The 53,485-nt window shown below is 71.1% G+C and carries 64 protein-coding genes, 2 tRNA genes and 1 pseudogene (2 of these 67 cut by a window edge); 24 read left to right on the top strand and 43 right to left on the bottom strand.

The features are described 5' to 3' along the window. From U5911_RS11055 to U5911_RS11095, 9 genes and pseudogenes are all read left to right on the top strand, one after another. On the top strand, window positions 1–620 hold the 3' portion of the coding sequence (locus tag U5911_RS11055) for an ABC transporter ATP-binding protein (protein ID WP_336037100.1). The gene continues 289 nt to the left of window position 1, outside the view; only the last 620 of its 909 coding nucleotides appear in the window; its start codon lies off the left edge, out of view; the stop codon is at window positions 618–620. Between the two features lie 10 nt (window positions 621–630). Beyond that, a complete protein-coding gene (gene sufB / locus U5911_RS11060) occupies window positions 631–2,061 on the top strand; it encodes a Fe-S cluster assembly protein SufB (RefSeq protein ID WP_336037101.1) in 1,431 nt (476 codons plus the stop codon). Between the two features lies 1 nt (window position 2,062). Further along, the gene (sufD, locus tag U5911_RS11065) at window positions 2,063–3,307 is read left to right on the top strand and encodes a Fe-S cluster assembly protein SufD (RefSeq protein WP_336037102.1); all 1,245 of its coding nucleotides are present in this window, start codon (window positions 2,063–2,065) and stop codon (window positions 3,305–3,307) included. Between the two features lie 109 nt (window positions 3,308–3,416). Beyond that, on the top strand, window positions 3,417–3,911 hold the full coding sequence (locus U5911_RS11070; protein ID WP_336037103.1) for a ferritin-like domain-containing protein: 495 nt from the start codon (window positions 3,417–3,419) through the stop codon (window positions 3,909–3,911). Continuing rightward, entirely contained in the window at window positions 3,908–4,342 is a 435-nt protein-coding gene (locus U5911_RS11075) for a metal-dependent transcriptional regulator (RefSeq protein ID WP_336037104.1), read from the top strand. The genes U5911_RS11070 and U5911_RS11075 overlap by 4 nt, the downstream gene beginning before the upstream one ends. A gap of 51 nt (window positions 4,343–4,393) precedes the next feature. Then, window positions 4,394–5,136 (top strand): annotated as a pseudogene (locus U5911_RS11080) (HNH endonuclease). A gap of 41 nt (window positions 5,137–5,177) precedes the next feature. Continuing rightward, window positions 5,178–5,279, top strand: a tRNA-Gln gene (locus U5911_RS11085). 251 nt (window positions 5,280–5,530) lie between these two features. Continuing rightward, window positions 5,531–7,423 carry a hybrid sensor histidine kinase/response regulator gene (locus U5911_RS11090; protein WP_336037106.1) on the top strand — a complete coding sequence of 631 codons (1,893 nt, stop codon included), beginning with the start codon at window positions 5,531–5,533 and terminating at the stop codon, window positions 7,421–7,423. A 135-nt stretch (window positions 7,424–7,558) separates the two neighbouring features. Further along, a complete protein-coding gene (locus U5911_RS11095; protein ID WP_336037107.1) occupies window positions 7,559–7,753 on the top strand; it encodes a cold-shock protein in 195 nt (64 codons plus the stop codon). A 24-nt stretch (window positions 7,754–7,777) separates the two neighbouring features. On the opposite strand, the gene U5911_RS11100 is transcribed toward U5911_RS11095, so the two are convergent. Then, window positions 7,778–7,933, bottom strand: coding sequence for a DUF7563 family protein (locus U5911_RS11100; RefSeq protein WP_336037108.1), 156 nt, complete (start codon window positions 7,931–7,933; stop codon window positions 7,778–7,780). Between the two features lie 118 nt (window positions 7,934–8,051). Between U5911_RS11100 and U5911_RS11105 the strand changes: the two genes are divergently transcribed. After that, window positions 8,052–8,393, top strand: a complete 342-nt coding sequence (locus tag U5911_RS11105; protein WP_336037109.1) for a DUF7964 domain-containing protein — start codon at window positions 8,052–8,054, stop codon at window positions 8,391–8,393. Window positions 8,394–8,401: 8 nt separating this feature from the next. On the opposite strand, the gene U5911_RS11110 is transcribed toward U5911_RS11105, so the two are convergent. Then, entirely contained in the window at window positions 8,402–9,112 is a 711-nt protein-coding gene (locus U5911_RS11110) for an alanyl-tRNA editing protein (protein ID WP_336037110.1), read from the bottom strand. Between the two features lie 120 nt (window positions 9,113–9,232). On the opposite strand from U5911_RS11110, the gene U5911_RS11115 reads away from it, so the two are divergent. After that, a complete protein-coding gene (locus U5911_RS11115; protein WP_336037111.1) occupies window positions 9,233–9,907 on the top strand; it encodes an HD domain-containing protein in 675 nt (224 codons plus the stop codon). A gap of 82 nt (window positions 9,908–9,989) precedes the next feature. On the opposite strand, the gene U5911_RS11120 is transcribed toward U5911_RS11115, so the two are convergent. From U5911_RS11120 to U5911_RS11135, 4 genes are all read right to left on the bottom strand, one after another. Next, window positions 9,990–10,628, bottom strand: a complete 639-nt coding sequence (locus U5911_RS11120) for a LysE family translocator (protein ID WP_336037112.1) — start codon at window positions 10,626–10,628, stop codon at window positions 9,990–9,992. 59 nt (window positions 10,629–10,687) lie between these two features. Next, a complete protein-coding gene (locus tag U5911_RS11125; protein WP_336037113.1) occupies window positions 10,688–11,389 on the bottom strand; it encodes a TMEM165/GDT1 family protein in 702 nt (233 codons plus the stop codon). Continuing rightward, complete coding sequence (locus tag U5911_RS11130; protein WP_336037114.1) at window positions 11,386–12,069, bottom strand: metal-dependent transcriptional regulator; 684 nt, start codon at window positions 12,067–12,069, stop codon at window positions 11,386–11,388. The genes U5911_RS11125 and U5911_RS11130 overlap by 4 nt, the downstream gene beginning before the upstream one ends. 64 nt (window positions 12,070–12,133) lie before the next feature. After that, window positions 12,134–13,327 (bottom strand): threonine synthase, encoded by a 1,194-nt coding sequence (locus tag U5911_RS11135; protein ID WP_336037116.1) that lies wholly within the window; start codon window positions 13,325–13,327, stop codon window positions 12,134–12,136. A gap of 119 nt (window positions 13,328–13,446) precedes the next feature. Between U5911_RS11135 and U5911_RS11140 the strand changes: the two genes are divergently transcribed. Then, window positions 13,447–14,718 carry an FAD-dependent oxidoreductase gene (locus U5911_RS11140; protein WP_336037118.1) on the top strand — a complete coding sequence of 424 codons (1,272 nt, stop codon included), beginning with the start codon at window positions 13,447–13,449 and terminating at the stop codon, window positions 14,716–14,718. A gap of 18 nt (window positions 14,719–14,736) precedes the next feature. On the opposite strand, the gene U5911_RS11145 is transcribed toward U5911_RS11140, so the two are convergent. From U5911_RS11145 to U5911_RS11180, 8 genes are all read right to left on the bottom strand, one after another. Then, window positions 14,737–15,432 (bottom strand): metallophosphoesterase, encoded by a 696-nt coding sequence (locus tag U5911_RS11145; RefSeq protein ID WP_336037120.1) that lies wholly within the window; start codon window positions 15,430–15,432, stop codon window positions 14,737–14,739. Window positions 15,433–15,591: 159 nt separating this feature from the next. After that, entirely contained in the window at window positions 15,592–16,185 is a 594-nt protein-coding gene (locus tag U5911_RS11150) for a J domain-containing protein (RefSeq protein WP_336037121.1), read from the bottom strand. 143 nt (window positions 16,186–16,328) lie between these two features. After that, the gene (locus tag U5911_RS11155) at window positions 16,329–17,081 is read right to left on the bottom strand and encodes a proteasome assembly chaperone family protein (RefSeq protein WP_336037123.1); all 753 of its coding nucleotides are present in this window, start codon (window positions 17,079–17,081) and stop codon (window positions 16,329–16,331) included. Window positions 17,082–17,084: 3 nt separating this feature from the next. Then, complete coding sequence (locus U5911_RS11160) at window positions 17,085–17,267, bottom strand: RNA-protein complex protein Nop10 (RefSeq protein WP_336037125.1); 183 nt, start codon at window positions 17,265–17,267, stop codon at window positions 17,085–17,087. Window positions 17,268–17,271: 4 nt separating this feature from the next. Next, window positions 17,272–18,072: a translation initiation factor IF-2 subunit alpha gene (locus U5911_RS11165; protein WP_336037127.1), complete on the bottom strand. Its 801-nt coding sequence runs from the start codon at window positions 18,070–18,072 to the stop codon at window positions 17,272–17,274. Beyond that, window positions 18,069–18,242: a 30S ribosomal protein S27e gene (locus tag U5911_RS11170; protein WP_336037129.1), complete on the bottom strand. Its 174-nt coding sequence runs from the start codon at window positions 18,240–18,242 to the stop codon at window positions 18,069–18,071. Before U5911_RS11170 ends, U5911_RS11165 begins: the two co-directional genes overlap by 4 nt. Window positions 18,243–18,244: 2 nt before the next feature. After that, a complete protein-coding gene (locus tag U5911_RS11175; RefSeq protein ID WP_336037130.1) occupies window positions 18,245–18,526 on the bottom strand; it encodes a 50S ribosomal protein L44e in 282 nt (93 codons plus the stop codon). A gap of 122 nt (window positions 18,527–18,648) precedes the next feature. Further along, entirely contained in the window at window positions 18,649–19,305 is a 657-nt protein-coding gene (locus U5911_RS11180; RefSeq protein ID WP_336037132.1) for an MBL fold metallo-hydrolase, read from the bottom strand. Between the two features lie 81 nt (window positions 19,306–19,386). Between U5911_RS11180 and U5911_RS11185 the strand changes: the two genes are divergently transcribed. Continuing rightward, window positions 19,387–20,028, top strand: coding sequence for a cyclase family protein (locus tag U5911_RS11185; RefSeq protein WP_336037134.1), 642 nt, complete (start codon window positions 19,387–19,389; stop codon window positions 20,026–20,028). Window positions 20,029–20,149: 121 nt separating this feature from the next. Beyond that, complete coding sequence (locus tag U5911_RS11190; protein ID WP_336037136.1) at window positions 20,150–20,416, top strand: HAH_0734 family protein; 267 nt, start codon at window positions 20,150–20,152, stop codon at window positions 20,414–20,416. 3 nt (window positions 20,417–20,419) lie between these two features. On the opposite strand, the gene U5911_RS11195 is transcribed toward U5911_RS11190, so the two are convergent. Continuing rightward, the gene (locus tag U5911_RS11195) at window positions 20,420–22,813 is read right to left on the bottom strand and encodes a DUF2298 domain-containing protein (RefSeq protein WP_336037138.1); all 2,394 of its coding nucleotides are present in this window, start codon (window positions 22,811–22,813) and stop codon (window positions 20,420–20,422) included. Window positions 22,814–22,942: 129 nt separating this feature from the next. On the opposite strand from U5911_RS11195, the gene U5911_RS11200 reads away from it, so the two are divergent. Continuing rightward, a complete protein-coding gene (locus tag U5911_RS11200; protein WP_336037140.1) occupies window positions 22,943–24,496 on the top strand; it encodes a lipopolysaccharide biosynthesis protein in 1,554 nt (517 codons plus the stop codon). Between the two features lie 101 nt (window positions 24,497–24,597). Here U5911_RS11200 and U5911_RS11205 read toward each other — a convergent pair. From U5911_RS11205 to U5911_RS11270, 14 genes are all read right to left on the bottom strand, one after another. Next, window positions 24,598–24,672 (bottom strand) — tRNA-Met (locus U5911_RS11205). Window positions 24,673–24,739: 67 nt separating this feature from the next. Further along, complete coding sequence (locus U5911_RS11210; RefSeq protein ID WP_336037141.1) at window positions 24,740–25,420, bottom strand: type 1 glutamine amidotransferase domain-containing protein; 681 nt, start codon at window positions 25,418–25,420, stop codon at window positions 24,740–24,742. 99 nt (window positions 25,421–25,519) lie between these two features. Next, window positions 25,520–26,086 (bottom strand): hypoxanthine/guanine phosphoribosyltransferase, encoded by a 567-nt coding sequence (gene hpt / locus U5911_RS11215; protein WP_336037142.1) that lies wholly within the window; start codon window positions 26,084–26,086, stop codon window positions 25,520–25,522. An 84-nt stretch (window positions 26,087–26,170) separates the two neighbouring features. Beyond that, a complete protein-coding gene (locus tag U5911_RS11220; protein ID WP_336037143.1) occupies window positions 26,171–27,946 on the bottom strand; it encodes a Na(+)/H(+) antiporter subunit D in 1,776 nt (591 codons plus the stop codon). Continuing rightward, window positions 27,946–29,631: a proton-conducting transporter transmembrane domain-containing protein gene (locus U5911_RS11225; RefSeq protein WP_336037144.1), complete on the bottom strand. Its 1,686-nt coding sequence runs from the start codon at window positions 29,629–29,631 to the stop codon at window positions 27,946–27,948. Before U5911_RS11225 ends, U5911_RS11220 begins: the two co-directional genes overlap by 1 nt. Next, window positions 29,628–31,148, bottom strand: coding sequence for a monovalent cation/H+ antiporter subunit D family protein (locus tag U5911_RS11230; protein WP_336037145.1), 1,521 nt, complete (start codon window positions 31,146–31,148; stop codon window positions 29,628–29,630). The genes U5911_RS11225 and U5911_RS11230 overlap by 4 nt, the downstream gene beginning before the upstream one ends. Next, the gene (locus tag U5911_RS11235) at window positions 31,141–31,497 is read right to left on the bottom strand and encodes a cation:proton antiporter subunit C (RefSeq protein WP_336037146.1); all 357 of its coding nucleotides are present in this window, start codon (window positions 31,495–31,497) and stop codon (window positions 31,141–31,143) included. Before U5911_RS11235 ends, U5911_RS11230 begins: the two co-directional genes overlap by 8 nt. Then, window positions 31,494–31,991 carry an MnhB domain-containing protein gene (locus tag U5911_RS11240; protein WP_336037147.1) on the bottom strand — a complete coding sequence of 166 codons (498 nt, stop codon included), beginning with the start codon at window positions 31,989–31,991 and terminating at the stop codon, window positions 31,494–31,496. Before U5911_RS11240 ends, U5911_RS11235 begins: the two co-directional genes overlap by 4 nt. Beyond that, complete coding sequence (locus U5911_RS11245; protein ID WP_336037148.1) at window positions 31,988–32,518, bottom strand: DUF4040 domain-containing protein; 531 nt, start codon at window positions 32,516–32,518, stop codon at window positions 31,988–31,990. Before U5911_RS11245 ends, U5911_RS11240 begins: the two co-directional genes overlap by 4 nt. Beyond that, a complete protein-coding gene (gene mnhG / locus U5911_RS11250; RefSeq protein WP_336037149.1) occupies window positions 32,515–32,835 on the bottom strand; it encodes a monovalent cation/H(+) antiporter subunit G in 321 nt (106 codons plus the stop codon). The genes U5911_RS11245 and mnhG overlap by 4 nt, the downstream gene beginning before the upstream one ends. Beyond that, window positions 32,832–33,083 (bottom strand): cation:proton antiporter, encoded by a 252-nt coding sequence (locus tag U5911_RS11255; RefSeq protein WP_418771535.1) that lies wholly within the window; start codon window positions 33,081–33,083, stop codon window positions 32,832–32,834. The genes mnhG and U5911_RS11255 overlap by 4 nt, the downstream gene beginning before the upstream one ends. Before the next feature lie 20 nt (window positions 33,084–33,103). After that, window positions 33,104–34,186 (bottom strand): monovalent cation/H+ antiporter subunit E, encoded by a 1,083-nt coding sequence (locus U5911_RS11260; RefSeq protein WP_336037151.1) that lies wholly within the window; start codon window positions 34,184–34,186, stop codon window positions 33,104–33,106. A 202-nt stretch (window positions 34,187–34,388) separates the two neighbouring features. After that, window positions 34,389–35,561: a bifunctional phosphopantothenoylcysteine decarboxylase/phosphopantothenate--cysteine ligase CoaBC gene (coaBC, locus tag U5911_RS11265; RefSeq protein WP_336037152.1), complete on the bottom strand. Its 1,173-nt coding sequence runs from the start codon at window positions 35,559–35,561 to the stop codon at window positions 34,389–34,391. A 193-nt stretch (window positions 35,562–35,754) separates the two neighbouring features. Next, window positions 35,755–36,471, bottom strand: a complete 717-nt coding sequence (locus U5911_RS11270) for an NAD(P)/FAD-dependent oxidoreductase (RefSeq protein ID WP_336037153.1) — start codon at window positions 36,469–36,471, stop codon at window positions 35,755–35,757. A 97-nt stretch (window positions 36,472–36,568) separates the two neighbouring features. Here U5911_RS11270 and U5911_RS11275 point away from each other — a divergent pair, with 97 nt between their 5' ends. Together U5911_RS11275 and U5911_RS11280 are read left to right on the top strand one after the other, a co-directional pair. After that, the gene (locus U5911_RS11275; RefSeq protein ID WP_336037154.1) at window positions 36,569–37,060 is read left to right on the top strand and encodes a type II toxin-antitoxin system RatA family toxin; all 492 of its coding nucleotides are present in this window, start codon (window positions 36,569–36,571) and stop codon (window positions 37,058–37,060) included. A gap of 136 nt (window positions 37,061–37,196) precedes the next feature. Beyond that, on the top strand, window positions 37,197–38,273 hold the full coding sequence (locus U5911_RS11280; RefSeq protein ID WP_336035854.1) for a Gfo/Idh/MocA family protein: 1,077 nt from the start codon (window positions 37,197–37,199) through the stop codon (window positions 38,271–38,273). Between the two features lie 27 nt (window positions 38,274–38,300). On the opposite strand, the gene U5911_RS11285 is transcribed toward U5911_RS11280, so the two are convergent. From U5911_RS11285 to U5911_RS11295, 3 genes are all read right to left on the bottom strand, one after another. Beyond that, complete coding sequence (locus tag U5911_RS11285; RefSeq protein WP_336034213.1) at window positions 38,301–38,855, bottom strand: plastocyanin/azurin family copper-binding protein; 555 nt, start codon at window positions 38,853–38,855, stop codon at window positions 38,301–38,303. Between the two features lie 94 nt (window positions 38,856–38,949). Next, window positions 38,950–40,002: a M42 family metallopeptidase gene (locus U5911_RS11290; RefSeq protein WP_336034215.1), complete on the bottom strand. Its 1,053-nt coding sequence runs from the start codon at window positions 40,000–40,002 to the stop codon at window positions 38,950–38,952. A 58-nt stretch (window positions 40,003–40,060) separates the two neighbouring features. After that, a complete protein-coding gene (locus tag U5911_RS11295) occupies window positions 40,061–41,125 on the bottom strand; it encodes a polyprenyl synthetase family protein (RefSeq protein WP_336034217.1) in 1,065 nt (354 codons plus the stop codon). Window positions 41,126–41,276: 151 nt separating this feature from the next. On the opposite strand from U5911_RS11295, the gene U5911_RS11300 reads away from it, so the two are divergent. The 4 genes from U5911_RS11300 (at window position 41,277) to U5911_RS11315 (ending at window position 44,229) form a co-directional block, all read left to right on the top strand. Beyond that, window positions 41,277–41,534 (top strand): MTH865 family protein, encoded by a 258-nt coding sequence (locus U5911_RS11300; protein WP_336034218.1) that lies wholly within the window; start codon window positions 41,277–41,279, stop codon window positions 41,532–41,534. An 86-nt stretch (window positions 41,535–41,620) separates the two neighbouring features. Then, window positions 41,621–42,928: a M28 family metallopeptidase gene (locus U5911_RS11305; RefSeq protein ID WP_336034219.1), complete on the top strand. Its 1,308-nt coding sequence runs from the start codon at window positions 41,621–41,623 to the stop codon at window positions 42,926–42,928. 91 nt (window positions 42,929–43,019) lie between these two features. Then, window positions 43,020–43,742 (top strand): NAD(+)/NADH kinase, encoded by a 723-nt coding sequence (locus U5911_RS11310; RefSeq protein WP_336034221.1) that lies wholly within the window; start codon window positions 43,020–43,022, stop codon window positions 43,740–43,742. A 46-nt stretch (window positions 43,743–43,788) separates the two neighbouring features. Continuing rightward, on the top strand, window positions 43,789–44,229 hold the full coding sequence (locus tag U5911_RS11315) for a DUF7313 family protein (RefSeq protein WP_336034222.1): 441 nt from the start codon (window positions 43,789–43,791) through the stop codon (window positions 44,227–44,229). 345 nt (window positions 44,230–44,574) lie between these two features. Here the strand turns inward: U5911_RS11315 and U5911_RS11320 are convergent, their stop codons facing one another. Further along, on the bottom strand, window positions 44,575–44,835 hold the full coding sequence (locus U5911_RS11320; protein WP_336034223.1) for a DUF7314 family protein: 261 nt from the start codon (window positions 44,833–44,835) through the stop codon (window positions 44,575–44,577). Continuing rightward, the gene (locus U5911_RS11325) at window positions 44,828–45,121 is read right to left on the bottom strand and encodes a DUF7315 family membrane protein (RefSeq protein WP_336034225.1); all 294 of its coding nucleotides are present in this window, start codon (window positions 45,119–45,121) and stop codon (window positions 44,828–44,830) included. The genes U5911_RS11320 and U5911_RS11325 overlap by 8 nt, the downstream gene beginning before the upstream one ends. Window positions 45,122–45,334: 213 nt before the next feature. Between U5911_RS11325 and U5911_RS11330 the strand changes: the two genes are divergently transcribed. Beyond that, entirely contained in the window at window positions 45,335–45,547 is a 213-nt protein-coding gene (locus U5911_RS11330; RefSeq protein WP_336037155.1) for a hypothetical protein, read from the top strand. On the opposite strand, the gene U5911_RS11335 is transcribed toward U5911_RS11330, so the two are convergent. The 7 genes from U5911_RS11335 to U5911_RS11365 form a co-directional block, all read right to left on the bottom strand. Beyond that, window positions 45,523–46,284: a cytochrome b family protein gene (locus tag U5911_RS11335; RefSeq protein ID WP_336034228.1), complete on the bottom strand. Its 762-nt coding sequence runs from the start codon at window positions 46,282–46,284 to the stop codon at window positions 45,523–45,525. The two genes, U5911_RS11330 and U5911_RS11335, sit on opposite strands and share 25 nt — an antisense overlap. Before the next feature lie 4 nt (window positions 46,285–46,288). Continuing rightward, window positions 46,289–47,101 (bottom strand): cytochrome b, encoded by an 813-nt coding sequence (locus U5911_RS11340; RefSeq protein WP_336034230.1) that lies wholly within the window; start codon window positions 47,099–47,101, stop codon window positions 46,289–46,291. 1 nt (window position 47,102) lies between these two features. Then, window positions 47,103–47,930, bottom strand: coding sequence for a ubiquinol-cytochrome c reductase iron-sulfur subunit (locus U5911_RS11345; protein WP_336034231.1), 828 nt, complete (start codon window positions 47,928–47,930; stop codon window positions 47,103–47,105). A gap of 3 nt (window positions 47,931–47,933) precedes the next feature. After that, complete coding sequence (locus U5911_RS11350) at window positions 47,934–48,320, bottom strand: DUF7318 family protein (RefSeq protein WP_336034232.1); 387 nt, start codon at window positions 48,318–48,320, stop codon at window positions 47,934–47,936. Further along, window positions 48,320–49,027 (bottom strand): plastocyanin/azurin family copper-binding protein, encoded by a 708-nt coding sequence (locus U5911_RS11355; protein ID WP_336034234.1) that lies wholly within the window; start codon window positions 49,025–49,027, stop codon window positions 48,320–48,322. Before U5911_RS11355 ends, U5911_RS11350 begins: the two co-directional genes overlap by 1 nt. Window positions 49,028–49,129: 102 nt before the next feature. Beyond that, window positions 49,130–50,059, bottom strand: a complete 930-nt coding sequence (locus U5911_RS11360) for a DUF7319 domain-containing protein (protein WP_336034236.1) — start codon at window positions 50,057–50,059, stop codon at window positions 49,130–49,132. A gap of 88 nt (window positions 50,060–50,147) precedes the next feature. Then, on the bottom strand, window positions 50,148–50,690 hold the full coding sequence (locus tag U5911_RS11365) for an NUDIX hydrolase (RefSeq protein ID WP_336034238.1): 543 nt from the start codon (window positions 50,688–50,690) through the stop codon (window positions 50,148–50,150). A 142-nt stretch (window positions 50,691–50,832) separates the two neighbouring features. On the opposite strand from U5911_RS11365, the gene U5911_RS11370 reads away from it, so the two are divergent. Further along, entirely contained in the window at window positions 50,833–51,318 is a 486-nt protein-coding gene (locus U5911_RS11370; protein ID WP_336034240.1) for a DUF7321 family protein, read from the top strand. A gap of 16 nt (window positions 51,319–51,334) precedes the next feature. On the opposite strand, the gene U5911_RS11375 is transcribed toward U5911_RS11370, so the two are convergent. Together U5911_RS11375 and nth are read right to left on the bottom strand one after the other, a co-directional pair. Further along, complete coding sequence (locus U5911_RS11375; protein ID WP_336034242.1) at window positions 51,335–52,027, bottom strand: ArsR/SmtB family transcription factor; 693 nt, start codon at window positions 52,025–52,027, stop codon at window positions 51,335–51,337. A 130-nt stretch (window positions 52,028–52,157) separates the two neighbouring features. Beyond that, on the bottom strand, window positions 52,158–52,841 hold the full coding sequence (nth, locus tag U5911_RS11380; RefSeq protein WP_336034244.1) for an endonuclease III: 684 nt from the start codon (window positions 52,839–52,841) through the stop codon (window positions 52,158–52,160). A gap of 307 nt (window positions 52,842–53,148) precedes the next feature. On the opposite strand from nth, the gene mvaD reads away from it, so the two are divergent. Continuing rightward, a protein-coding gene (mvaD, locus tag U5911_RS11385; protein ID WP_336034246.1) for a phosphomevalonate decarboxylase MvaD crosses the window boundary here: on the top strand, window positions 53,149–53,485 show its 5' portion. It continues 644 nt past the right edge of the window; the window shows 337 of its 981 coding nt (coding positions 1–337); it begins with the start codon at window positions 53,149–53,151; its stop codon lies off the right edge, out of view.

A 53,485-nucleotide genomic window follows, 5' to 3' on the forward strand; every position in this document is an offset into this window, starting at 1 on the left:
GCGCCGCGCTCGGCATCTACCTCGGCTTCCAGTACCCGGCGGAGATCGAGGGCGTCACGCTCGTGAACTTCCTCCGCACCGCGCTCAACGCGAAACTCGAGGAGCGCGAGGAACTCCTCTTCGGCGAGGACGAGGAGGAAGCCGACGACGACGAGGGCTACGAGACCTCCCCGATGGAGGGGCCCGCCGACGAGGGCGAGGTCGGCGTCGCCGAGTTCCAGGAGCTGCTCTCCGAGAAGATGGCGCTGCTGGACATGGACGAGTCGTTCGCCCAGCGGTACCTCAACGCCGGCTTCTCCGGCGGCGAGAAGAAGCAGAACGAGGTCCTGCAGGCAGCCATCCTCGAGCCCTCTATCGCGGTGCTCGACGAGATCGACTCCGGTCTGGACATCGACCGCCTGCAGGACGTCGCGAAGGGCATCAACGCGCTCCGCGACGAACAGGACACCGGCATCCTCCAGATCACGCACTACCAGCGCATCCTCGACTACGTCGAGCCCGACCGCGTCCACATCATGCTGGACGGCGAGATCGTCATGGAGGGCGACGCCGAGCTCGCCGAGGAGCTCGAGGACAAGGGCTACGACTGGGTGCGCGACCAGGTCTACGAGACCGCCTGACAACACGACCATGAGTTCAGAACAAGACCACCTCGAGGAGACGGACACCGAGGCCCGATTCGAGTTCAAGAAGGAGGAGAAATCCGCCTTCAAGTCCGAGAAGGGGCTCAACGAGGAGACCATCCGGCTCATCTCCGAGGACAAAGACGAACCCGAGTGGATGCTCGAGCGCCGCCTGCGCGCGCTCGAACAGTACAAGCAGATGCCGATGCCGACGGACTGGCCGGGCCAGCCCGACCTCTCCGAGCTCGACGTCGGCGAGATCGTCCCGTACATCCGTCCGGACGTCGACAAGCGCGCGGGCGTCGACGACTGGGAGGAGCTCCCGGAGGACATCCGCGACACGTTCGAACAGCTCGGCATCCCGGAGGCCGAGCGGGAGGCGCTCTCGGGCGTCGGCGCGCAGTACGAGTCCGAGGTCGTCTACCAGAACATGCAGGAGCGCTGGGAGGAGAAGGGCGTCGTCTTCTGCAACATGGACGAGGCCGTCCAGGAGTACCCGGAGCTCGTCCGCGAGCACTTCATGACGAAGTGCGTGCCCGCCTCGGACAACAAGTTCGCGGCGCTGCACGGCGCGGTGTGGTCCGGCGGGTCGTTCGTGTACGTCCCCGAGGACGTCACCGTGAACATGCCCGTGCAGGCGTACTTCCGGATGAACTCCGAGGGCATGGGCCAGTTCGAGCACACGCTCATCATCGCCGAACCCGGCTCGGAGGTCCACTACATCGAGGGCTGTTCCGCGCCGAAGTACGGCACCCACAACCTCCACAGCGGCGGCGTCGAGGTGTTCGTGAAAGAGGACGCCCACGTCCAGTACTCGACGGTGCAGAACTGGTCGAAGAACACGTTCAACCTCAACACGAAGCGCGCCATCGTCGAGGAGAACGGCACCATGGAGTGGGTGTCCGGCTCCATGGGCTCGAAGGCGACGATGCTGTACCCGTCGTCGATCCTGAAGGGCCGCGGCGCGACGGACAACCACATCACCATCGCGTTCGCCGGCGAGGGCCAGGACATCGACACCGGCGCGAAGGTCTACCACAACGCGCCGGAGACGAAGTCCACCATCGAGTCGAAGTCCATCAGCAAGGACGGCGGCCGCACGAACTACCGCGGCCTCGTCCACATCGCCGACGGCGCCGAGAACTCCTCGACGTCCGTGGAGTGCGACGCGCTGATGTTCGACAACGAGTCCACCAGCGACACGATGCCGTACATGGAGATCAACGAGTCGAAGGTGGACGTCGCCCACGAGGCGACCGTCGGGAAGATCGGCGACGAGGACGTCTTCTACCTCCAGAGCCGCGGGCTGGACGACGACGACGCCAAGCAGATGATCGTCGCCGGGTTCATCGAGCCCATCACGGAGGAACTGCCCATCGAGTACGCGGTCGAACTCAACCGCCTCATCGAACTCGAGATGGAGGGGAGCCTCGGATAACATGAGCACGCAGGTACACCAGGACATCTCCGAAGAGACGGTCCGGCAGCTCGCGGACGAACACGACGAACCCGAGTGGCTGCTGGAGACGCGGCTGGACGCCCTCGACGCGCTCGGCGACCTCGAGTACCCGAGCGTCATCGAGACGCCCGGTCGGAAGTGGACGAACCTCGAGGACCTCGACTTCGAGGCGCTCGTCGACCCCCTCACGCAGACCGAACAGAAAGACCAGGTCGGCCCCGAGGACGTCCGCGTCGCGGCGTTCCACGACGCCCTGCGGGACGACGAGCTCGCCGGCCTCGTCGAGGAGCACTTCGGTAGCGTCGTCGACCCGCAGGAGAACCGCCTGACCGCGCTCTCGACGGCGCTGTTCACGACCGGCACGGTCGTCTACGTCCCCGAGGGCGTCGACGCGGAGGACGTGAAGATCCGGACGTCGATGACCTCGCGGTCGCTGTTCAACTACACGCTCGTCGTCACGGAGGCGAACTCCTCGGTGACGATCCTGGAGCGCCAGGACAGCGAGGCCCGTAGCGGCTCGGAATCCGCGAGCGGCGACGCCGCGAGCGACGGCCGCTACTACTCCGGGGTCGTCGAGGTGGACGCCGGCGAGAACGCGTACGTCCAGTACGGCAGCCTCCAGAACTTCGACGAGGACACGTACAACTACACCGTCAAGCGCGGCGACGCCGACACGTACAGCACGGTGAACTGGATCGAGGGGAACATCGGGAGCCGGCTGACGAAGACGGCCGTCTCGACCGAGCTGCGCGGCGACGCCAGCGAGACGAAGATCGTCGGCGCGTTCTTCGGCCACGACGACCAGCACTTCGACCTCGACTCGAAGGTCTGGCACCGCGCCGAGCACACGACCGCCGACCTCGTCACGCGCGGCGTCATCGACGACCGCGCGCGCAGCGTCTACGAGGGCGTCCAGGACGTCGGCAGGGACGCCTGGGACACGTCGTCGTACCAGCGCGAGAACACGCTGATGCTGAGCGACGAGAGCGAGGCCGACGCCTCCCCGAAGCTCATCATCAACAACCACGACACCGAGGCCAGCCACTCCGCGACGGTCGGTCAGGTCGACGACGAGGACCTCTTCTACATGCGGAACCGCGGCCTCGACGAGCAGACCGCGACGAACATGCTCGTGGAGGGCTTCTTCGTCCCCGTCCTCGACGAGGTCGAGGTCGACGAGCTCCGCGAGGACCTCGAGGAGCGCATCAGCGAGCGCCTCCGGTAGCGCTCGCCGGACCGCTCGGTTCTCCACGACTCCGCGGAGGGAACCGTTTAAGTCCGCAACTCTCCCAGTGTAGTGTAATGAGAGACGCACGGACGGCGAGGTGGCGGGCGTGAGTTCGGTCGCGGCGCGCGTCGACTCCGACGACCAGCTCGCGCGACTCCTCCAGATCGGCGTCGTCCTCGAGGAGGTCGTGGAGGCGAGAGCCCACCGGCACTACCAGTCGCTGCCGGAGGGCGAGCGCGACGACGCCATCGAGGCGCTGCTCTCGGAGGCCAGCGACGAGTCCGCGGAGCACCGCCGCGAGCTGGAGTCGCTGATCGCGGACCTGGACGCCGAGAGCATCCCCTTCGAGGAGGTGAAGGCGCTCGTCGAGGAGAGCTACGGCAAGACGGGGCCAGCGGACTTCGACGGCGTGCTCTACGACCAGCTGCACGGCGAGGAGACCGCGTACAAGTTCTACGACGACCTCATCGAGGCCGTCGAGTCCAGTGCCGCGGAGTTCAGCGTCGAGCGCGGCGAGGTGCTCGCGACGCTGCGGGACATCCGGGAGGCGGAGGCACAGGGCGTCGAGGCAGTCGCGAAGCTGATGGAGGACCGCGCATGAACACCGCAGACCAGTACCTGAAGACGATCTACCTCGTGCAGCAACTGGAGGACGGCCCGGCGGCGACCGGCGAGCTCGCGGACCGACTCGGCGTGAGTCCGGCGAGCGTCAACGAGATGGTCGGGAAACTCGAGGAGCGCGGGCTCGTCACCCACGAGAAGTACAAGGGCGCGACGGTCACCGACGACGGCGCGGCGCGCGCCCGGGAGGCCCTGCAGACGTACTGCATCCTCGAGCGCTTCCTCGCGAACGTCCTCGACGTCGAGGACTACCGCGCGGAGGCCCGGCAGCTCGAGCCCGTAATCGACGAGACGGTCGCCGAGCGCCTCGACATGATCATCGACCGCGAGCCCCAGTGTCCGGAGTGCTTCGACGCCGAGGCGGACGCCTGCGGCCTGCTCGTCGAGGAGCGCGTCGAGGCCGACGATTGACTTCTCTTTGAGTGGGATAAGGTTCTAGTCGGGGCCGCGCGTGTCGCCGGTATGGACTGCCCGACCTGCGGGAAGAGGCTCTCCAGCGAACGGGGGATGGGCCAGCACCACACGAAAGTCCACGACGACCCGCTACCGAACCGAACGTGTGCGGACTGCGGTACCGATTTCTACGATGCAAAGTCTCGTCGCACGTACTGCGATGACTGTTACTCCCAGTCGGGCGAGAAGAACGGGAACTACTCGGGCGCGAAAGAGACAACGGAATGCGAGCGATGCGGCGAGTCCTTCGAGTACGACCCGTCGGACAAGGACGGCGTCTACTGTTCGGACTGCGTCCAGGCGGCGGATGGCCTACTGCCAGGCGGGAGAGACGCCCTCGACGACGTCGAGGTGCCCGGTGAGCACTGCGGGGAGACGCTGGAACGGCATCCATCGCGCGTGGATTCGGCGTCGTACGGCGAGTTCTGTGACCTCGAGTGTTACGGCAGGTGGTTGTCCGAGAACGTCGTGGGGTCGTCCCACCACCAGTGGGAGGGCGGCGAGTTTCCGTACGGTGCGTCCTGGTGGAGGGTCAGACGAGCCGCCTGGGCGCGCGACAATCAGGAGTGCCAGCGCTGTGGTGCCGGAACGGAGGAGCTTGGTCGCCGACCGGATGTCCACCACATCGAACCGGTGCGGCAGTTCGAGACCCAGCAGACGCCCACCGTCTGGACAACGTCGTGTGTCTGTGTCGCCCCTGCCACCGCCGAGTCGAGGACGGAGACGCGGTCGTGCCGTCGGTGGAATCATGAAAAGCAATCTTATTGTGTAGCGGTCCGCTAGCATCGCCCGGAGTCCCGTGGTGTAGCGGCCAATCATATGGGCCTTTGGACTGGTGCGGGTTTGCGTACCGGAAAGTAAGCCCATGACGGCGGTTCGAATCCGCCCGGGACTATTCTGCGCGGAACGAACGTGACGAGCGGATAGTTCAGCGGATTCGACACCCAGAGGACGAGGGGATTCGATTCCCCGCGGTTCGAATCCGCCCGGGACTACGTTGCCGTTCGCAGCAGTGCCGACGGCAAACTCACCGGAGCGTACATCAACTTTCCTACACTACCCGGGGGTGAGAAACCACTCGGGAGGCCGACAACTCCGGAAGCGTTAAGCACCGATGTCGTCTGTTCGTGGACGACAGCCAGACCGATGACCGAGTCCATCCGCGTGCTGCACGTCGACGACGAGCCCGACTTCGCGGAACTCGCGGGGGAGCTCCTCGAGCGCGAGGACGACCGCATCGAGGTCCTCACGGCGACGAGCGTCGAGGAGGGCCTGTCGTTGCTGGCGGCCAACGACGTCGACTGCGTGGTGTCGGACTACGAGATGCCCGAGCAGACGGGCGTCGAGTTCCTCGAGCGCGTCCGCGAGACGTACCCCGACCTGCCGTTCGTCCTCTTCACGGGGAAGGGCAGCGAGGAGGTCGCCAGCGAGGCCATCTCCGCGGGCGCCACCGACTACCTCCAGAAGGAGGGCGGCACCGACCAGTACACCATCCTCGCGAACCGCGTGCTGAACTACGTCGACACCGCGAGCGCGAAGAGCCAGCGGGAGCGACAGCTCGACGCCATCGAGGCCGCCCAGGAGGGCATCAGCATCCTCGACGAGGACGGCGAGTTCGTGTACGTCAACGAGGCGTACGCCGACCTCTACGGCTACGAGCCCTCGGAGATCGTCGGCGAGCACTGGTCGCTGCTGTACCCCGAGGCGGACGTCGCGCGCGTCGAGGACGAGATCCTGCCGACCGTCGAGGCCGAGGGCGGCTGGCGGGGGCGGACGACCGGGTTGCGCGCCGACGGCGAGACGTTCGTCGAGGACCACACGCTCTCGCGGACCGACGGCGGCGAGCTCGTCTGCACGGTCCGGGACCTGACCGAGCGCACGGAGCGCGGGCAGGCGCTCGCGGCGCTGCACGACGCGGCGACGGAGCTCGAGGCGGCGGACAGCGAGTCGGAGGTCTACGACATCCTCGTCGACGCCGCGGAGGGCATCCTGGACTTCGACCTGGTGGCGGTCGACGTCTACCGCGAGGAGGCCCTCGTCCAGGTGGCGTGGTCGCTGGACCTCGACACGGAGGGGTACTGGGAGGTGACGCCCATAGAGGAAGACACGTTCGCGACGCGGTCGTACAAGCGCCAGGAGACCATCCTCGTCGACGACCTCCGGGAGCACGAGATCTCGCCCGCCGACCCCGAGTACCGGTCGGTGTTGACCGCGCCGATCGCCGACATCGGGACGTTCCAGGCGGTGTCCCGCGAGGTGGACGCCTTCGACGAGTCGGACCGCGAGCTCACGGAGCTGCTCGTGGGCCACGCCCGCGAGGCGCTGACGCGCCTGGAGACCGAACAGCGGCTGCGCGAGCGCACCGCGGAGCTGGAGCGCCAGAACGAGCGCCTCGAGGAGTTCGCGACCATCGTCAGCCACGACCTGCGGGCGCCGCTGAGCGTCGCGGAGGGGCGGCTCGAACTCGCCCGCGAGGACGTCGAGAGCCCGCACCTCGAGGACGTGGCGAGCGCGCTCGACCGCATCGAGACGCTCATCGAGGACACGCTGACGCTCGCCCGCGAGGGACAGATGGTCACCGACCGCGAGCCGGTCGACGTGCCGACGGTGGCGCGGCGGTCCTGGAACCACGTCGCGGCGCCGGCGGCGACGCTGGCGGTCGACGACGAGTTCTCGGTGTGGGGCGACCCGGGCCGCCTCCAGCGCGTCTTCGAGAACCTCTTCCGGAACGCGGTGGAGCACGCCGGCGAGGACGTGACGGTCCGCGTCGGGCGCGCCGGTGAGGACGGGTTCTACGTGGCTGACGACGGCCCGGGCGTCCCGGAGGGCGACCGGGAGTCGGTGTTCGAGCGCGGGTACACGACCAGCGAGGACGGCACGGGGTTCGGGCTCGCCATCGTCGGGGAGATCGTGGACGCCCACGGCTGGGCGATCGACGTGGCGGACAGCGAGGACGGCGGCGCGCGCTTCGACGTGACGGGCGTGACCTTCGCGCGCGAGGCCGACGACGCGGACCCCGACGAACAGCGACCCGAGTAGACCCACCCCCCCGAACAGCGACCCGAGTGGACGTCCGTCCGCGGCCACGACCCGTCCTGGGCGGCGACTCGCCGGTGCGAGGGCAGAAGAGGTTAAGTGCGGCGAACGCGAGTGTTAACGTGGAGCATCCCGACTATGGCAACCGGTACGGTCGACTTCTTCAACGAGCAGAAGGGTTACGGCTTCATCGACACGGAGGACGCCGACGAGGACGTGTTCTTCCACATGGAGGACGTCGGCGGCCCCGACCTCGAGGAGGGACAGGAAGTGGAGTTCGACATCGAGGAAGCGGAGAAGGGGCCGCGGGCGACGAACGTCACGCGCCTGTAACGGCGTCCCGTCGTTCTTTCGGCGTTACGACCTGGTCGCGCGGGCCTCGCGGACGTCCGCGCCGTCGCGGACCATGTCCGGGCAGTCCGGGCAGACGCGGGGCTGTTCGACGCCCGGCGGCGTGAACACGCGGACGTAGTCCTTGGTGACGAACGACTCGCAGTTCTGGCAGACCGGCATCTCGTTTCCGAGGTAGCAGTTGCAGTATATAGGTTTTGTGCCGATTCTTACTGTGTGAATAAAGACGTTTCCGGAGGGGGAGCGAACGACCTAACCGTACACGGCGCCTGCCCGCGGTATGGGCGAGACGCTGGAGTCGCTGCCGGACCGACCGCTCCGCCAGCAGGAGGTCACCGGGCTGAACCACGCCGACGCGTTCGAACTCGTCGTCCCCGTCGACCGCGAGGAGGCCGTCGAGGCCGACACGCGGGAGCCGGTCGTGGTCACGGAACAGCTCATCCTCGGCACCGACGACTGGGTGAAGGGACTCGTGTACGACGACGGCTGGCTGGCGGTCGCGTCCGTCGCCATCGACGACCCCGACGAGGAGCGCTTCGACGCGATGCGGGACTGCGAGGCCGCCATCGTCGAGTACGAGCGGCCGGGCGAGCGGGCAGACGCCGGCGGCGACGGGAGCTGACGCCGCGGTCAGTCGAGTTCGAACCGGACGCGTTCCTCGCCGCGGCCGGCGGTCTCGCGGCCCGTGACGCGGACGGTCCCGACCGCGGCGGTGTTCCCGACGTGGGTGCCCGCGCAGGCGGTGCGGTCGACGTCCCCGCCGCCGATCTCGACGACGCGGACCGCCGTGACGGAGTCCGGGAGGAGGTCGAGGCGCGTGCGCACGGGGTCGAGTTCGCGTTCGGCGGTCTCGCGGTCGAGCGTGTACCACTCGACCGGGTGCGCGGCGTCGAGGACGTCGTTCACGGCGGCCTCGATGGCCTCGAGGTCCGCGGCCGTGAAGCGCTCGTGCTCGCAGTCGAGGCGGGCGCGGTCGCTGTACAGCTGGTTGCCCGTGGTCGGCGCGTCGAACGCCGCGAGCAGCACGGCCGACAATACGTGCTGGGCGGTGTGGTAGCGCGCGTGGGCCCGCCGCCGGTCGGCGTCGACCACGCCGCGGACCGCCGTCCCAGGTTCGGGCGGGTCGCCGTCGACGACGTGGTAGACGGTGTCCCGCTTCCGGACGTCGGTGACCCGCCACTCTCGGTCGCCCGCGCGGAGGACGCCGGTGTCGTGGGGCTGGCCGCCGCCCGTCGGGTAGAAGCGCGTGCGGTCGAGGACGACGCGGTCGTCGACCGCCCGCTCGACCGTCGCGTCGAACTCCGTCTCCGTGCTGTCCTCGAGGTAGAGCGCGTCTGTCACGGGTGCGGTACTGACGGGCCGCGTCGCCTCAACGACGTAGTCTGCAAAAGGCTAAAGAGCGAAACAGGCCTTCCTAGTAGTAATGAGCTATCGACTACGCCACGAACGGGGGGTGAGACCGTGGGCGTCGAGATAAAGGAGTCGCCGGTCTCGGCCTCGGCGTTCGAGGACATGGAGACGTTCGTCCGGGACTACCTGGAGGCGAGCGTCGAGAACGAGGACGACGGCGGGCGGATGCGGTGGTACCCGTGGCACTCGGCCGCGTACCGCTTCAACCACATCCGGAACGTCGTCGAGCTCGGCGAGCGCATCGCCCGCGAGGAGGGCGCAGACGTCGACGTCGTGCGCGTCGCCGCGCTGTTCCACGACATCGCGAAGCTGGACGCCGACCAGGAGGAACACGCCGAGGAGGGCGCGCGCATCGCCCGGAAGTACCTCGAGTCCCGCGGCGACTTCCCGGCCTCGTTCGTCGACCAGGTCTGCGACGCGGTCGCCGACCACTCCTACCAGGGGAGCCTCGACAGCCTCCCGCTGGAGACGCAGTGTCTCATCGAGGCGGACGTCCTCGACAAGGCTGGCGCGAACGGCGTCGCGCTCATCCTCCTGCGGATGGGCTACGAGGCGCGCACGCACGTCGACGCCGCGGAGATGGTGGGCCGGGTCCTCGACCGCGGCCTGGACGCCGCCGACCGCGTGGAGAGCGACACCGCCGAGTCCATCGCCCACCAGCGCATCAAGCGCGTGCGGTGGTTCCAGGAGTGGCTGCAGGCGGAAGTCCCCGAGATGCGGGACTGACCGGCGACGCGGTCCGTTCGGCCGTCAGAGGCCGACGGCCGGCCGCCAGTCCGTTAGGGGTCCGTAACTGTCCGCCAGTCCGTCAGAGGCCGGCGGCCGTCCGCAGGAAGGTGACGCCGAACACGGCGAGGACGACCGCGCTCGCGTACGCGACGGCCGTGCCGAACGCGTCGACGCGGTCGCCGGCCGCCCGCAGCGACGCCGGGAAGCCGGTGATCCAGACGAGGATGCCGGCGAAGAAGCCTGCGACCGTCAGCGCGCCGTTGGCCGCCGACAGCTGGAGGCCGAACGCCGAGATCTCGGAGGGGTCGAGGAGGCCGACGCCCGCGGTCAGCCACCACGTCACCTGGTAGGGGTTCGCGAGCGCGAGCGCGAACGCCTTCCGGAAGCCCGCGGCGTCCGTCCCCTCGGGCGCGCCCTCGGAGAACGACCCGGCGTCGCGGAACGCGCCGTACGCGTAGTAGAGCATGAGGACGCCGCCGACGCCGAGCATCGCGGTCTCGACGGCCGGGTTGTCGCGGACGACCGCGACGACGCCGAACAGCGCGAGCACGAAGAAGCACGCGTCGGCGGTCATCGCGCCGAGCCCGGCGGCGAAGCCCGCGCGCCAGCCGCGCGCGACGGACTCCTCGGCGATGACGGCGTTCATCGGCCCGGGCGGCGCGGCCAGCGACAGCCCGAGGGCCACGCCGGCGAGCGCGGAGACGGCGGCGTCGAGCACGCGTCAACGTACTCGACGGCGACCAAAAGGCCGCCGGTCGCGGCAGCCGCGTCCCGGACTCAGACCGCGACCGGGAGGTGGCGCGCGAGCGCGACGAGTTCCTCCCAGACCGAGAACCCGACGGTCAGCTGGAGCGCGACGTCCGCCGCGAAGAAGAAGAACAGGGCGGCGGACCCGAGGTGTGCACGCCGCGCGTCGAAGGACCGCGAGAAGCGGTCGAAGAACATCGCGTTCAGGACGCTGACGGGGACGATAGCGGCCATCTCGCCGACCCAGATGGCGGGGTCGGCGCCGTACTGGGCGGCGAGCCCGATGGTGACGATCTGGGTCTTGTCGCCGAACTCGCCGGCGAACATCATCGCGAAGATGGGGAGGAAGCCCCCGAAGTAGGTGGGGACCTCGCGGCCGAGAATCGTGGCCTGTTCGAAGCGGCCGCCGACGGCGACGACGCCGCCGTCGCTGGTCATCGGCCCGGGGTCGCCGTCCTCGGGCATCGACCGCAGCAGGAGGACGCCGAACGCGAAGAACAGCGCGCCCGTGAACGCGTCGAGGTAGACGCCGGGCAGCGCCGACTGGAGGGCGCTCCCGACCGCGACCTCGATGGCCGTCCAGATGGCGAAGGCGGCGCCTGCGGCGGCGACGACGACCTTCGGGTCGTACTGGGTGGAGAGCCCGGCGATGATGAACTGGACCTTCTCGCCGGGGAGGACCGCGAGCTGGGCGGCGAACGCGACGCCCGCGACCTCGAGGAAGCCGCTCACGCGTCGGTCACCCCCTCGGCGGCGTCGGCGGCGCGCACGCTGATGGCGGCGGCGACGCGGTCGGGGAGGTGGACCGTCTCGCCGTCGACGTCGACGACGACCATGCCGATGGGCGCTCGCTCGAGGACCTCGAGTTCGGTGCCGGGTTCGACGCCGGCGTCCTTGAGGTAGCGCAGTTCCTCGGTGTCGCGGTCGCTGACGCGCGCGACGACGACGCGAGCGCCGGCGTCCTGGTCGGCGAGCGCGCTCGTCGCGGGGCCCTCGGGCGGTTCGAGGTCCTCCGTGGGGATGGGGTCGCCGTGGGGGTCGACGCTGGGGTCGCCGAGCTTCCGGGCGAGGCGGCGCTCGAACTCCTCGCTGATGTGGTGTTCGAGCGCGTCGGCCTCCTCGTGGACCTCGTCCCACTCGTAGTCGAGGTGGTCCGCGAGGAACGCCTCGAGGAGGCGGTGGTGGCGCACCACTTCGAGGGCGACCGTCTCGCCCTCGGGTGTCAGCTCGACGCCCTTGTACTTCTCGCGGCTGACGAGGCCGCGGTCCTCGAGCTTCTCGACCATGCTCGTGACCGTCGGCGGCGTCACGTCCATGTGGTCGGCGATGGTTGAGGTGCGGACGGGGGGGCCGTGCTCGCGCTGGAGCTCGTAGACGGCCTTCAGGTAGTCCTCCATGACGTCCGAGAGCATTCGACGAGTGGAATTAGACGAGTCTAACGAATATATTTGGCGGTGGCGGAGGCGCGGGCCGTCACTAGATTCCCTTGCTCATCAGGTGCGAGCGCAACACGTCGGCGTCCTTGTTCGCGGTGCCCGTGTTCAGGACGACGACGGTGTCGTCCGGCCCGAACTCGCCGTCCTCCGCGAGCGCCCACGCGCCCGACGCGGCGGCCGCACAGGTCGCCCCCATCTCGAGGCCCTCGTGGGCGGCGACGCGCGTCCCGGCGTCCAGGATCTCCTCGTCGCTGGTGGCGACCGCGCCGCCGCCGGACTCCCGGAGCGCGTCCAGGACCAGGGGGCTGGCGCCCGGGTCCGGGATCTCGATGCCGCCGCAGATGGTGTCCGGGGCGTCCCAGGGCTCGTGGACGTCCCGGCCCTCCTCGAACGCGCGGACGACCGGCGCGCAGCCGTCGGCCTGCGCTGCGTACATCGCCGGCAGGCCGTCCGTGAGCCCGAGGTCGCGGAACTCCTCGGCGGCCTTGTGCATGCCGACGAGGCCGACGCCGCCGCCGGTCGGGTACACGACGCGGTCGGGGACCTCCCAGTCGAGCTGTTCGACCGTCTCGTAGTACATCGTCTTCTTGCCCTCGTGGCGGTACGGCGTCACGAACGTCTGCACGGAGTACCAGTCCTCGTGGCCGCCCATCGCGTGCTCGTAGGCGGCGCCCGCGTCCCCGATCCGGCCCTCCACGATCGTCATGTCGCCGCCGTGGACGTTCACCATCGCCTTGTTCGCGAACCCCGCGCGGGACGGCAGGAACACGTGCGAGTCGATGCCCGCCCGTCCCGCGTACGCCGCCGCCGACTGGCCGGCGTTCCCCGCGGACGCCAGCGCCACGTCCCCGGCGCCGTGCCGGGCCGCCGCGGTCACCGCGACCGACTGCCCGCGGTCCTTGAACGTCCCCGTCGGGTTCCGGCCCTCGTCTTTGACGTAGACCTCGCCGACGCCGAGTTCGTCGGCGAGCGTCGGGCACTCCACGAGCGGCGTCCCGCCCTCGCCCATCGACACGGCCGACTCGGCCGTGAACGGCAGCAGTTCCTCGTAGCGCCACATCGTGTCGAACCGCCGCCCGGCGAACGTCCCGCGGTCCACGTCGAGCGCGTCGTAGTCGTACGTCGGGTCGAGGACGCCGCCGCAGTCCGGACACCGGTGGGTCGCCGCGTCCGGGTCGAACGTCGCCTCGCAGTCCACGCACCGAAGCCCCTCGAAGGCCGGCGTCGTCTCCATGCGCGGTGCTTCGCGGCGGGAGCGAAAAGCCCTGTCCCTTCCGGAACGCGGCCGGTCCGGACCGCCTCCGCCGCCGACATTCCCCCACGTACTTGGCGGCGCGCGGCGAACGAACGTCCATGACAGCCTCCCGAGTCGTGGTCGCCGGGGCCGGCCTGGCGGGCCTGGCGGCCGCGCGCCGGCTCGCCGACGACGGGTTCGACGTGACGGTGTTCGAGCGGCGCGACGGGGTCGGCGGGCGCGTTCGCTCGCGGCGCGCCGACGGCTTCGTCTTCGACCGCGGCTTCCAGGTGCTGTTCACCGCGTACCCGGCCGCGCGCCGCGAACTCGACCTCGACGCCCTCGACCTGCGCGCGTTCTCACCGGGCGCTGTCGTCTGCCGCGGCGACCGCCGGAGCGTGCTCGCGGACCCGTTCCGCGACCCGCGCTCGCTCGTGGAGTCCGCGCTCAACACGGAGGTGACGGCGATGGACAAGCTCCGGACGGTGCGGCTGCGGGCCGAACTCACCTCGAAGACCGTCGAGGACGTCTTCTCGGGGCCGGACGCCACCATCGAACAGTACCTCGCCGCGCGGGGGTTCTCCGAGCGATACGTCGACCGGTTCGTGCGGCCGTTCTACGGCGGCATCACGCTCGACCGCCGCCTGGAGACGTCCAAGCGCGTCTTCGAGTTCACGTTCAAGATGCTCTCCGAGGGGCGGACGGTCGTCCCCGCGAGCGGGATGGGCGCCGTCGCCGAGCAGCTCGCGAACGGCGCGACGGCCGCGGGCGCGACCGTGGTCACGGAGACGCCCGTCGAGCGCGTCGACGCCGAGGACGGCGCGGCGACCGTCGCTGTCCCCGGGGAGACCGTCGACGCCGACGCCGTCGTGGTCGCCGCCGACCCGGCCGCGAGCCGCGAGCTCACGGGCGTGGACGCGATTCCCACCGAGGGGAAGGGCTGTGTCACCCAGTACTTCGGCGTCCCGCCGGGCCACCCGCTCGCGAACACGGACCGCATCCACCTCAACGCCGCCGGCGACGTCCCCACGACGGTCGCGCCGCTGTCGGGCGTCGCCCCCGAGTACGCGCCCGGCGACCGCGGCCTCGTCGCCGCCACCGCGGTCGGCCGCCGCGAGGAGAGCGACGGCGACCTGGCGACGCTGGCCCGGGAGGCCGTCGCCGAGTGGTATCCGGCCGCGTCGGTCGGCGACTTCGAGCTGCTTTGCACCGACCGCGTGGACTTCGCGCAGTTCGCCCAGCCGCCGGGCGTCCACGACGGCCTCCCGGACGTCCGCGCGCCCGACGGCCCGGTCTACCTCGCCGGCGACTACACCCACGACTCCTCGATCAACGGCGCCCTCGAGAGCGGGGCGACCGCGGCCGACGCGGTCGCCGCCGACCTCCGGTAGCCGGCGCCGCGGCCGACCTCACAGGAGGCCGCGCAGGTCGCCGAGCGCGGGGAACGCCAGCGGCTCGCCGTCGCTGACCACGACCGGCCGGAAGCCCGTTGGGTCCGCGAGCATCGATGACAGCGACTCGTCGCGGCGCAGGCCGTTCACGAGCGTGCCGCTGGCGAGTCGCGTGAACGCCGGCAGGAAGAGGACGTCCGCGCCCTCGTACTGGTTCGGGCCGTGCAGGAAGCAGGGGTGTCTGGTGCCCTCGATCTCGACCGCCGGGTGCTCGTGGCCGACGACGTACCGGTCGGCGTCCACCGGCGGGTCCTCGTGGCCGTGGCAGACCGCGGTGCCGTCCCCGAGTTCCACGGCGTCCTCGGCGTCCACGCCGACGGCGTCCAGCATCGCGTCGTGGTTGCCGCGCACGACCCGGAGGTCGGCGCCGGCCTCCCGGACCGCCGCCCGGAGCTCGTCGACGGTCGCCTCGGCGCCCTCGGGGACGCTCCCGTGGACGTGCAGGAGGTCGCCGGCCACCACCACGGTCGACGGAGCGAACTCCCCGAGAGCGCCGCGGAGGCGCGCCAGGAGGTCGTCGCGCTCGCCGAGCGGCAGCGCCACGTCGGAGGCGGCGTCCCGTCCCACGTGGAGGTCCGCGACCACCAGCGCGTCCGCCTCCGGCAGGTACGCGGAGCGCTCCCCGAAGGCCACCCAGGACGGCGTGTCGCTCACGTGCCCCGCTCGGGCCTACACGTGGTTAGGTGCAGCGGTCACCGAACCGGGCGTCGCGCGACGCGGCAGGGAGTGCCGGGCGCGCCCTCACGGACCACTCGGCGCTCACGGACCACTCGGCGCTCACGGACTACCCGGCGGCAGGCGTGCGCCCGCCGGTCACTCGAGGGCCTGCTGGGCGGTGGCGTACGCCTCCCGCACGCGCTCGAACGCCTCGCGGCTGCCGCCGTGGTCGGGGTGGACGTCCTTCACGCGCTCGCGGTACGCGCGCTTGACCGCGGCCGCGTCCGCGGACGGATCGACGCCCAGCGTCTCGAACGCCGCCGCGACGCTGTCCGCGCCGTCCGCCCCGTCGGCGCCGTCGTCGAAGACCTCCTCGAGGGGCGGCGTCTCGAAGGGCAGCCGGCCGCCGAGCGCGCGCCCCGGGAGCTCGTGCTCGGCGAGCACGACGTGCGTGTCCCCGCCCCGCAGCCGGAAGTACGCGGGCGCGTCGAACGTCACCGCGACGTCCCGCTGGGGCAGGTAGAACGCGACGTGGTCGCCGCCGACGGGGTGGTCCTCCGCGAACGGCTCGCCGATGGCGCGCAGGTACTCGCGGATCTCGCGGCGGCGCTTCCGCTCGCCGTCGTACTCGCCGGCCGGCGACACGTCGCGCGTCGGGTACCGGCGCTCGGCGACGACGAACAGGACCGCGGCGAGCACCGTGACCGCGCCGACGACCGCCAGCCCGGCCGCGAGCCATCCCGGCAGCACGGCTGGTACTCGGGCGCGGACGCGCAAAAGTCAGTCGCCGGCGGGAGGCCGCGTCGGGGAGGCCGCCCGGCCGTCAGCCGACGCCCCGGTAGTCCGGTCGCCGACTCGTCAGCCGGTGCGCCCTCGGCCTCGCTGCCGGCCTGTCAGCCGATGTACCGGAGGTCCTCGTCGCCGGGGCTCGGGCCCTCCTCCATCTCGCGGAGGCGGCTGACGACCTCCTCCATCTCGTCGGCGCGGTCGTCGAGGGCCTCCTCGTCGACGTCGAACCCGAGGAGGTCCTCGAGGACCGCCAGCACGGCCTTCGCGGCCTTCGGGTCGACGAGGTAGCCCGATGTCTCCCCCATCAGGCACGCCGCGTCGAACCCGCGCCGGCCGCCGAGGCCGAGCAGCAGGCCGCTGGAGCCGACGATGCCGCCAGCCGGCTCCTCGCTGCGGAACTCCACGCCGGCGTCCGCGAGCCGGTCCTTGAGGGCGGGGTCGGAGACGGCGCCGATGACGTCGTGCTCGTCGACCAGCTCCCCCGTGGGGACGCCCCCGAGGGCGTACAGCTCCGTCGCCCCGAACTCCTCGGCGACGTCCAGGAAGGCGTTCGACACGCGGTAGTGGCCGACGTTGTCCTGGGCCTGGTGGTTGCCGGACAACACGAGGAGGTCCCGGCCCGCCGTGTCGACCGCGTGGACCTCGGCGCCCGCCAGCTCCGCGACGCTGTCGTCGTCGACGGTGACCTGCGGCGGGAAGTGCTCGCTGTGCACGCGCGCGACCAGTTCGCTGTCCGCCTCCTCGACGACGTGTTCCGCGACCAGCTTCCCGACGTGGCCGACGCCCGGCAGCCCCTCGACGAACACGGGGTCGTCGAGGTCGGGTTCCGACGCCCACGCGATGTCGATCTCGTCCATACCCTACCCGCGTGTGCGCTCCTTAAGAGCGCGTCGGTAGCGACCCCTCGGGTCCTCGGGGTCGAAGGGCGCCGGCGCGCTGTTCACCGCGTCCGCGCCACAGGACGGGCACTCGTCGCCGAGCGTGTACACCGGCCGGTCGTGGCGGCCGCGCCACGCCGAACACACCCGGATGTCGGAGTGCATCGGCCTACTCGTCCTCGAGTTCGCGCTCGCGGTGGTACTCGCCGCTGCCGCCCTGGTCGTCGATCTCCGCGACGGCGCGGGCGCCCGCCGCCTCGAGTTCGTCCTCCGCGGTCTTGTAGTTCGGCGCCTGCACGCGCACGCGGTACTCGGGCGCGCCGACGTACGTCACCTCGAGGTCGACCTCGTCGGGCACCTCGCCGTTCCCCTCGGCGGCCCGGAGCGCCGCCTTCACGTCGTCGACGCCGTCCGCGTCCGGCGACCGCAGCGTCACGTAGCCCGTGACGGTGACGTACGGCACGGAGACGTTCTCCCGGGCGGTCTCGACGATTGCGTCCTGCTCGTCGTCGTCGAGGTCGGTGCCCGCCAGGGCCTCGTAGCCGTGAATCGCGGCCTGTTCGAACCCCTCGTAGAGGCTGCCGAACTCGGCGAGCAGGACGTTCGCGATGCGGCGGAACTGGTCGTCGGCCATGTCCTCGCCGAACGCCAGCGTCAGCCACTTGTCCGCCTTCTGCTCGTTCTTCCAGTCCTGGATCTTGTCCGACCGCTGGTGGTCGTTGACGTCCTTCAGCGAGAGGTCGATCTGCTGGGCGGACTCGTCGACGTCCAGGACCTTCGCGACGACGGTCTGGTCCTCGTTGACGTGGTCGCGGACGTTCTTGATCCAGCCGCTGGCCACTTCGCTGACGTGCACGAGGCCGCGCTTGCCCTCGTACTCCTCGAGGTCGACGAACACGCCGAAGTCCTCGATGTCGTCGACCTTGCCGACGACGAGTTCGCCCTCGTCGGGCCAGCCCTCGTACTTCATCTCGCCTCGACGGTCTCGAGGATCTCACCGGAGAACGCCGCGTCGCCGCCGGTCGGACGCGCGAGCGTCGTCCCGCAGACGGCGCAGGCGACCTCCGTTGAGGCCTTCCCGAAGACGACCTGTTCGTTCTCGCAGTCCGGGCACGCGACCCTGAAGAAGCTCCCCGTCATCGTCAGTCCTGGAAGACGAGACGGCCGGTGCGCCACCCCTCGCGGAGGTGGGCCTTGCCACACTCGCTGCAGCGGTACTTGAGGTCGGTCTTCTTCGTCGGCTTGTTGCCGACCGGCACCTTCGAGAACCGGCCGTGGTTCCCGATGGAGGCGTTCGCGCGCTTCGTGCGGCGAGCGTCCCACTTCATGCCGGACGAGCGGCCGGTGCGGACCTTCTCGACCTCGATCTGTTCGTGTGCGTCGCAGTGCGGGCAGTAGCTGTTGAATCGGCGTGGCATCTCCATAGGCTAGATCAGCTCTGTTGCTCGTGGCTTGGACGCGGTTGTTTAAAATCCGTTTGGTTCGGGGGCGCCGGCCCGCCCGAAATTCCGCGGGTGGCGACCGGCCGTCGGCGCCGAGCGCCCGGTCAGTCCGCGTCCGGCCAGCGGTCGGGCTTGCCGGGGAAGTCGAGGAACGCGTCCAGTGTCTCGCGGGCGTTCTCGCGGACGTGGCCGCCGTGGAAGACGAGGCCGACGTCGAAGTCGTAGGCCTGCAGGCGTTCGAGGTTGCGTTCGGCCGCCCGGAGGTCGTTCGAGTAGATGCCCTCCACGAGCACGAAGTAGCCGGCCGGGAGGCCGCGCCAGTCCGCACCGATGGCGGCGTCCCCCATCACTGCGACGCCCCTGTCCTCGTCGACGAGCGCGTAGTTGTCGTCGGTGTGGCCGGGCACGTGGACGGCCTCGAACGGCCCGACCGGGTCCTCGTGCCCGTAGCGGTAGGCCGGTTCGTTCGCGAAGTCGTGCGTGGACTCCGCGGGCACCCACGTCTCGGGGTCGTAGCGGTCGACGACGGCGTCGAAGCCGCCGCTGTGGTCCGGGTGGACGTGTGTCACGACGAGGCGGTCCGGTGCGACGCCGAGGGTCGCCAGCCGGTCGAACAGCGCGTCCGTCGTGCGGTCGAACCCGCAGTCGACGAGCGTCGGCCGGCCGTCGTCCACGAGGAACGCGCGGTACCGCGCGTCGCTGCGCTCCAGCGTGAGGTCGTAGACGTCGGGCGCGACGGCTCGGACGGCGTCGGTGGTCACGACGCACACACTCGCCGACGCGCGCTTAAGCGTAGTGGTGGCGGCGACAACGCTTTCCGGCCAGCGGACGCGAGCCGTCGTGTGCACCGCGACCTCAGCCACCCCATCGAGACCGGCATGCAGACGTTCCCCGGCGACCCCGAGGTCGCGGTCGAACCCGCCGCGACCCACGACGAGGACGGCTACCACGTCGAAGCCGTCGCGTGCGGCAGCCACACCGGCACGCACGTCGACGCGCCCGCGCACACCGAACCGGACGGGAAGACCCTCGACGAGTACCCAATCGAGCGCTTCGTGTTCGACGCGGTGCGCGTGGACTGCCGCGACCTCGGCGCTCGCGACCCGATTCCAGCCGACCGAGTTCCGGACGTCGACGCGGACCTCGTCGCGTTCTGGACCGGCTGGGACGCCCACTGGGGGACCGACGGCTACCTCGACCACCCCTACCTCGCGCCGGACGCGGCCGAGGCGTGCGCGGACCGCGGACTCGCCGTCGCGGTGGACGCGCTCAACCCCGATCCAACGCCGTCCCCGAACGCCGGCGGCGACGAGCCCGAGGGGTTCCGGGCCCACCACGCGCTCCTCGGCGGCGACTGCCTGATACTGGAGAACCTCGCGGACCTCGGCAGCGTCCGCGACCGCTTCGAACTCCGCGCGTACCCGCTCGCGCTGTCGACGGACGGCGCGCCCGTCCGCGCCGTCGGCGTCACGCGAGACGAGTGAGACCACTCGCGGCCACCCGGGGCGAGTGAGACCACTCGCGGCCCGCTCGCCGACCGGCAGCGGTCGCACGGCCGGAGCGGCCTTCGAAGCGTTTAATCCGGCACCCGCCGAAGCCGCGTGCATGAAACGGCTCATCATTCACGGCGACCCCGGCGTCCGCCGTGACGCCGTCATCGAGTACGACGGCGAACAGAAGGTCCTCTTCCAGGTGACGCGGAACGGCGACTGGCACGGCCCCGACGAGGTCCAGCTGTGGTGTGTCATGGGCGACGCCGACGAGCTCGAGGACTACGAGCAGCGGAACTTCATCCCGCACTGGCTCGACGTCGAGACCGTCGACGCCGAGGACGTCACCGTGAAGAAGCGCGCCGGCGACCTCGCGGTCTGAGGCCTACTCGTTCTCGCGGTCCGTGAGCGCGGACTGGTCGACCTCGTAGACGGTGACGCCGTCGTTCCGGAACGCCACGCTGACGCCCGGTTCCTGGGCCGAGATGGCGACGTCGTAGCGGCCGCGCTCGATCGGCCCGACCCAGACGTACCGGACGTCGCGTTTCTCGAGGACGACCGCCCGCGAGCGCGCGTCCGTCGTCTCGTAGACGATGCCGACGTCGCTGACGCGCTGGTCGTAGGCGTCCTCGCTGTGGTAGTTCGCGGCGTGCACCCAGCCCGCCACGGTCGGAACCCCCGTGAGGCTCGAGGCCGGGTTCTGCCAGGAGTACGGCGTCGTCCCGGGCGCGGACGCGATGGTGGGCTGGCCGGGCCGGTCGGCGAGCCACTCGACGGCCGCCGCCTCGTCGGGGCGCTCGTCCCAGACGTGCTCGTAGGCGTCCAGCGTCGCGTCGTCGGCGGTGTCGAAGTGCGTCGAGACGGCGAACGCGCCGTAGAGGGACGCCGACACCACGAGCGCGACGACGAGCGCCGTGCCGCCGGCCTCGCGCAGCCGCGTCGCCGACGGCGTCCGCGCGGCGAGCGCGGCGAGCGCGACGCCGGCAGGCACCGTCCAGAGCGCCCACACCTGCGCGTACACCTTGAAGACGGTGTTGAACCGCTCGTAGGACGCCGCGTCCGCGAGGTAGACGTACTCCACGAGCACGACGAGGCCCGCGCCGGCCACCACGAGCACGCCCTCGAACCCGACGGCCTCGCGGCGCCGCAGCGCCCACGCGCCGGCGAGCAGCGGCCCGGCGAGCAGCACGGCGACGACGCCGACGCGGACGCCCGCGACGACGGGGTCGAACACCGCCGCGACCGCCACCGCGGCGACCGCCGCCAGCCCGGCGGCCGCCCAGTCCGAGCGGTCGCGCGCGGCCCGCGAGACGAGGTACGCGGCGAACGTGACGAGGAACAGCCCGTGCACGAGCACGAACGCCCCGAGTTGGGTCGGCGCGGGGAACGCCGCCGGGTGCTGGTTGCTCGCGCCCGCGAGCAGCACGCTCCAGACGAACGGCCACGCGACGGCGAGCGCCAGCAGCGCGACGGCGACCGCGACGACGGCGGCGAGGACCACGCGCTGGAGCTCCCGCGTCGGCCGCGCCGCACGGGCCAGTCGGTCGGCGAGGTCGCCGGGCAGGAGCGTGCGTGGCGGCGCGTCCGCGAGCGCGACCGCGAGCCACGCCACGCCCGCGACGGCGGGGAAACTCCACGTGTTCACGGTGAGAATCGTCGCCGCGGCCACCGGGAACCCACCGAACAGCAGCGCCCAGCGGCGCCGCAGGTCGCCGGCCGGCGTCCGGTGGTAGGCGAGTCCGACCGCGACGGCGACGAACAGCACGGGCACGCTCATCATGTGCGCGTGCAGGTCGCCGTTGAGGTACGCGAACAGCGGGAACTCGTTGATGCCGACTTCCACCACGCGGCTCGCGTGCCACATGTCGAAGCGCTCGACCGTGACCGCGGGCGCGCGGTTCGACTTGATGCCCGCCGCGACCACGGCCCGTCGCACCACGTCGAAGCTCGCGGCGAGCAGCCTGACCGGCGTGACGAGGTTCGCGCCGAACCCGTAGACGAACGCCGCGAGCACGCCGGCGCGGACGCGCGTCGACCCGGCGAGGACGGCCGCCGCGAACGCCGCCGGCGCGGCGAGGTAGTACCACGGCACGTCGACGGCGACGACCCCGAGCGCGAACACCGCCGCCGCGACGCCGAGGGCCGTCTCCGGCCGCACGCCCGCGACGTCGTCGACGACGCTGCGCGCCGCGACCGTCGACGCGAGGCCGTACGCCGCCGTCACCGCCATCGCGTAGAAGCCCGCCAGCGCCGGGTCGTACGCGAACCGCGCCGACGTCCCGGTCAGCAGCGCGAACACCGCGGTCGCGAGGTGGCCGCCGTAGTAGTAGACGACGCGCTCGCCCGCGAACCAGAAGTCCAGCGGCGGCAGGCGGTCGGCGCGCAGCAGCGTCTGCAGCAGCCCGAAGTCCAGGAACTTCTCGCCGCCGTACGGGTGGACGCCCTGGCTCGCCGCGCGCACCGCGAGGAGGAACAGGAACGCCACCGTGAACACCGCGACCACCTCGGCGAGCGCGCGCCGCGGGACGTCGACGCCGCCGCGCGCCAGCCACGCCGACGCCGCCAGCACCGCCACCGCGACGCCAGCGACCGGCAGCAGGCCGAACGCGAGGTGGCCGACCCACAGCGTCGGCACCGCGAGCGCGACCATCCCGACCGGCGCCGCGACCGACGCGCCGCGGTCGGGGGAGTCCGGCAGCAGACGCGCCGCGAACGGCAGCCCCACCACGAGCAGTACCTGGTAGAACAGCCACCACCGGACGACGACGCCGTACTCCATCGGTCGAACCGTACGGACGGCACGCTAAACGCTTTCGGGTTCGGTAGCGACGAGTGGCGCCCCGCGACGGCCGAACGACCGCATCGAATTACTTAATGCCGGCAGCCGACACGCCGCGAGTAGTCACCGATGGGCGAGGCTCCCGACGACGTCCCCGACGAGGAACGCGACGCCCTGCTGACCGTCGCCCACGGCGCCGTCGTCACCTCCGGCGGCGTCTCCGCGCAGCGCGCGCTCACCACCGCCGTCGAGTTCGTGCTCGCGCGCGGGCTCGGCCCCGTCGCGTACGGCGTGTACGCCCTCGCGTGGCGCATCGCGCAACTGCTCGCCGGGCTCGCGCCGTTCGGCAGCGTCGCGTCCCTCCAGCGGTTCCTCCCCGCCGCCGAGAACGACCGCGAGCGCCAGGCCAGGGTCACCGGGCTCGCGTACCTCACGACGCTGACCGTCGGCGCCGCCCTCGCCGCGGGCGTCTGGGTGCTCGCGCCCCGCATCAACCGCGCGACGGTCAACGACCCCGCGTTCCCGACGACGCTCCGGCTGTTCGGCGTCGTCGTCGTCCTCCTCGGGTTCGTGATGGTGTACGCGGCGACGTTCCGCGCCGCCGGGTCCGCGCGCGGCGAGGTCCTGTTCAACAAGCTCCTCCGGCCGGGCGCGCGCCTCGCCGGCGCGCTCGCCGCGCTCGCGCTCGGCTACTCCGCCGTCGGCGTCGCCGGCGCCGTCCTCGCCAGCCTGCTCGTCGTCGCCGCGCTCGGCTACCCGGTCACGGCGAGGGTCACGGGCGTCCGCCCGACCCTCCGACGGACCAGGGGGGACGCCCGCGAGTTCTACGACCACGCCGCTCCGGTCGCGATGAGCAGCCTCGGGAAGGTGTTCCAGAACCGCGTCGACATCCTGCTGGTCGGCGCGCTGCTGTCCGCCGTCGCCGCCGGCGTCTACAACGTCGTGCTCGTGCTGGTCGCGGTCGCGTGGATCCCCCTCATGTCGTTCAACCAGCTGCTCCCGCCGGTCGCCTCGCGGCTGTACGCCGCCGACGACCTCGCGACCCTGAACGCAGTCTACGCGTCGGTGACGCGGCTCATCGTCACCACCGTCGTCCCCCTGCTCGCCGTCCAGGTCGTGTTCGGCCGCGAGCTGCTCGCGCTGTTCGGCCCGACGTACGCGCGCGGCTACCTCCCGCTCGTCGTCTACCTCGGCGGCGTGTTCGTCGGCAGCGCCGTCGGCGCCACCGGCTGGCTGCTCATGATGACCGACCACCAGTACGCCCGCATGGCCCTCGACTGGCTGCTCGCCGCGCTGAACGTCGCGCTCACCTACGTCTTCGTGGTCGAGTTCGGCCTCGTCGGCGCCGCCCTCGGCACGTCGCTCGCCATCGCGGTCCAGAACGCCCTCCAGGTCGTGTTGCTCCGCCGCTTCGAGGGGCTGTGGCCGTTCGACGCCAGCTTCCTCCCGCCGGTGCTGGCCGGCGTCGTCATGGCGGCCGCGATGGCGGGCGTCCGCACCGCGCTCGGCGCGACGGCTCCGGGCGTCGCCGTCGCCGTGCTCGCCGGCCTGCTCGCGTACGTCACCACGCTGCAGGTCGTCGGCGTCGACCCGCGCGACCGCCTCGTCGCCCGCGAGCTCGCGGGCCGGTACCGGGAGCGCGTCGCGACCGCCGTGCGGTCCCGGGACCGGACAGGCCCGTGAGCCGACCGACTGGCGATCTCGCGAACCCGGCCGTCTCGCGAGCGGCGGGACGTAGAACGGACCGCGGAGACGCGACTCACCGGTCGGTTTCCTCGGAGAAGTAGCGGGAGGTAGATTTGAACTACCGATCTCCGGGTTATGAGCCCGGCGGAATCTCCTGGCTATCCCATCCCGCTGCACTCAACCGTAGCCCACTCCCGCAGTTAAGGGTTCTGTTTCGGTCGCCGTGTGGGAGTTCGCCACCTACGCGTCGAGTTCGGCCAGCAGCGTCCGCGCGGCCGCGCTGGAGGACTCGGGGCCGCGGGCCGTTACCAGGTCGCCGTCGACGGTGACGCTCGTGTCGGCGTCGAGTTCGGGGTCGAAGTTCCCGCCGGCGGCCTCGACCTCGTCGGCGACCCAGTACGGGAGTTTGCGGCCGTCGGGCATGCGGTCCTGGTCGTCGACGATGCCCGCCTCCCACTCGTTCGGGAAGCCGGTGACGTCGCGGCCGTCGACGAGGAAGTCGCCGTCCTCGTTCCGGGTCCACGCGAGGATGCCGACCGCGTGACAGACGACCAGCGCCGTCCCGCTGTCGCCCGCGACGGCGTTCCGGAGGAGCCGTCGCGCGTGCGTGTCCTGGTTGACGTCCCACTCGGTGCCGTGGCCGCCCGGGAAGACGACGGCGTCGTAGTCGGCGGCCTCGACGTCCGTCACGGAGACGGGGTCGTTCATTCGCGGGTCCGAGTCGTGGACCTCGCGGACGCGCTCGGCGGTCTCCTCGCCGACCTGCTCCGGGTCGATAGAGCGCTCGTCGACGACGGGTTCGTCGCCGCTCGGCGTCGCGACGGTGAGGTCGAAGCCCTCGCTGTCGAGGGTGGTGAGCGGTTCGACGCACTCCTCTCCCCAGTAGCCCTCCTCGCTGACGACGAACAGTGCAGACGGCATGTCCGGGACGACGGCCGCGAGACGGAAAAGTGGCGACGACGCTGCGGGTCCTGCCGGCTGTCGCGGGAGACGGCGATTCCGAGTGTCGGAACGCGACGGTCAGCCGTCGCCGTGCTCGTCGACGATGACGACGTCGCCGTCCCGCACGTCGACGTTGATGAGCGTCTTCACGTCGATGCCGCTGTCCTCGAGGTCGTTCGGGCCGGTCTTCTTGATGACCGCGACGACATCCGCGACGTCCGCGCCGATGTCGTCGAGGGCGGTGGTGATGGAGTGGAGGGTGCCGCCCGTCGAGAGCACGTCGTCGAGGACGAGCACGCGGTCGCCCTCGTGGACGTCGTTGATGTACATCTCGTTCTCCGAGTAGCCGGTCTCCTGGTGGAGCGGCACCTCGCCGGGCAGGCCGTACTCGCGTTTGCGGATGACGACGAGGGGGATGTCGGTCATCAGCGAGACCGCCGTGGAGATGTGGATGCCCATCGCGGCGGGCGTGACGATCTTGTCGACGTCCTCGAGTTCCGCCTTCCGGATGATGCGGATGACGATCTCCCGGAGCAGCGCGGGTTCGAGCATCGGGACGCCGTCGCTGATGGGGTGGACGAAGTAGTGGTAGCCGTCCTTCTCGATGATCGGCGCGTCGAGGAGGGACCGTTCGAGCCTATCCATGCCGGATGTACTTGCGCCGCGAATAAAAGGTGACGGAACGAGACGCGCCGGCCGCAGCGGCACCGGGCGCGCTCGCCGACGTCGTCACAGCACCGTCAGCGCGAGCGCCACCGCGAGCATCACGACGACGAGGAGGATGCTGGCGCTGGTGTCCGCGCGCAGCGACACGCGGTCCTCGCCGACGAACCTGCCGGCGGTCGACGCGGGCGAGCGCACGACGTCGACGGTGTACGTCGCCCCGCGAACCACGGCCCGGTCGACGGCGGCGTACAGTTCGGTGACGCCCACGACCAGCCAGCGGGTCGCGTGGAAGGTCAGCGGGTTGTACGCGTCGTCGACGTCCGGGACGCGTTTCACCTTCGAGAGCGGCCGCTTGACGGCCGCGAACCCGAGCAGGCCGAGGGCGGCGAGCGCGACGCCCTCGACGACGTGGTCGACGGTGTACGTGACGTAGACGTGGCCGACGACCGCGTCGCTGGTCACGTCGAACGGCAGGATGGCGAACAGCGCGCCGTCGAAGAGGCCGTAGAAGACGCAGAGCGCGGCGACGGCCACCATCGCGACGGACTGCCCGCGGTTGGCGTCCTTCACGGTGCCGTCGTACGTGCCGTGGAAGAACGCGTAGTAGCCGAACTTGATGAACGACATGAACGTGCCGACGCCGCCCACGAGCAACAGGAGTTCGAGGGTCGTGAAGCCGGCGACGGCGAACGGCCCGTACTCGAACTCGTAGTGGCTCGCCGAGATGACGATGCCCTTCGAGACGAAGCCGTTGAACCCGGGGAAGCCGGCGATCGAGAGCGCAGCGACGCTGAACGCGCCCGCCGTGACCGGCATCTCGCCGGCGAGGCCGCCGAGTTTCTTCAGGCTCTCCTCGCCCGTGCGGTAGACGACGACGCCCGCGGTCATGAACAGCAGCCCCTTGTAGAGGATGTGGTTGAAGACGTGCGCGAACGCGCCGGCCTGCGCGAGCGCGGAGCCGATGCCGACGCCGGCGACCATGTACCCCACCTGGGACTGGATGTGGTAGGACAGCAGGCGCCGCATGTCGTTCTGGAACAGCGCCATCGTCGCGCCGAAGACGGCCATCAGGCCGCCCATGTACGCGACCGCGACGTTCCCGTCCTCGGGGAACACGCGGTACATGCCGTAGACGCCGGTCTTCGTGGTGAACACGCAGAGGAAGACGCTCGCCGCGACGTGCGGCCGCGGGTACGTGTCGGGCAGCCACGCGTGCAGGCCGATGAAGCCGACGTTGACGCCGATGCCGACGGCGGCGAGCAGCGGCGCGACGGACCCGGCGAGGCCCGCAGTCTCGGGGCCGCCGGGCACCGTCGCGAACAGGAACGTCCCCGCCTCGGCGTAGTGCCAGACGATGGCGCCGAGGAACAGCGTGCCGCCGATGCCGTGCGCGAGCGCGTACCGGAAGCCCGCGCGCACTGCCTTGCCGCCGTAGTGCCAGACGAGCAGCGTGCTGGTGACGGCCATCAGCTCCCAGAAGAAGATCAGGGAGAGCCAGTCGCCGCCGAAGACGGCGCCGAGGCTGGTGCCGACGTAGCCGAGCGCGAACGCGGTCTGGAGGTTCTCGGCGTCGCTGGCGTACGAGTAGAGCACGCCGGCCGCGCCGATGAACCCGAAGATGAGACCCATCAGCACGGAGAACTGGTCGACGTTGAACAGCACGGCGTCGAACCCGAACAGCTTCGTCTGGACGTAGACGCCCTCGTCGACGAGCCAGACGTAGGGGACGACCGCTGCGGTGGCGAGCGCGCCGAGCGCGTGGCCGGCCCGCCGGCCGAGGAACGGCAGCAGGACGGCCGCCAGCAGCACGGGGACGAACGGCGGGACGACGGGGTCCATCAGGCCACCACCCCCAGCATCGCGGCCTGCTCGACGATCTCGCGGACGACTCGCAGGAAGACGGCCGCGTCGGGGGCGACGCCGAGCGCGACGGAGCCGGCGGCCGCGAACAGGATGGGCGCGACGAGGAACCACGACCCCTCCGCGCCGTTCGGCGCGCGGCGCTCGAACGGGCCGCCGCCGTGGTGGTCGTGGTCGTCCCCGTGGTGGTCGTGGTCGTCCCCGTGGTGGTCGTCGCCGCTTGCACCCGCGTGCCCGCCGTCGGTTCGGGCGTCCGTGCCGAACCGGCCGCCGAGCGGGCCTTCGAGCAGCGGCTTCTCGTCGGCGTCGCCGTGGGACTCGAAGAACGCCGTGTAGACGACCGGCCAGAAGTACGCGATGTTCAGCACGCCCGAGACGAGGAGGGCGGCCGTGAACGCCAGGTCGCCCGCGGAGACGGTCCCGATGAGCAGGAAGTACTTCGAGACGAAGCCGGCGACCAGCGGGATGCCGGCCATCCCGGCCGCCGCGACGGCGAACGCGCCCATCGTCAGCGGCATGCGTCTCCCGATGCCGGCCATCTCCGAGATGTCGTCGGTGTGGGTCTCGACGTGGAGCGCGCCCGCACAGAAGAACAGCGTGAGCTTCATGAACGCGTGCGCCGGGATGTGCAGGAGCCCGCCAATCAGCGCCCACTTCGTCGCCGCGGAGGGCGCGGCCGCCGCGCCGACGGCGAGCCCGAGCACGATGTACGACAGCTGGCTCACCGTCGAGAACGCGAGCCGGCGCTTGAGGTTGTCCTGGCGGAGCGCGATGACGGAGGCGACGACGAGCGTGAACGCCGCCACCGCGGCGAGGACGCCGCCGACGCCGAGGTCCGCGACGAGTTCGACGCCGAAGACGTCCAGGAGGACGCGCGCGACGCCGAACACGCCGGACTTCACGACGGCGACGGCGTGCAACAGCCCGGAGACGGGCGTCGGCGCGACCATCGCGTCCGGCAGCCACGAGTGCAGCGGCATCAGCGCCGCCTTCACGCCGAAGCCGGTGACCAGCAGCGCGAACGCCGCGCGAGCCAGCGTCGGGTCGCTGCCGGCGAGCGCGTCGACGCCGCCGGGCACGAACCCGGTGGAGCCGGCGAGATGGACGACGAGCAGGATGCCCGCGAGCACGGCGACGCCGCCGCCGAACGTGTACGCGAGGTACTTGCGGCCGGCCGCGCGGGCCTCGTCGGTCTCGTCGTGCGCGACCAGGGGGTAGGTGGCGACCGTCAACAGCTCGTAGAACAGGTACAGCACGACGAGGTTCGCGGCGAACGCGACGCCGACGGCGGACGCCACGCTGCCGGCGAACGCGGCGAAGTACCGCGTCTGGCTGTGCTCGTCGAGGCCGCGCATGTAGCCGATGCTGTACAGGCTCGTCACCAGCCAGAGCGTGCTCGCGAGCAGCCCGAACAGCAGGCCGAGCGCGTCCACGCGCAGCGTGAACTCGACGTACTGGACGAGCGTCCCGAGGTCGGTGACGTACGTGTCCCCGGCGAGGACGCCCGGCACCATGCTCGCGACCGCGCCGAGCGCGAGCACGGAAGCGAGCAGGGTCCAGGCCTCCCGGAGGTTCGGGCGGTCGCCGGACGCCAGGATCGGCGCGACGGCGACCGCCGGTGCGAGCACCGCGGCGAGCGGCAGGAGTGACGGAATCTCGGTCATGACAGGAGTCCCTCGATTGTCGGCTGCATCAGGTCTGCGTACTGGAACACGACGAACCCGAGCGCGACCGCGAGCACGGCCGCCGCGACCACTGTCGCGTACATGCCCGGGGACGCCCCCGCTTCCTCGGCGTCCTCGTCCCCGTCGCCGCCGTCCGCGAGGGCGCTCGCGCCGACGCGCTCGACGGCGGGCTCGAGGTCGGCCGCCGGTTCGCGGAAGAACATCCGCTCGACGAGCCGCGCGAAGTACGCCAGCGTCAGCAGCGTGCTCGCGACGATGACCGCGAGCAGGCCCCACGAGCCGGCCTCGGCGGCGCCGACGGCGACGTACCACTTCCCGGCGAAGCCGACGGTCGGCGGCACGCCCACCATCGCGACGGCGAGCACGCCGAAGACGCCCGCGCCCACGGGGGAGCGCTGGACGAGCCCCTCGAACTCGTCGACGGACCGCGCGCCGGTCTCCGTCGCGACGAGGCCGGCGGTCAGGAACAGGCCGCCCTTCATGACGGCGTGGCCGACGAGGTGGACGGCCGCGCCCGTGAGCGCGGTGACGTTCCCGATGGCGATGGCGGCGACGACGAGGCCGAACTGGGAGACCGACGAGTACGCCAGCATGCGCTTGACCCGGGACTGCGAGACGGCGAGCAGGCTGCCGACGACGATGCTGACGGTCGCGCCCGCCACGAGGATGCCGTGGGCGAGCTCGTTCGCGTCGAGGAACCCGGCGCCGAACACCGTGTAGACGACGCGCAGCAGCGCGTACGCCGCGACCGTCGAGACGAGCGCGGAGATGAGGCCGCTGACGGAGTCCGGCGCGCCGGCGTACGCGTCCGGCTGCCAGGTGTGCAGCGGGAACACCGCGACCTTGATGAACAGGCCGACGACGACGAGCGCGAACGCGGCCTGCGTGAGCGTCGCGTCGTAGCCGTTCGCCGCGAGCTTCGCGGCGAGGTCGCCCATGTTCAGCGTCCCGGTGTCGATGTACGCGTACCCGACGCCGAGCAGGAACAGCGACGCGCCGACGGTGCCGACGAGCAGGTACTTCAGCGCGGCGACGGCGGACTCGCCGCGGTCGCCGCTGGCGACGAGCGCGTACGCCGCCAGCCCCGTGATCTCGAGGAACACGTACATGTTGAACAGGTCGCCGGTGACGCTCATTCCGGTGAGGCCCGTGACCAGCAGCAGGTACACCGCGTAGAACGGGTTCGAGCGCGGGCCGGCGCGGCGCGCGTACGCCAGCACGCCCAGCGACACCGCCGCGATCAGCACGAGCATCGTCGCGGAGAGGCCGTCGACGACGAGTTCGATGCCGTACGGCACCTCGAAGCCGCCGACGACGTACTCGATGCGGCCGCCGGTGAACGCGCGCTCGGCGAGCGTCACCGCGACCGCGAGGTGCGCGAGCGTCGCGGCGACCGCGACCGGCCACCCGCTCTCCGAGCGCGCGACGCCCACGAGGAACGCCACGAGCGACCCGAAGATGGGGACCGCGACCGCGAGCGCGACGAGGTCACTCACCGTCACGCACCTCCTGGAGCGTGTCCTCGTTGAGGGTGCCGTACTCCGCGTAGATGCGGACGACCATGCCCAGCGCGACCGCCGTCAGCGCGACGCCGACGACGATGGCGGTGAGGATGAGCACGTGCGGTAGCGGGCTGACGTGCGGTTCGCTCATCGTCAGTATCGGCGGGTTGCCGCCCTCCACGTACGCCGACGCGATGAAGAACAGGAAGATGCCGGTCTGGAAGATGTTCATGCCGATGACCTTCTTCACGAAGTTGCGGGACGCGATCATCACGTACGACCCGATGCCGAGCAGCAGGAACGTCGCGACGTAGTAGTCCCGGGCTGCGAGAGCGTCTATCATTGCTCGTCACCTCCGTCCTTGCCGGCGTCGATCGCGAAGAACAGCCCCGTGATGGTGCTGGCCACGATGACGCCGATCGCCAGTTCGACCGCCTCGATGCCGTACTTGACCGCGTCGGGGACGCCGAGTTCGGTCCCGACGACGCGGTACTCGAGGAAGCCGCCGCCGAGCGCGACGGTGCCGACGCCGATGCCGAGGAAGACCGCGACGCCGACGACTAGCAGCGCGACGAGCGCCGACTCGCCCACCCACTCGCGGAGCGGGTCGATGCCGAACGCGATGCCGAGCATCAACATCACGGTGGCGACGATGACGCCGCCCTGGAAGCCGCCGCCCGCGGAGTCCGCGCCGTGGAACATCACGAACAGCCCGTACGTGAACACGAACGGGGACACGACGCGCACCGTCGCCATGATGATTGGGCTCTCCACGTAGTCCCGGAGGTCGCCCGCCGTCTCGACCGCCTCGTCGGCGTCCGCGTTCGCGTCGCTCACGCGAACACCTCCTTGCCGAGGACGACGAGCAGGCCGACGCCCGCCGAGTAGACGACCACCGCCTCGCCGAGCGTATCGAACCCCCGGTACGCCGCGAGCACGGCGGTGACGGCGTTCTTCACGCCCGTCTCCGTGTACGCGTTCGCGAGGTAGTAGTTCGTCACGTCGGACGTGATGACGGTGGTGTCCGGGCTGCCGACCTCGGGGAGCGCGCCCAGCGTCGTCAACAGCACGCCGACCAGCAGCACGGACACCGCGAGCGCGGGGACGTCGAGTCGTTCGAGCACGCGGTCCCCGGACGGCCGGATCGTCTTCGCGATGGTGAGCAGGAACAGCACGGTCGTGACGCCCGCGCCCACCGCCGCCTCCGTGAGGCCGACGTCGGGCGCCTGCAGCACCACCCACACCACGGCGATGGCGAGGCTGTACGTCGCGAACGAGATGATGGCCGCGAGCACGTCCCGCAGCACCGCGGTCGCGAGCGCCGCGCAGAGCACGAACACGAGCAGCGGGAGCTCCACGCTCATTCGCCATCACCCTCGTCGTCGACGGTCCACGGTTCGATGCCCTGGTCGGCCGCGGCGCGCGCAATAGCGTGGGCCGCGGTGGGGTTCGTGAGGAAGAGGAACACGACGAGCAACACCGCCTTCGCGGTCGGGATGTCGGCGCCGAACGTCACCGCGACGCCGGCGACCGACAGCCCGGCGCCGAGCGTGTCGCTCTTCGAGGCGCCGTGAGCGCGCGTGTAGACGTCCGGCAGCCGCAGGAGGCCGACCGCCGCGACGAACGTGAAGAACACGCCGCCGGCGACGAGCGCGGCGATCGCGAGCTCGCGGGGCGTCACAGCACACCACCCCGCTCGACGGTGAACTTCGAGATGGCGATGCTCATCAGGAAGTTCAACAGCGCGTACACGATGGCGATGTCGAGGGCGCCCGGCGTCCCCGTCGCCGCCGCCACCAGCGCGATGACGACGACGATGTTGGTGCCGATGGCGTTCACCGCGATGACGCGGTCCTGCATCGTCGGGCCCTTCGCGACGCGGTAGAGCACGACGATCGACAGGACGATGAACGCGCCCGCGCCGGCCATCAGGACGTCGGTGACGAAGCTCACGCGTTCTCTCCCCCCGTGTCGTCCACGTCTGCGCCGGCGCCGCCGGCGGCCACCTCGGTCGTCGGTTCGTCGCCGGTGCGCGCGCCGCGCTCCCGCGGCGTCGGGATGCGCATCGCGCGCCGCCCGTAGAACACGAACCGGACCGCGCGCTCGAGGGCGCCCTCCAGGAGGTCCTCGCGGGACCCCCGCGTGAGGCTGTGCACCGTGAAGTGCCGCCGGGTCACGTCCACGGTGAGCGTCCCGGGCGTCAGCGTGATGGAGTTCGCGAGCGTCGTCGCCGGCAGCTCCGACCACACCGCGGCGTCGAACTCGACGACCTTCGGGTCGATGGGGAGCCGCGGGTGGAGGACGACCCGGGCGATCTGGACGTTCGCCTGCACGATCTCCCAGAGCAGGTACGGGACGTACAGCGCCAGCCGGCCGAGGCGGCCGCCCAGGCCGGCGAGGTCGACCTCGCCGCGCGTCGTGATGCGCCAGAGGAGCGCGGCGACGATGGTCGCGCTGACCGCGCCGGTCGCGAGGTCGAACGTCGACAGCGTCCCGCCGACCAGGAGGTAGAACGCGTACGTCGAGCAGAACAACAGGACGAACTGGCCGAGGCCGGCGGGGCGCGTGAGCGGGCTACGGCGGGTCGGCCGCTCGACCGGCGCGAGCTCGACGCTCAGGCCGGCGGACTCGAGTTCGCGCTCGAGCGGCGGGAGCAGCGGCGCCATCCCGAGCGGGTTGAACTCCGGGTCGACGACGACGGACGTGACGCCGTGGGTGGCGGCGTAGTCCTCGATGACGTCGGCGTAGTCGCCAGGGTTGAACAGGTACTCGGCCTCCCCGACGACGGCGGTCTGCACGGACACGCGGTCGGCGTCCTCGCCGAGGTCCTCGTCGGCCCAGACGGCGACGCGCTCGAGCAGCGCCTCGGCGTCGGCCGCCTCGTCATCCGCGGCGGTGCGGCGCTCCGAGAGCGGGTAGACGAAGTGCAGCGTGGGCGTGCCGCTCGCCTCACGAGCGCGCTCGGCGACGTGCGCGACCGTCTGCCGGAGCGTCACCGAGTCGTCGACCGGGACGAGGAGGTCGCCGCCCATCAGGTCACCTCCGGACGTTCGGGCCGCCGTACCGACGGCGGCCGCGCAGCTAGCGTCATTTTCGTGTTCGGCGAGTGGGTTCGGCGTATGATGATACCTTCGGTTTCACGTAACTCCGGGGCAGCGTCTCGCCCGAACACCGGTAACCGCGGCCGGGTCTCGGGGACGGGTCGTCGCCGGCGACGGGGAGTCGGCGTCCCGGTCAGTCCGCGGCGTCGTCGCCGGCGAGGACGGCGGCGAGTTCGTCCGCGACGCGGAGGCCGAGGTCGCGTTTGCTGCCGGCGAACGCCGTGGCGTCGCCGCCGGTGACGAACAGCGCGCGCGTGTCGTCGTCGCCCATCACGCCGGCGTCGTTCGCCACGACGAACGAGAGGTCGACGCGGTCGAGGGTCTCGCGGGCCGCGGCGACCATCGCGTCGTCGTCCCCCGAGGTCTCGGCCTTGAAGCCGACGATGGGGAGGTCGGGGCGGTCGGCGCGCACCTCGTCGATGAGTTTCGGCGTCGGCTGGAGGTCCAGCGTGCGCTCCCGGCCGGAGCGGAGCTTCTCGTCGCTGGGCTCGACGGTGTAGTCGCTGACCGCGGCCGCGGAGACGAGCGCGTCGGCGTCCGCGCACGCGTCCCTGGCGGCGGCCAGCATCTCCGCGGCCGTCTCGACCTCGCGGACGGCCGCGTAGGGGACGTCGCCGCCGTCGTGGACGAGCGTCACGTCGGCGCCGCGGACGTAACAGCCCGCGGCGACGGCGCGGCCGGTGCGGCCCGAGGAGCGGTTCGTGAGCACGCGCACCGGGTCGATCGGTTCGCTGGTCGCGCCGCTCGTGACGACGACGTGCGCGCCGTCCAGCGGCCTGTCGCCGGCTGCGCGAGCCGTCTCCGCGACGATGGCTTCCTCGGTCGCGATCTTCGCTTTCCCCTCCTCGACGCGGGGAGCCACGAAGTCGACGCCCCACGACTCCACGGTGTCGATGGCGTCGAGCACGCCGGGGTGGTCGTACATCGGCTCGTGCATCGCCGGCGCGACCACGACCGGGACGCCCGCGCCGAGCGCGGTGGTCGCACAGGTCGTCACGGGCGTGTCGTCGACGGCGCTCGCGACCTTCCCGACGGTGTTGGCGGTGGCCGGCGCGACCAGGAGGACGTCCGCCCAGCCGTCGGTGCCGCAGAGCTCGACGTGCTCGACGCCGCCCGTGATCTCCGTGACGACCGGGTTGTCCGTCGCGAACTCGACGGCCCACGGGTGGACGATGCCGCGCGCGCTGTCGGTCATCACGGCGCGGACGTCGGCGCCGCGGCGGCGGAGCTCGTGGGCGAGCTCCACGACCTTCACCGCGGCGATGCTGCCCGTGACGCCGACGGCGACGTTCACTCCGGAGAGCATTCGTGCAGTCGTCGGTCCGGCGGCGACTTAAATCGGTGCGTTCGACGTCGCGTGGGGCTGGCAGGCGACCCGGGCGGCGAGCGGTCGCGGCGCTCGCGTCACCCGGCAGTGGGTCGCACTCCCGCTGGGCTGCCGGGCGTCGGCGGCTACGTCACGCCACGGCCTGGTCCCGGCATCGGAGAAAAGGGTTCGGCTACTCGTCGTCGACGCGGGGGTGCTGGGTCGGCGGCTCGGCGGGCGAGCAGTCGCGGAGGGCCTCGAGGCTCTCGCGTTCGCGGTCGCGGCGCTCGGCCTCGGGAACCTCCTCGCAGCCCGGCGGGAGGTCCCGGCCGCGGCCCGTGAAGTAGCCGTCCGGCGCGACCCAGTCGTGGTAGTAGGGGACGTCGCTGTCCTCGACGACGGTGAGGCCGGCGGTGGCGCCGTGACCGGCGGCGACGACGGCCTGGTGGTACTGGCGCGCGAGGCGGCCGGCCGCGTAGAGGCCGTCGACGCCGGTGCGCGCGAACTCGTCGACCGCGAGCATCGTCTTCGACCCGCGCTGGACCCGCTCCAGGTCGAAGTCCGCGAGGTACGAGGAGTCCGGCCAGGACGCGGCGACGACGAAGTCGGCGTCCTCGGCGGCGCCGCCGTCGGTCTGGACGTCGAAGCCGTCGTCGCTGCGGGCGACGTGGTCGACGCGGGCGTCGACGAACTCGACGCCGGCGCGCTCGGCCTGCTCGCGCGTCGCCGACAGGAACGTCCGCGCGTTCACGCCAGCCGGGAACCCGGGGACGTTCTCCAGGTGGGCGTTGCGCGCGAGGATCGGTTCGCCGGCGTCGTAGACGGTCGTCTGGAGGCCTGCCCGCGCGGTGTAGATGGCGGCCGTCAGGCCCGCTGGCCCGCCGCCGACCACGGCGACTCGTTCGGTCATGGGCCCACGTAGTCCCCTGGGGGATACAAGCGCCGCGGTCGACGGTCGCGGCGGTCACGCGCGGCAGGCATTTCCCGTCGTGGCTCCAACGCCGGCTGTGAACACCGTCGAGGTGCGGACGGACGTGCGCGTGCCGCCCGCCGAGGCCTACGCGTTCCTCCTGGACTTCCAGGGGTACGCGGAGTACTCGGAGTACCTGCAGTCAGTCCGACGGGACGGCGACGGCGGGCCGGGCACGACCTACGAGCTGACGTTCGCGTGGTGGAAGCTCTCGCACACGGTGCGGTCGCGGGTCACCGCCACGGAGGAGCCACACCGCATCGACTGGGAGCTCGTCGGCGGCATCGACGCCCACGGGAGCTGGCTGGTCGAGGAGGCGGAGTCGGGGTGTGCGGTGTCGCTGGTCGTGACCTACGACGCGGGGAGCGCGCGCGGCACGCTCGACCTGCCGGCGTTCGTCTCCCTCGACTGGGTGGTCGACCGCGTCGTCGACCTCGTCGTCGAGGAGGGCGAGCGCGTCGTCGAGCGCGTCGTCGCCGACCTGGAGGGGGAGCGCCGGCCCGTCGACCTCGCGGTCGAGCGGCGGTAGCCCGTCGGCCGACAACGCTTATCTGGCGGCGAGTGAATCCTGGGAGCGTGCACTGGACGCTCGCTTTCGGCGCCCGCGCGGGGCGCACTCGACGGAGGTGCCGGTAGTCGTGGCCAGCGAACCGCTCTCGGTGGGGATGCTCGGCTACGGGTTCATGGGCGACGCGCACGCGAACGCGCTTCGCACGCTCCCGCAGTTCTTCCCGGACGCCCCCGAGGTCTCCCTGGACGTGCTGGTCGGCCGCGACGCGGCCGCCGCCGGCGAGGCCGCCGACCGAATGGGGTTCTCGCGCGTCGAGACGGACTGGCGGGACGCCCTCGACGTCGACGTCTTCTACAACCTCGGGCCGAACAGCGTCCACGTCGAGCCGACGGTCGCGGCCCTCGACGCGGGCGTCCACGTCCTCTGCGAGAAGCCGCTGGCGCCGACTCTCGACGGGGCCGAGCGGATGGCCGCCGCCGCGGCGGCCAGCGACGCCGTCGCCGCGGTCGGGTTCAACTACCGGTTCGTGCCGGCGGTCCGGTACGCGAGAGAGCTGGTCGAGGCCGGCGAACTCGGCGAGCTCCGGCACGCGCGCTTCCGCTACCTCCAGGACTGGCTCGTCGACCCGGACGCGCCGTGGACCTGGCGGCTGGACGCCGACGCCGCCGGCTCCGGGGCGCTTGGCGACCTCGGCGCGCACAGCTTCGACCTCGCGCGCTACCTCGTCGGCGACGTCGACGCCGTCAGCGGGCACGCGGAGACGTTCGTCGACGAGCGCGTCCCCGAAGGCGGCGGCGACCCGCGCCCAGTGACCGTCGACGACGCGTTCGCCGCGCACGCCGAGTTCGAGTGCGGCGCGGTGGGGACGTTCGAGGCGACGCGGTACGCGACCGGCCGCCGGAACCAGCACGCCTTCGAGCTCGACGGCTCGGCGGGCGCGGTGCGGTTCGACCTCCAGCGGCTGAACGAACTCGAGGTGCTGCGCGGCGACGGCCGCGGCTTCGAGACGGTGCTCGTCACCGACGACGACCACCCCTACGGCGAGCAGTGGTGGCCGTCCGGCCACGCGCTCGGCTGGGAGCAGACGTTCGTCCACGAGAACTACGAGTTCCTCTCGGCGGTCGCCGACGGCGCCGCGTTCGAACCGGACTTCGGCGACGGCCTCGCGGTCCAGCGGCTGCTGGACGCAGTCGCGGAGAGCAGCGACCGCCGCGAGTGGGTCGCGGTCTGACCGGAGGGCGTCGGCGCGCCGCGAGCCCTACTCGTGGTCGCCCTCGCCGTAGTCGCCGCCGTACCGCATGAAGAAGTACGTCAGCCCGAGGACGGACGTCATCGAGCCGACGGCCGCGACGCCGAGGGTCTTCGCGCTGTTCGGGAGAATGGACTGGTAGCCCTGCGGTTCCTCCGGCGGGTCCGTCGTCACCTCGACGACGCCAGTCATGCCGACGCTGGCGTGGGGCGTGCAGACGTACTCGTAGGTGCCCTCGGTCTCGAAGGTGTGCTCGTACTCGAAGCCGGCGTCCTCGATCGGTTCGTGGCCCGTCCACTCCGCGCCGTCCGGGGTGGACTCCACGGCGACGTTGTGGCCGCCGGAGTCCCACACCCACTTGACCGTCCCGCCGGGTTCGACGTACGCCGTCTCCGGGTCGAAGACGTTCGACCCGCCGGGACCCACCGTGATCTCGGTGGATCCGCCACCGCCGTCCTCCTGGGCGGCCGCCGAACCGGTCGCGGCGACCCCCGCGGCCGCGACGCCGGCGCCAGTGCGGAGGAACCTGCGGCGCGTCACGCGCTCGCCTGTGTCGTCGGTCATGCGCGACGCTAAGGGACACCGGGTACTGAATACTTTGGTTTGCGCGTCCCGGCGACCGGCCGACGGAACGGCGTCGACGCGGCCCGACGCCCGCTCAGAGCGCGTAGTCCTCGTCGCCGTCGAGGTCCGCGAGGAACGCGCTCGCGAGGTCGACGACGGCGGCGACGTCGTCGACGTGGGCGGCCTCCGTTGGCGTGTGGAGGTACCGCGTCGGCGTCGAGAGCGCGCCCGCGGGAGTCGCGCCGTGCGAGCGCTGGAGCGGTCCCGTGTCGGTGCCGCCCGCGGGCAGCACCTCCAGCTGGTGGGCGAGCCCCTCGCGGTCGGCGACGGCGAGCAACTGGTCGACGACTTTCGGGTTCGGGATGACGACGCCGTCCTTGAGCTTCACCGCGGCGCCCGCCCCGAGTTCCGTGACGTGGTCCTCCTCGTAGACGAACTGCGGGATGTCGTTGGCGACGGTGGTGTCGAGGTTCAGCGCGAGGTCCGGGTCGACGTCGGCGCCGATCGCCTCCGCGCCGCGCAGACCGACCTCCTCCTGGGTGGTCGCCGCGAAGTGCACGGTCACGTCGGGGTCGACGCGGGCGGCCACCTCCAGCAGCGCGTACACGCTCACGCGGTTGTCGACGGCCTTCCCCGTGAGGAGGTCGCCGACGCGCTCCAGCGGCTGGGTGAGCGTCACGCGGTCCCCGACGCTGACGCGTTCCTCGACCGCCTCGGCGGGGAGGCCGAGGTCGATGAACACGTCCCGCACCTCGTCTTCGTCCCGCATGTAGGGGTTGCCGTCGGTGTGCGGCGGCGGCGACCCGATGACCCCGGGGAGGTCGCCGCCGGCGGCGTGGACGGTCGCGCGCTCGGCGCGCAGCACTCGCGGGTCCCAGCCGCCGAGCGCGTCCACCCGCACGAAGCCGTCGTCGTGGACGTGCCGCACGAGGAACCCGATCTCGTCCATGTGCGCCGCGACCAGCACCTCGAAGTCGGGGTCCGTCGCGCCCTCGACGGTCGCGACGAGGTTCCCCATCGCGTCCGTGCGAACCTCGTCGACGTCCTCGGGGAGGTGCTCGCGGACGACCGCGCGCACGCGGTCCTCCTGGCCGGGCGTGCCGTCGACGGCCGTCAGTTCGCTCAGCAGGTCGAAGTCGACGTCCATGGTCGACCCTGCGTCGCGCGGGTGAAAAGCGCGCGCCTACCGGAAGTCCGCGCGGCGCTCAGGCGTCCCGGTCGACGACGAACTCCGTGAACGCGGCGAGCTGGTCGGCCTGCTCGTCGCGGACGTCGACGGCGTCGAGGTGGTCGCGGGCGGCCGCCGCGAGCTCGCGGGCGCGCTCGCGGGCGTACTCGACGCTGCCCGCGTCCCGCAGCACGCCGACGGCGTCGAGGACGTCCTCGTCGCTCGGGTCGTCGTCGGTGAGGACCTCCCGGAGCCGCGCCGCGTCGGCCTCGTCGGCGTGCTCGACGGCGTGGATCACCAGGAGGGTGCGCTTGCCCTCGCGGACGTCGTTCCCGAACGCCTTCCCGAAGTCGCCCGCCTCGTCGAGCGTGTGCTCGACGTCGAGGACGTCGTCGGCGATCTGGAACGCGATGCACAGCGACTCCGCGTAGTCCGCCAGGTGGGCCTCCGTCGCCTCGTCCTGGCCCGTGACGATGGCGGCGAGCCGGCCGGCGATGCGGCCGAGTGCGCCCGTCTTGCACGCGCTCATCTCCAGGTACTCGCGTTCGGTCATGGCGACGCTGTCGCCGTTGTGCCAGTGGATGTCCGTCCCCTGGCCGAGGTGCGTGCGGTTGAGTTCGTGCGTGAGCATGTCGAACGCGCGCAGCCGCCGCTCCGCGGGGAGGTCGGCGGGGTCGTCCGTGACGACCTTCAGCGGCACGAAGTAGAGGGCGTTCCCGGCGTTCAGCGCGACGTCGACGCCGTACGTGCGGTGGATGGCGGGGCCGCCGCGCCGGAGGGTCGCGCCGTCCTCGACGTCGTCGACGATGATAGTGCCGGTGTGGAGGACCTCGGGGATGGTCGCGTAGGGCAGCAGTTCCTCGGGGTCGCCGCCGAACCCCTCCGCGGCGACCAGGAAGAGGACGGGCCGCCAGCGCTTCCCGCCGCGGTCGAGCAGGTCCCAGACGGGCTCGCAGAGGGCACTCGTCAGCGCGTCCGCGTCGTAGGCGAACTGCGGCTCCCCGAACCGCTCGGCGACGGCGTCGGCCGTCAGCGTCCGCGGGAGCAGCCGCGCGATCTCCGCGTCGATGCGCGGCCGCCACTCCGAGAGCGCCGCTCGCATACTCGGTGGGTCGCCTGCAGCCGGCAAAAAACTTCAGTTCGCGAACGACTCGCCGGCCGGCCGTGCGGCGGGCGCTCCCGCACGGAGAAACTCCACGCGGCGCGTTCGGGGTTCCAGAACCCTTTTGGAGAGTCCGCGTCCACGGGAACGTATGGCAGACGTCGAAGCCGAACTCCGGAAGGAACTCCTCGACGCCTTCTCGGGCGCCGACTACCCAGTGAACAACCAGATGGACCTCGTGCCCGCGCTCCCGAACGGCCCCTCGACGACGTTCGAGGCCGGCGGCAAGTCGTTCACCGCGATGGAGCTGGCGACGAAGCTCTCGAGCCGCGCCGAGTTCCCGTACGACGACGCCGAGTCCCTCGTCGACGACGTCATCGAGGGCCTGAAGGACGAAGGCGACATCTGAACGCCGCGCGCTCCCGCCGGGGGTGAACCCCCCCGACTGCTTCTGCTTCCGAAACGACTTACGCCGTGGTGAGCGTCGCCGTAGACATGACCGACTGGATCGGTGAGCTGTTCACCAGCGACACGGGCTGGACGCACCTCGAGACCCTCGTCGACGTCCGCGACCGGATGGCGGGCTCCGAGGGCGAGCGCGAGGCCGCCGAGGCGACCCGGGACGCGCTCGCGGCCGCCTGCGGGGACGCCCGCCTCGACGAGTTCGAGATACAGGGCTGGACGCGCGGCGACAGCGCCGTCCAGACGCCGGACGGCGACGAGGACGCCATCGCGTTACCGCGCAGCCCCAGCGGCGACGCGACCGGCGAGTTCGTCGACCTCGGGTACGGGCTCCCGGACGACTTCGAGCGCGCCGACCTCGACGGGACGGTCGTGATGGTGGCCTCGGACGTGCCGGAGTGGTACGACCGCTACCTCCACCGCCGCGAGAAGTACTACCACGCCGTCGAGGCGGGCGCGGCCGCGTTCGTCTACCGGAACCACGTCGAGGGCTGCCTGCCGCCGACGGGCAGCGTCGGCACCAGCGAGAACCCCATCGGCGAGGTCCCCGCCGTCGGCGTCTCGAAGGAGGTCGGCGCCCGCCTCGCGCGCAAGTACGACGGCGAACCGGTCGGCGTCTCCGTCACCGCCGACGTCCACGACGCCACCAGCCAGAACGTCCACGCGACGCTCGGCCCGGACACGGACGAGGAACTGCTCGTCACGAGCCACGTCGACGCCCACGACGTCGCCGAGGGCGCGATGGACAACGGCGCCGGCACCGCGATGGTCGTCGAGCTCGCGGACGCGCTCGCCGACCGCGCGGCCGAACTCGACACCCGGGTGCGCTTCGTCTGCTTCGGCGCCGAGGAGGTCGGCCTCGTGGGGTCGGCGTACGACGCCGAGCGCCGCGACCGGGACGCGATACGGGCCGTCCTCAACCTCGACGGCGTCGTGCGCGGCCGCACGCTCCAGTTCCACACCCACCACTTCGACGCGCTCGGCGACGCCGCCCGGGCGGTCGCCGACCGCTTCGACCACCCCGTCTCGGTCTCGCCCGACCTGAACCCGCACTCCGACCACTGGGAGTACGTCAAGTACGGCGTCCCCGGCTACCACGTCGCCAGCGACACGGATGGCCCGGGCCGCGGCTGGGGTCACACGTACGCCGACACCCTCGACAAGCTCGAGGCGCGGGACTTCCGCGAACAGGCCATCCTGCTCGCGGCGCTGACCGTCGAGCTCGCCGGCGACGACTTCGCCGTCGCGCACGCCAGCGAGGCCGACGTCGCGGCCGCCCTCGAGGACGAGGGGCTCGCGGCGGGCATGCGGGTCACCGGGGACTGGCCGTACGACGACTGACCCGCAGCGCCCGCCGCGGCCCGTAGCCTTTTTGCGACTGCCGCGCCCGCCTTCCCACGATGACCGCGAGGACTCGACGCCGGTGGTTCCGGTGACGCGCGTCGGACTGCTCGGCGACGGCGCGAACGCGGCCGCGAACGCCGTGGGGGACGCGGGCGGCGAACCGGTGGTCGGCAGGGACGCCGTCGGGGACGTCGACGTACTCGTCGCGCTCGGCGAGGACGCGCTCCTCGACGCCGTCGAGGCCCAGGCCGGGACTCCCGTCCTCCCGGTCGACGCAGGCGCCGGGTACGGGGGCGTCGCGCGCGACGACCTGCCGGAGGCGCTCGCCGACGTCGCGACCGGCGACTATGAGGTCCGCGACCAGCCGACGCTGTCGGCGACGGTCGGCGGCGAGGAGACCCGCGCGCTCGCGGACGTCCACCTGGTCACCGACGAGCCCGCGCGGATCTCCGAGTACGCGATCCGGGACGGCGACGACGACGTCGACACGGTGCGCGCGGACGGCGTCGTCGCGGCAACGCCGGCCGGCAGTCGCGGGTACGCCAGCGACGCCGGCGGCCCGCTGCTCTCGGGGGACGCCGACACCGTCGCCGTGGTCCCCATCGCGCCGTTCCGCGTCGCGAAACCCCGGTGGGTACTCGGCCCGCCAGTCTCGCTGACGGTCGTGCGCGAGACGGCCGCCGTCGCCGTGTTCGCCGACGGCCGCGACGCCGGGTACGCGACCCCGGACGAGCCGGTCGAACTGGCGTGGGGCGTCCCGCTGCCGGTCGCCGTCGTCGCGGCGTCCGCGCCCGCCGCGTCGTCCGCGTGACCGCATTGGAAAAGACATAATACCGCGACACACCGAACCATCGCCTATGGTAGACCCATCGGTCGCGATCTTCGGGCCCCTCGACGCGCTGCTCGCGCCGTACGCCGAGCACGCGGTCATGGCAATGGTCGTGTTGAACTTCGTGAGCCGACGCGTCGCCCACAGCGCCCACGAACGCCAGGCCGAGGACGGCGCCGACGCGCTCTCCTGGCACCCGTTCCACGCGTTCACGTCCTGGGGGCTCGTCCTGCTGAGCTTCTACTACCTCTCGCTGCACCACCACTCCGGCATGGTGCTGTCCACGCTCGTGCTCGGGACGTTCGTCGCGGACTTCTTCGAGTTCGAAGCCCGCAAGGTCGAAGCGCGCGAGGGCATGAGCCTCGAGGCCCCGAAGGGCGCCATCGCCGCCGCCACCCTCACGTTCCTGTACGCCGCGTTCCTCAGCGTCTTCTTCCTCATCAAGCCCATCTGGGTCCAGGTCATCTGAGGCCGCCGCGACCCCGCCGACCGCGCCGCCCGAACGCACCACGCCGCTTCGTTTCGCTTCGTTTCGCTTCGCTTCGCTCTCCGTCGAGGGCTCGGCGGCGACGCCGCGTCCGCGCCGCCGCTCGTGACGGTCCCAAGTAGTGCAGTAGTCGCGACGCCGGCCACAGCCAGCGTCCGGTCGGCGTACCGGCGCTCCGAAGTCCTCGCGTCGCTTGTGCCACGCCTCGCGTCGCCCCAGGCCGCCTCGAGAGGCCCGGCGGCGCCGGCCACCGGCAGTGGAGTCACTCGCGAGGTCGACGCCGGACGCGTCGCTGCCGGGTCGCGTGAAATGACGGAGAAAGCGCGGTTACTCGCCGACGACCTGCGCGTACAGTTCCCTGCCCAGCGGCACGCCCACCCAGAACAGGAGCGCGCCGAAGATCGCCAGGTAGAACGACGCCTCCAGCGTGATGAGCGCGAGCTCGCCGAGCATCGAGAGGTCGCTCGGCGGCGAGCCCGTGAGCTGTGCCCCGCCGAAACTCGGCGTCTTGTACCAGCCCGCCAGCACCATCCAGATGAGGCCCGCACCGGTCAAGAGCCCGAGCCCCTTCGCGAACTCGTCAGCCATTGTCCGTGGGTTCGTCGTCGCTGTCCTTATCCGTTGCCATTCCGCCGGCCCGGAACCGGGACGCGAACGCGTACACGAGTCCGCCGGCGGCGATGAGGCCGACGCCGAACGCCGCCAGGAACACGTTCACTTCGTCCGGCGCGGCGCGACCGGCGTTCGTCGCGGCGTCCAGCGCGACGAACCCCCCGACGACGGCCACCACCGCGAACAGCGTCGAGAACACCGTCACGGACTTGTAGAGGCGGTCGGGCACGACGACGTCGCGGCCGCGGCTCCCGTCGCTCATTGTCCCGGTTGACGGCCGGCCGCTACTTCACTCTCGCGGTCACGGCCGGCACGCGCCGCGGCGACGCGACCGTGCGCGGCGAGCACGGCGACGCCAGTGCGGGACCAGCGACGCAGCACGGTCGACGGCGGATTCGGCGACCGAGCACGGTCGACCGCGTGACCAGCGACAGACAACGAGACGACAGAGAGCGAAACGACGGAGAACGAAGCGATGGGGAACGAAACGACGGAGAACGAAGCGATGGGGAACGAAACGACGGAGAACGAAGCGATGGGGAACGAAACGACGGAGAACGAAGCGATGGGGAACGAAACGACAGACAACGAAACGACGGGGAACGAGACGACGGAGAACGAAGCGATGGGGAACGAAACGACCGAGAACGGAGCGACGGCCGGCTACTTCGGCGGCCGCAGCTTGTAGTACCGGCGGTTCAGGTCGTACATGTACCCCTCCCGCATCGTCTTCAGGACCGCGTACGACAGCGCGCCGATCAGCGGCGGCAACAGGAACGTCAGGTCGAACAGCAGGTGCGGGTCGAGCGGAATCAGGTTCTTCGCGGAGTACGCGCTGATGGTGAACGCGAACACGACCCCCATCACGCCGATCGACGCCCAGAACGGCTGCTCGACGGGGCGGCGCGCGCTCCCCTTGTTGAGGAACGGGACGACGGCGATGAACCCGACGACCACGACGTTCGCGAGCACGCCGTACGTGCGGTCGGCCATCAGCTTGTCGCCGCCGAGGATGGCCAGCTCGGGGTTCAGCGGACCGAGCTTCAGCAGGCCGAACGACCAGTAGAGATACCAGTCCGGCAGGATGACGCTCGGCGTCTGGCTCGGGTTCGCGGGGTTCCCGAGGTGGGGCGGCAGCGTCGCCGCCAGGAAGAAGATCATCCCGACGAAGAAGCTCGTCAGCGCGAGGTTCCGGATGAGCTCGTGCGGCCAGACGGGGAACGCGAGCACGTCGCGTTCCACGTAGTCCGACTCCTCGCGGAGGTCCTGGTCCTCGCGCCGCGAGCGCTCGAAGTACTCGTAGGTCAGCCGGGACAGCCCCGTCGTGCGCTCCTTGCGCTCGCGCCACGTCGGGGTCTCGTCGTCCGGCGGAACGATGCCCGTGCCGTCGGTGCGAGCCGCGTCTTCGGTGGTGTCTTCGGTCATTGTTCTAGTGGGGTTCCGCGATGCCCTGCATCCACACGAGGCCGAGGTGGATGGCGATGACGGTCGTCACGACGAACGGCAGCAGGAACACGTGCAGGAGGTACATCCGCTGCAGCGTCGCCTGGCCGAGCGAGAACCCGCCGAACATCAGTTGCGCCACCCACTCGCCGATGAGCGGGATGGAGAGGCTCATCTCCACGCCGATCTGTCCGGCCCAGAACGCCAGCTGGTCCCACGGGAGCAGGTAGCCCGTGTACCCGAACACCATCGTGAGGCTGAGCAGGACGATGCCGATGATCCAGTTCACCTCGCGGGGTTCCTTGTACGCGCCGGTGAAGTACACGCGCAGCATGTGCAGGAACACCGCCGCGGTCATCACCTGGGCGGCCCACCGGTGCAGCGACCGGAGGAAGAACCCGAAGTTGAGGTCCGTCATGATGGCGGCGACGGTGCTGTACGCGACCGTCGCGCCCTCGATGTCGGCGGCGCCAGCGGCCGCGGACGGCGAGTAGTAGAACCCGAGCAGGGCGCCGGAGATCGCCGCGACGATGTACGCCACCGTCGAGAAGAACCCCAGCGAGTACAGCGGGTACCAGTACCAGAACTTGTTGTCGAGGTTGTACTGTTCGGTGTGGCTCTTCGGCATCTGGAGGTTGACCCGGTAGTAGAGGGTCTCCAGCAGCTCCAGGTAGTCGACGAGCCGGAGCCGTTCGTCCAGCCAGACGAGCACCGTCAGGAACGACTGCTCGATCGGCGTCAGGTCCTTCTCCTGGATCCAGGCTTCGTGGTCGTGTTCGTCCTTGCGTTCGATGCTCATGTTACTCCTCCGGGCGCGCGAACGCCACGAAGCTGCGTTTCACGATGCTGTACGGGTCGTAGATCGACTGGTGGCACTGGCAGTAGATCTTGTCACCGGAGCCGCCGTAGTTCGACGTCCGGAACCCCTGTGGCGCACAGCAGAAGTGCGTGCACTTGTTGAGGATGGCCATGAAGCCGTCCGTCGTCGCGGCCTCCAGCCAGTCGATGGCTTCGCCGCTCTCCTCGGCGATCTTCTCCTCGACGAGGCTGCTCCGGATGAGCTGGATGGGGATGGAGTTCTCGGTGTCCTGCGAGCGCCAGGTCGCCTTCGCCGGCTTGCCGATCGGACCGTCGCCGAACTCGTTCTCCCAGGTCTCGTAGTCCTCGAAGTCGTCGACGCTGACGCGCCCGGACGACGGCTGCCAGTCGTAGCCGCCGGAGTACCGGAAGTAGTTGTCGCCGTCGTAGCCGGGCCGGACGCCCTCGTAGGTCTGGACGCCGCAGTACTGGAACCAGTTGGCGCTGTACTCGATGCCGCCGAGTTCCATCCGCGCCTCCTGGACGACTTCGCCCGTCTCCGTCTCGGTCTCCTGGATCTCCGGGTAGACGCCGCGGAGGTAGCCCTCGTCGTCGACCTCGACCGGGATCATCGGCATCGCGCGCGGCGCCGGCCCGGCGGTGTTCTCGACGCCGAAGTAGTCGGTCGGGCCGCCGCCCGCGCCGGTCGGGTTCGTGATGGAGTCGACGGCCGCGACGCCCGCGGTGCCGATGCCCGCGACGGCGGCGCTGCCGACGACGCCCTTCACGAAGCGCCGGCGTCCCGAACTCTCTGGGTACTTGTCAGACATTGGTTACTTCTTGTAGTATGGGTAGACTGCTTTCTTCAACTGTTCGACGGTGTCCCCCATCGCGGAGACGCCGTCCGCCTGGTCCTCGCGGACGTAGAGGTCCTCCCACTTGCGGCGGCGCTTCTTCACGATCATCACGTCCGGCAGGAACTCCTTGCGGTACAGCAGCAGGACGAACGACAGGTCGATGAAGATGACCGCGAGGAGGAACCCCAGGTACATGTTCCCGATGGGGTCGCGTCCCCACCCAGCCACGAGGCCGTACGCGAACACCGCCACGAACACGATCTCGATGAACGTCAGCAAGACGATGGCGATGCTCGCCGCCGTGCTCTCGCGGGCGGGCTCGTACCGGTGGATGTCGCCGTAGTTGGAGCCTTTCGAGGACATTATTCTTTATTGGGTGCGCTCGCGTGCTGGGATTCGCCGTACTTGAGGACGAAGAACGCGTACACCAGCGACACGATCATCATCAGGATGGTGGCGATGCCCACGAAGTGCGCCTGGAACGGCACGCCCATGTCGTGGGGGCTCAGCTGCGCGGCGCCACCGCCGCCGTCGCCACCGGGCGCCTCGCCCGACTCGTTGACGACGACCGTGCCGACCATCCCGACGCCCTCGTGGGGGTCACAGACGTACTCGTACTCGCCGAGGGGACCCTCGAACGTGTACGAGTACGTGAACTCGGGACCGGTGATCTCCGTCTGGACGTCCCAGTCCGCGTCCTCCGGCACGTTGGTCGCGTGCACGTTGTGACCGGGCGACTCCCACACCCACTCGACGGTCGCGCCGCGCTGGATGTACACCGTCTCGGGGTCGAAGATGTTCTGTCCGTCGGGACCGACCGCGACGGTCTCCGTCGTCCCGGCGCCGGGGAACTCGTCGCCCCCGCCCTCGCCCTCACCGGTGGTCTCGTTCCCGGCCGTACCGTTCCCGGTCGTGCCGTTCCCGGTGGTGCCGTTCCCGGAGGACGTGTTGTTCTCCTCGCCCTCCTGGACGGCGGCGGATGCGGAGGACGACCGCGCGCCGGCCGCGCCGATGGCTGCGGCGCCGCCGGCCGAGCCGGTCGCAATCTTCAGAAAGTCCCGCCTCTTCATACAGTTGCGAGTCAGGATGGCTCCCGCATAAACCCACCGATGGCCGCCAGCGGACAGCCTCGCCGTACTCGCGTTCTACCGGCGTTCAGGGCGCTTCCGGCGTCACCGGTCGCTGTCCGTTTCGGGGACGAACTCCGGCCGCTCGCCGTCCCCGAGGCCGGCCGCGCGGAGGCGCTCGCGGAACTCCTCGGACCGGAAGCGGTCCGAGAGCCTGGCGTTCGCGACGACCAGCAGCATCAGCCCGCCGAACAGCGCGAACCCGATGCCGGCGATGACCGCGATGATCGCGGAGTCGCCGAGCGGGTAGAGGTGGAGCGTCGACCCGGCGACGGTGCAGGTCCGACCGGCGCCGCCCGCTGCCGGCTGGCACGTGCGCACGAGGGGGTCGTAGACGAACGGCGCGAGGACGAGCAGGACGCCGACGGCGAACTGCGCCAGCCCGACGTACTGGAGCAGCGTCGTCCCGAACCCGCCGCTGCCCTCCGGCACCTCCTGTGGGTCGGGCAGTCCCGCGTTCTCTGGGGCGTCCGGGACGTCGTAGTCGTCCATCGAGCACAGCGCGACCGTCGGCTTCACGTCGCGGAGCACGGTCCCGGTCCCCCGGACGGTCCCGTCCGGGTAGACGACCGCGTAGCCCTCGTCGGAGTACGCGAGCACGACGGGTTCGCCGTCGATGCTGTCGCGCTCGACGACCGCGAACACGTCCCTGGTGGCGACCCGGTGGCGGAGGTCCGCCTCGACGCGGTCGAGGAGGTCCCGGCCCGTGATCCACGTGTCCGGGTCGAACGCGGCCTCCCACTCGTCGGCGGACATCTCCGCCATCTCGCGGGGCCCGAAGTCCTCGAAGTCGTACTCCGCGTCGACGCGCTCGCGGAGCGACTCGAGGTCCTCGGCGTCCGCTCCACCCTCGCCGTCGGTCCCCTCGTCGGCGGACGCGTCGCCGTCGGTCCCCGCGTCGGCGGACGCGTCGCCGTGGGGCGTGGACGCGTCGCCGTCGGTCGACCGGTCCTCGCCGCCGCTGGCGTCCGTCATTAGCTGCGGGTAGCGGACGGAACGGGTAAACCCTTCCGACCCCGTGTGGCGGCCCGACCCCGGCCCGTTACCGTCTCGGAGCCCGCTGTCAGTCCCCGAACGCGAGTTCGATGCGCTCGAGGTCCGAGTCCCGGATGCGGTCCGGGTTCGCGCGGAGGGCCGCGAGCGGCGCGAAGTGCGCCTCGCCGGCGTCGAACTCGGTGGTGAGGTCGCCGGCGACGCGCGAGCGCTCGACGGCGTACGTCAACAGGTACAGCGCGACGTCCGGGAGTTCCGCGTGCAACACGGTGAGAAACCGGAGGTCGCCGGGGTCGGCCGTCAGGCCCGTCTCCTCCTCGAGTTCGCGGACCGCAGCCCGCCTCGGCCCCTCGTCGGGACGCGCGTGGCCGCCGGGGAGGCTCAGCAGGCCCTCGTGCTGCGGAATCGGCTCGTCGAGGACGAGCACGCGCTCGTCGTCGTGGACGACGAGGTGGACGCCCGGCACCGGGTTCCGCGAGAAGAACACCTCGCAGTCGCCACACCACGGGAGCTCGCGGTCCTCGTAGGCCCTGGCGTCGAGTTCGGCGCCGCACCGGTGACAGTACTCCGGCACGACGGCGACGGAGTCGATCTCGTAGTCGAATTCGACCATGCGTGACAGTACCGAACACCTTCCGGTAAATTTTGCTACGTCACGAAAGATAGTCAGAGACGGCCGCTACCGCGGGATTCGAGGTTCCCGCGCGTCGGGACGAAGCCGAACCCGTTTAGTCGCGTGCGCCGAACGCTCCGGCATGGTCGAGGACGTGACGGTGGCGGCCGCCGCCGCCGTGCTGGTCACCGCGAGCTTCCCCTGCTACCTCTACGGCGCGTGGATCGTCGTCGACGCCGAGACGGTGACGTGGGCCACCCTCAGGCACCACCTCGCGTACATCTTCGCCGGACTGGCGATGACGACGGTGCCCGTCGCCGGCTGGATGCTCCCGCGCCTGCTCGACCAGCTCAGCGGCTTCGCCGCGATGCACGCGTTCTTCGGCGTGCAGGCCTACGCGTTCCTGGCGTTCGCGCTCACCGGCATCGTCCCCATCCTGCGCGCGAAACGCGAGTACAACCTCTACCACGACCCCGACCAGGACGTCGACCTCGACGACATCCACGAGAACATGGGCGCGTGGCGGCTCCGCCTGCGCGCCGGCGTCGTCGGCTACACCGTCTGCTGGCTCGTCGCGTGGGTGCTCGGCGTCATCCGCTTCTACCTCCGCTACCACAGCCAGTTCTGACGGCTGCGGACCGCCGCTACCGGCGCCGGTACCAGACGAACCCGAGCACGAGCGCGAACGCGAGGAGGCCGCCGAGGAAGAACAGCAGCCCAGGCGGCAGCCCCTGCGCCCCGTCGGCCGCCGCCTGGGCGGTGTCGGCGGCGAGCTCCGTCTGCGCGGGCGTCTCCTCGGCGGCGTCGTTCATGATGCCGACGTCGGCCGCCTCGGTGGTCGCTGGAGCGCCACCCCCGTCGCCGTCGGTACGCACCTCGTACGGCGTCGCGTCGCCGCGGCCGCCGAACAGCCGCTGGACGAGCAGGCTCGCGACGCCCAGGATTCCGAGCGCCCCGAGCGCGTTCAGCAGTCGGTCCTTCAGCGACGGCGTCGACGCCTCGTCGGACGCGAACACGACCAGCGACTCCGAGGCCGGCGCGTACACCTTCATCTCGCGGCCCTGCTCGGAGTACCACGTGTCCGCGACCTCGACGAGGTCCGCGTCGACGAGCTTCTCCAGGTGGTAGGTGGCGTTCTGGAGCGACGTCCCGACCTCGTCGGCGACGCTGGAGGCCGTGTCGGGCTCCTGGTAGAGCGCGGCGAGGATCTCGCGGGCGGTCCGCGAGGACAGCGCCTCGAACACCTCGTCGGCCGCGTCCTCGCGGATGCCGACGACGCGCGACCCGTCCCCCCGCTCGACGGTCGAGCGCGACGGCAGCAGTCGGTTTCCGGGCATCTACCGCGGTCTACACCACCCACCCTCAAAGCCTCTCTCAAAACTAAAGCCGGGATTTGACCCCGCTGTCCCGGGACCGAAGCCGCGACTTACCCCGTGACTGCGGCGGCCCGCAGCGGCGGCCGGGCGGTCACCACTCGCTGCCGTCCGCGAGGTCGACGTCGTGGTCGAGCTTCGAGGACGGACAGACGTCCTCGAGCACGCAGTCAGCGCAGTCGGGGTTTCGCGCCGTGCACGTGTCCCGGCCGTGACTGATGAGCCAGTGCGTGAAGTTCTGCCAGTGCTCGCGGGCCACGACCGGCATCAGGTCCGCCTCGATGGCCTCGGGTCGCTGTTCGTCCGTGAGGCCGAGGCGCCGCGACAGCCGCTGGACGTGCGTGTCGACGACGATGCCCTCGGTGACGTCGTGGCCGTGCTGGAGGACGACGTTCGCCGTCTTCCGGCCGACCCCGGGGAGGTCCGTGAGTTCGGCCATCGTGTCCGGCACCTCGCCGCCGTGCTCCGCGACGATTTTCCGGCAGGCGTTCTTCAGGTAGCCGGCCTTGCTGTTGTAGTACGTGATGGAGTTCAGGTCCTCGGCGAGGTCGTCCTGGTCGGCGTTCGCGTAGTCCTCCGGAGACTGGTACTTCTCGAAGAGGTGTTCGGTCTCCTGGTTCACGCGCTCGTCCGTGCACTGCGCGGACAGGATCACGGCGACCAGCAGTTCGAGCCGATTCGAGAAGTGCAGGGAGATCTCCGGGTCGGGGTACTCGTCGCGCAGGCGGTCGACGACCTCCTCGACCTGTCGTTCTCGCGGCTCCAGCGGCGTGCCCATACTCGGGGCTGGGTCTTCGCGCCCTTCGCTGTAACGGAACCGGCCGAGGCGTCGCACGCCGAGGGTTCAAGTGTGGAGCCGCGACCACCCCGCCCTGTGACGTGACAGCAGCGGCAGGGCGTATGCGGGAGTGCGGCACGCCGCCCTGCCGGACGTGAATCCGGTGGTCGACCGAACCGCCGACCGGTTCGGACGGTCTGCCCGAGCGTGCCGCCTGCCAGCCCGACGCTGTCCCACGTGCGTACCCGAACGCCGCTACCCGGCGGCTTCCGGGACGTTTATGCGCGCGACAGACCCCCATCGGGGTATGAGAGCGACGGCGAGAGCCCACCCGATCCAGGGGCTCGTGAAGTACCACGGGATGCGCGACGAGGAGCTGCGACTCCCGTACCACGACTCCATCAGCGTCTGCACCGCGCCGAGCAACACCACGACGACCGTCGAGTTCCAGGCCGACCGCGAGGAGGACGCGTACGTCGTCGACGGCGAGCGACTCGAGGGCCGCGGCGCCGACCGGGTCCGGACGGTCGTCGACGAGGTCCGCGACCGCGCGGGCCTCGACGACCGCGTGCGGGTCGAGAGCGAGAACAACTTCCCGTCGAACATCGGCCTCGGGTCGTCCTCGTCGGGGTTCGCCGCGCTCG

Source organism: Halobacterium yunchengense, from assembly GCF_037031165.1.
Classification (GTDB): Archaea; Halobacteriota; Halobacteria; order Halobacteriales; family Halobacteriaceae; genus Halobacterium; species Halobacterium yunchengense.

Excerpts from the sequence above, each read along its gene's own strand:
- sufB (WP_336037101.1), top strand. The coding sequence starts at position 631 with ATGAGTTCAGAACAAGACCACCTCGAGGAGACGGACACCGAGGCCCGA.
- sufD (WP_336037102.1), top strand. The coding sequence starts at position 2,063 with ATGAGCACGCAGGTACACCAGGACATCTCCGAAGAGACGGTCCGGCAG.
- U5911_RS11075 (WP_336037104.1), top strand. The coding sequence starts at position 3,908 with ATGAACACCGCAGACCAGTACCTGAAGACGATCTACCTCGTGCAGCAA.
- U5911_RS11090 (WP_336037106.1), top strand. The coding sequence starts at position 5,531 with ATGACCGAGTCCATCCGCGTGCTGCACGTCGACGACGAGCCCGACTTC.
- U5911_RS11095 (WP_336037107.1), top strand. The coding sequence starts at position 7,559 with ATGGCAACCGGTACGGTCGACTTCTTCAACGAGCAGAAGGGTTACGGC.
- U5911_RS11100 (WP_336037108.1), bottom strand. The coding sequence starts at position 7,933 with ATGCCGGTCTGCCAGAACTGCGAGTCGTTCGTCACCAAGGACTACGTC.
- U5911_RS11105 (WP_336037109.1), top strand. The coding sequence starts at position 8,052 with ATGGGCGAGACGCTGGAGTCGCTGCCGGACCGACCGCTCCGCCAGCAG.
- U5911_RS11130 (WP_336037114.1), bottom strand. The coding sequence starts at position 12,069 with ATGCTCTCGGACGTCATGGAGGACTACCTGAAGGCCGTCTACGAGCTC.
- U5911_RS11135 (WP_336037116.1), bottom strand. The coding sequence starts at position 13,327 with ATGGAGACGACGCCGGCCTTCGAGGGGCTTCGGTGCGTGGACTGCGAG.
- U5911_RS11140 (WP_336037118.1), top strand. The coding sequence starts at position 13,447 with ATGACAGCCTCCCGAGTCGTGGTCGCCGGGGCCGGCCTGGCGGGCCTG.
- U5911_RS11155 (WP_336037123.1), bottom strand. The coding sequence starts at position 17,081 with ATGGACGAGATCGACATCGCGTGGGCGTCGGAACCCGACCTCGACGAC.
- U5911_RS11160 (WP_336037125.1), bottom strand. The coding sequence starts at position 17,267 with ATGCACTCCGACATCCGGGTGTGTTCGGCGTGGCGCGGCCGCCACGAC.
- U5911_RS11165 (WP_336037127.1), bottom strand. The coding sequence starts at position 18,072 with ATGAAGTACGAGGGCTGGCCCGACGAGGGCGAACTCGTCGTCGGCAAG.
- U5911_RS11170 (WP_336037129.1), bottom strand. The coding sequence starts at position 18,242 with ATGACGGGGAGCTTCTTCAGGGTCGCGTGCCCGGACTGCGAGAACGAA.
- U5911_RS11175 (WP_336037130.1), bottom strand. The coding sequence starts at position 18,526 with ATGGAGATGCCACGCCGATTCAACAGCTACTGCCCGCACTGCGACGCA.
- U5911_RS11190 (WP_336037136.1), top strand. The coding sequence starts at position 20,150 with ATGAAACGGCTCATCATTCACGGCGACCCCGGCGTCCGCCGTGACGCC.
- U5911_RS11195 (WP_336037138.1), bottom strand. The coding sequence starts at position 22,813 with ATGGAGTACGGCGTCGTCGTCCGGTGGTGGCTGTTCTACCAGGTACTG.
- U5911_RS11200 (WP_336037140.1), top strand. The coding sequence starts at position 22,943 with ATGGGCGAGGCTCCCGACGACGTCCCCGACGAGGAACGCGACGCCCTG.
- U5911_RS11210 (WP_336037141.1), bottom strand. The coding sequence starts at position 25,420 with ATGCCGTCTGCACTGTTCGTCGTCAGCGAGGAGGGCTACTGGGGAGAG.
- hpt (WP_336037142.1), bottom strand. The coding sequence starts at position 26,086 with ATGGATAGGCTCGAACGGTCCCTCCTCGACGCGCCGATCATCGAGAAG.
- U5911_RS11220 (WP_336037143.1), bottom strand. The coding sequence starts at position 27,946 with ATGGACCCCGTCGTCCCGCCGTTCGTCCCCGTGCTGCTGGCGGCCGTC.
- U5911_RS11225 (WP_336037144.1), bottom strand. The coding sequence starts at position 29,631 with ATGACCGAGATTCCGTCACTCCTGCCGCTCGCCGCGGTGCTCGCACCG.
- U5911_RS11235 (WP_336037146.1), bottom strand. The coding sequence starts at position 31,497 with ATGATAGACGCTCTCGCAGCCCGGGACTACTACGTCGCGACGTTCCTG.
- U5911_RS11245 (WP_336037148.1), bottom strand. The coding sequence starts at position 32,518 with ATGAGCGTGGAGCTCCCGCTGCTCGTGTTCGTGCTCTGCGCGGCGCTC.
- U5911_RS11255 (WP_418771535.1), bottom strand. The coding sequence starts at position 33,083 with ATGGCCGGCGCGGGCGCGTTCATCGTCCTGTCGATCGTCGTGCTCTAC.
- U5911_RS11260 (WP_336037151.1), bottom strand. The coding sequence starts at position 34,186 with ATGGGCGGCGACCTCCTCGTCCCGGTCGACGACTCGGTGACGCTCCGG.
- coaBC (WP_336037152.1), bottom strand. The coding sequence starts at position 35,561 with ATGCTCTCCGGAGTGAACGTCGCCGTCGGCGTCACGGGCAGCATCGCC.
- U5911_RS11270 (WP_336037153.1), bottom strand. The coding sequence starts at position 36,471 with ATGACCGAACGAGTCGCCGTGGTCGGCGGCGGGCCAGCGGGCCTGACG.
- U5911_RS11280 (WP_336035854.1), top strand. The coding sequence starts at position 37,197 with ATGCTCGGCTACGGGTTCATGGGCGACGCGCACGCGAACGCGCTTCGC.
- U5911_RS11285 (WP_336034213.1), bottom strand. The coding sequence starts at position 38,855 with ATGACCGACGACACAGGCGAGCGCGTGACGCGCCGCAGGTTCCTCCGC.
- U5911_RS11290 (WP_336034215.1), bottom strand. The coding sequence starts at position 40,002 with ATGGACGTCGACTTCGACCTGCTGAGCGAACTGACGGCCGTCGACGGC.
- U5911_RS11295 (WP_336034217.1), bottom strand. The coding sequence starts at position 41,125 with ATGCGAGCGGCGCTCTCGGAGTGGCGGCCGCGCATCGACGCGGAGATC.
- U5911_RS11300 (WP_336034218.1), top strand. The coding sequence starts at position 41,277 with ATGGCAGACGTCGAAGCCGAACTCCGGAAGGAACTCCTCGACGCCTTC.
- U5911_RS11305 (WP_336034219.1), top strand. The coding sequence starts at position 41,621 with ATGACCGACTGGATCGGTGAGCTGTTCACCAGCGACACGGGCTGGACG.
- U5911_RS11315 (WP_336034222.1), top strand. The coding sequence starts at position 43,789 with ATGGTAGACCCATCGGTCGCGATCTTCGGGCCCCTCGACGCGCTGCTC.
- U5911_RS11320 (WP_336034223.1), bottom strand. The coding sequence starts at position 44,835 with ATGGCTGACGAGTTCGCGAAGGGGCTCGGGCTCTTGACCGGTGCGGGC.
- U5911_RS11325 (WP_336034225.1), bottom strand. The coding sequence starts at position 45,121 with ATGAGCGACGGGAGCCGCGGCCGCGACGTCGTCGTGCCCGACCGCCTC.
- U5911_RS11330 (WP_336037155.1), top strand. The coding sequence starts at position 45,335 with ATGGGGAACGAAACGACGGAGAACGAAGCGATGGGGAACGAAACGACG.
- U5911_RS11335 (WP_336034228.1), bottom strand. The coding sequence starts at position 46,284 with ATGACCGAAGACACCACCGAAGACGCGGCTCGCACCGACGGCACGGGC.
- U5911_RS11340 (WP_336034230.1), bottom strand. The coding sequence starts at position 47,101 with ATGAGCATCGAACGCAAGGACGAACACGACCACGAAGCCTGGATCCAG.
- U5911_RS11345 (WP_336034231.1), bottom strand. The coding sequence starts at position 47,930 with ATGTCTGACAAGTACCCAGAGAGTTCGGGACGCCGGCGCTTCGTGAAG.
- U5911_RS11350 (WP_336034232.1), bottom strand. The coding sequence starts at position 48,320 with ATGTCCTCGAAAGGCTCCAACTACGGCGACATCCACCGGTACGAGCCC.
- U5911_RS11355 (WP_336034234.1), bottom strand. The coding sequence starts at position 49,027 with ATGAAGAGGCGGGACTTTCTGAAGATTGCGACCGGCTCGGCCGGCGGC.
- U5911_RS11360 (WP_336034236.1), bottom strand. The coding sequence starts at position 50,059 with ATGACGGACGCCAGCGGCGGCGAGGACCGGTCGACCGACGGCGACGCG.
- U5911_RS11365 (WP_336034238.1), bottom strand. The coding sequence starts at position 50,690 with ATGGTCGAATTCGACTACGAGATCGACTCCGTCGCCGTCGTGCCGGAG.
- U5911_RS11370 (WP_336034240.1), top strand. The coding sequence starts at position 50,833 with ATGGTCGAGGACGTGACGGTGGCGGCCGCCGCCGCCGTGCTGGTCACC.
- U5911_RS11375 (WP_336034242.1), bottom strand. The coding sequence starts at position 52,027 with ATGCCCGGAAACCGACTGCTGCCGTCGCGCTCGACCGTCGAGCGGGGG.
- nth (WP_336034244.1), bottom strand. The coding sequence starts at position 52,841 with ATGGGCACGCCGCTGGAGCCGCGAGAACGACAGGTCGAGGAGGTCGTC.